Source organism: Pseudomonas sp. LBUM1669, assembly GCF_059695705.1.
This window is the reverse complement of record NZ_CP166785.1, coordinates 288,358-346,028: the sequence shown is the minus strand read 5'-3', so window position 1 is coordinate 346,028 and position 57,671 is coordinate 288,358. Positions and strand designations below refer to the sequence as shown.

The window sequence follows — 57,671 nt, the reverse complement described above, 5'->3', positions numbered from 1 at the left end:
ACAAGTGCGCAAGTGCGCGGTTTAGAAGCGGTAGTTGACGCCTAGGGTGAGCGAGCGCTCTGGCGCGGGTTGACGACCCCACGGGCTGGTGTCGATACCGCGGAAGTAGTATTCGCGGTTGAACAGGTTGCTGATGCCCGCGGACGCGGTCAGGACGCTTTTGTCTGCCAGCTCGAACTCACGCTCAATGGCGGTGTTCCAGACCCAGTAAGCTGGCAGTTTGCCCACACTGGCTGTGGCATCTTCATCGCTGGAGTTGGCGGCATCGGTGTAAGCGCTGCTGACATACAGGCCGTCAAGGTTGTAGGTCCAGTGCTCGGCAAAACGGTAACGACTGTCAACCGTGAACTGATTGCGCGAGGAGTACGGCACTTCGTTGCCCTTGAATGTGCCGTTGCGTTGCTTGGCATCGAGGTACGCATAGCTGGCGTGCAGGTCCAGATCAGGTAGAGCTTGCGGCGTCCAGAAAATCTCGCTCTCGAAACCTTGGTGACGTGTGCTGCCAAGGTTATTGAAGCGGTCAGTCGTGGCGTTGTAGTTGATTTGGTCGTCGAAATCGATGCGGTACAAGTTGAAGTCGACGCGCATGCCGTCCCATGGCGTATAGCGCACGCCGGTCTCGTAGTTCCACGCCAGTTCGGCGCCGACATCGCCTTCCTTGACGATCTGCGTGACTTGCGGTGGACGCAGGGACTTCTGGGCGTTGGCGTAGACAAACCAGGCGTCGGTCGCCTGGTAACCCACCGTCAGGCCCGGCAGCCATTCTTCGGATTTGTTCTCGCGCGAGAACCCGGTGATGCCGTCTGCGTAATCCATGCGGGCGTTTTCGTAGCGCACGCCGGGGGTGATGGTCAGGCGATGATCGAGCAGACTGATGGCGTTGCTGAGGTAGAACGCGCGGGCGTCGTCATCGAACTTCCAGTCCCGGAACGGCGTCGTCACGCCGGTAGCGACGCGCTGGCGGTTGACCTTGTAGTCGATGTCTTCGCTGACATAACGGGCGCCCAGCAACCAGGTCTGGCCAACCGTGTCGCCATCGATGGTGGCACTGATGCGCGGCTCCGTGCCCCAGACTTTAAAGTCGCGTGGGCCGTCCTGTTTGGTCACCGCCTTACCGTCCGGAGTGAACGGCAGGCCGACTACGAAGTTGCGGTAGCTGTCGTGGGCGAAGTTGGTCCAGCTGTATTCTACTGAGTCGAACGGCCCCATGGCGCCCAGGCGCTGGGTGTAGGTGCCCCACACGCGATTGGTGTCGCCCTCGAAGCGGTCCAGCGGACGCGTCGATTGCCGTGGATCATCCTTGTAATCCTGCACGCTGAGTGCTCCGGCCAGGTCCATATCGGCCTTGTAGTGCTGGATACCGAAGCTCAGATCGCGATCGTCGTCGATGTTCCACTGGCCGCGCAGACGGTAGTTCTGCACATCGGTCTCGGAGTGCTCGCGCCCGTATTCGCCACCCAGGGTATTGAGGTCCAGTTGCAGGCCGAAGTTGTCGGTCAGGTAGCCGCCGGTGCCCACATAGTTGTCCCACAACTGGCGCCCGCCAGCATTGAACGTCAACTTCTCCTGCAGAGTGGTTTCCCACTCGCGCGGAATCGGCTTGCTGATGAAGTTGATCACCCCGCCAACGTTGTTCGGACCGTATTGCACCGCTGCGCCCCCACGCACGACATCAATACGGTCTACAGTGGCCATGGTCACTGGAAACAGCGACAGACCCGTCTGGCCGTACGGCGCCAGTGCTAGTGGAATGCCATCCGACAACGCTTGAATCCGGCCGCTACGACTCTCGTACAGCCCGCGTACCGATATCTGTGGCAAGGCGCCGGTGCCTGTTTCGTCAAAGATCTTGATGCCCGGTACCCGTTGCAGCGCGTCGTCCACACCGCGGACGCTGGCTTTTTTCAGTTCGCTGGAGTCGACAACGCTGCGACTGCCGGCATAGGTACGCACCTCCTGATCGCTGGCCGTCCCGAGAACGTCACCCTGAATCATCATGGGTGCCAGTTCCATGTTACTGGCAGGTCTGGTGGACAAATCGACGGGTTGACCGGCGGCCACGGCACCGTGACAGATGCCCAAAGTGATAAGACTGAGTGAAAAATGTAGGGAGTTTGTTGTTGTTTTCATGTGGACTACGTTGGCTTATTTTTACTGTTGGAGAGAATGCAGGCGGGCTTTCAATGCGTTATGCAGCAAGCCTCGGTCTTCACCGGCCAGAAAACTTCGGATCCCGCGAGCGCGCCACAGCGTGTTCTGTTCGGCCGTGCGGGGATTTGCGCAGAAAGGTATTGCGGCGCTGAGGCAGGCATCGGCCATGTTTTGCAGCGTTTGCCAGACTTGAGGATTGAGCGGGTCGGGGCCCAGATCGAGATCGAGCGACAGATCCAGAGCGCCTTCCATGATCATGCCGACCCCCGGCAGTTGCAGAATCTCGCCGAGAGCGTCGACCCCGGCGCGGCTTTCGATCATGGGAATAATAGGGGTCTGACGATTGGCCAGATCGATGTATTCGGGTAATGGCAGGCGACCGAAACCGGTAATGCGTCCGCCGGTTATTCCGCGTTTCCCCAAGGGGGGAAAGAACGCCGCTTCGATGGCGCGCTGAACTTGCGCAGCACTTTCGGTGCGTGAAAGGACAATGGCTTCGATGCCGGCATCCAGTGCCCGACCGATCAGTTTTTCGTCCACTTGAGGTATGCGCAGCCAAGGCGAAATGCCAGCGGCCTCACACGCGCGGACACAATGCATGATGTCTTCTTCGGAGCGCAGTAAGTGCTCAAGATCGAGAATCACGAAGTCGTAGCCCGCAAACGCGAGCATTTCGCAGAGCATCGGTGAAGGTAGAGAATTGAGCAAGCCGTAGACGTTGTTCCCTGCTTGTAACCGGGAAAACACCGGAGAGGTTCGTATCACTGACGCATATCCTTCAGGGTGGATGCACGCTAATAATAATCATTCACGATCATAAGTAAACATTTTTAGTCGCCGATTCGTGATATTCGTGATGGTCCTCATAAAAATCCCGTTCTTGGTGTAATGCTGTTCACTGATTCACCCCGGATTCCCGCCACGATTCACCCGATGGCATATGAGGGGGCTGGGGCGATTTCTGAGTTTTGTAAACACCTCGTCGAATCTCGGGTATTAATTTCCACTTTTTAGAAACCTTGACTCTCCAAGGGCCTTATTTTCGCGGTCTAACAAGATTTGTTTACATAATTTGGTCGGCATAAATGCAGTAGAAGGACGCCCATTTTCGCGTCCGTATGATCGAGGAATTGACATGCAAATCGAAACCACAATGAACTTGGACGATCTTGCTGAACTTATGGGTGTCGGAGCTACCGAGCTTCAGGCCGTTGGCATGCGCGACTGCTCATCGAGCAATACCGGGGTCAGAACACTGAAGACGTTCCTGAGGCATTGGCTGGCCTTGGTGGATCAGGTTGTTTGATTGATTCCGGACGGATAGGAAAAGCCGCCCAGGTCCACCTAAATCCAGCCGTCAAACTCACAAGCGTTAACAGAGCTATTTGAGCCGTGGTGTGCTCAACGTCTGGACGACACCCGCATGCAGTTCATCATCTTCGGTGTGCAGGTAACGGCTGGTGGTTTCCATCTTGCTGTGACCAGCCAAGGACTTGATCATTACCAGGTCGCCGGTGGCTTTTGCCAGATGACTAAAGCAGGAATGACGGAGCCAGTGGGTTGTGGCTTCCGACAGCCGATCGGCCAGCTCAAATTGCTCGCGTTGCACGGCGATGCCCGCCGACCGGGTCATGATTTCGATGATGGCTTTGAGCACGGTGCTGTTGTGAGCCCGCTTGAGTTTCGAATTGGCGGCCAGGAGGAGGGGGGTCGGGTCTTTTGCTGGGATCTCCCGCGGCAAACCGAATGCCTCTCTATATAGAAGCAGGTCCTGGTACAGGTCATCCGAAATGGGCACGTCGCGCACTTTATTGCGCTTGCCGAGAACGTTCAGCCATAAGGTGCCACTGGCGGAGCGGCGGATGTTGCTCATGTTGGACGTGGTGCCTTCAAAAGTGCGCACACCGGTCAGGTAAAACAGACTGAGCATGAAATGATCCCGCGCTCGTTTACGCGGACTTTTGGTTAGGCTGATCGCTTCAAAGGCGAGGGCAATGCCTTCTTCGGGCAACAGGCGCTTGATCGTGTCGTCGTGCGGCGCTTCTGGTTTGCGCACCAGCGCGACGGGATTACCCTTGAGCCACCCACCCTTGACCATCCACGTATACATGCTGCCGATTTGCACCAAGGCATAGCGCTGCGAGCTCAGGCTCAAGGGACCGGCGAACGGGCGCCACTGCTCATGATGACGCGGATACTTGGTTTCACTGACCCACACCTCGCGTGGCTGGGGGTCGGCCAGGAAGGCGGCATAGTCATTCACGTCAAGGACATTGACCTGTGAGAGCTGCTTGCCGCGGGTGTGCAGACCCCAGAAGATGAAGCGCTCGACCTCCTTTCGCATGACTCTTCGGGTCTTTAGGCTGGTGGCGGTAGTCTCCAGCCAGATCGCTGCCGCTTCGATGTCGCTGTTGGCCTGGATCAGATCGGGACGTTCACCGGGCTCCGCCAGCGCATAGGCGTCCAGCAGGGCGATTTCAGTGTTGGCCTGGAAGTCCAAGCGGGTGGGCATGCCTGTTCGTGACTGACTCATCGTAGATCCCGAATTTTTCCGTTGGACACCAGCCAATCGTCAATCTGATCCGGCGCAATCCACCGTAGATCACCTGTCGCTGACTCGCATTGGTACTCTTCCTGCGCTCCGCCGGCGGGGTCGGCGCCGACTCGGGTGGCGGCCACGACCAAGATGGAATGCTCGCGTGCAAAGCCATCGATCTCCTGTACCGTCACCAGTTCTGAACCCCGTGACAGGTAGGCGCTGTGGCGAAAGCCGTCAACGCCTGGGGCAAGGGCTTCATCCTCGTCATCGTCGTCCACCCCTTGCTCCCACTTGAATGGTTCGACCGCATAGGGCACAGGTTTGCTGTCCCAATCTACAGCAGGTTCGGTTATCGGCTGGGCTTTGCGCTTCCGGGGCTTTGGCGGAACTATTGAAAGCCTAGCCGCCGTGACGCACGTCCGCTCGAAGGGGGTTAACGTCGGTAGTGAACGCACCAGGTCGTCCCATTTGACGTCGCGTTGTTCATCCGCGGCGATCCGGCTCAAATGCTCGGGGCGTATTGACCACCGGCAAGCTACATCGGCCATGCGCCAGCCGCGCTGATCAATGAGCGCTTTGAAGGCTTCACGAGATAGCTTCGGTGGGCGTAAGAAGGGGGAACCCTTTTCCACCTTGCGTGTTTTAGCTTGATCCACAGCGCAAGTCTTTATCTGTAAAAACCAGATTCTAAACGGTTTAGCCAGAACAGCAACACATTCCGCCATCGAGCCAGCTACTGCTAGACCACCCTACCGGTTCGGCCCGTATTAAAAAATTCGTGATAACTAATCATATTCACGAATTTAGGTAATTCATGATAGAATTCGTATTGATTTAGGTATGAAATGTTGTAAAATCCTATGGAGACCAATCCAGGGGATCCTTGGCGCCTGTGTTGGTGTGCATAAGCCTTTGATTTACATGGTTTATTTCCGGCGCTGGTTCGGAATTAATTGACTAAATAAGCCGGAAGTAAATTGTTGAATTCAGCACCACGCACTCCTTATCAACTGAAGCAACAGCCAGGGTTGGAGCAGCAACGCGTAATCTGCTCCTTCAATATTCAGCGTAAGCCCGAATCATTAAGCTCGGTACAGTGCCTGATAACCGGTCTCGACATGGTTCAAAACACCGAACCATCTATAGCGCATGCATTCCACTGATGGAGCCCTGGTAGCTATGACAAAGCAGGCACCCAATTCCCAACTGAAGAACACACGGTTGTTGGTGCATCAATACGCGGAACGGCTGCTCGGCCTTGGCGAGGAGGTCCGGCAGTCAACCATCCGGGAGATGATCGCCGCAGAGCACGGCATTACAGCATCCCCCAACCTGGTCACCGATGAGGTCAAGAAATTCTGGGTGCAGGCCGGGCCAGCATTGAGTGCACGGCTACGCCGTCCAAGCATTCCCGATGACGTGTGTGCGAGTTTCGACAAAATCTGGGATGTCGCCCTCACCGCCGCCGTTGCCGGCCATGAAATTGAACGGCAGCAGCTCCAGGCTCATGAAGACAGCGCAGTGGCAGCGATGGAAGCTGCCCAGGCGAATGAACAGGCTGCCATTGAACGGTTCGACGGTCAGACACGCGAAATTGAGGGGCTGCGGGCCGACAAACTTAGACTCACGGAGCTGCTTCAGGCCAACGAGGCTGAGCGCAAAGAATTGGCTGTAGAGCTCAAGGATCAAATCGAAAAATCAGCGGCGCTGCAGACCCAGCACCTACAGGAACAGCAGCGGCAGCAAGGACTCGTGGAGAAACTGCAACAGCAGTTGACCGATCTGCGAGCCAGCTCGCAACGTGAGCTGACCGCCCTGGCTGAAAGCCACCAGACCGAACTGGTCAAGACGCAAGACTTCCTGATGCGGGAAACTGATCGAGTTCGTGATGAGCACAAGGCAAAATCCGACAAGCTGACCAAAGAGCTCGAGCAGGAGCGGAATGAGAAAGATCAATTGCGGCAGTTACGTTCGAAAGCAAGTGATGATGCTGCTGAACTCCGCGGTCGGCTTGAGGCCACCGAACGCAGTCTGGAGAAACAGGAACAACGTAACGCCCAACTCAGCGAGCAGAATGAAAAGCTGCAAACAGCTCTACTCGAAAGCGTCAAAGCCCAGGTGATTGCGCTTGATCAGAAGGAAGAAAACACGCTGACGTCCCCTATCAACACATGAAGGCCCGGCATTTTTGCGACCTTTTTCAAATCGCTGAGCCCTACTCTCACCTAGACGGCGTTGGCCAACCTCTGATCATAATTCCCTGGTCGGCATCGCGCTGGCCAGGGAGTTATGATCACGTCGCGTTATACTCGTCCACTGCGGCTCAATCACTCCGTTCTACGGCTGGAAATCCGACCATCGTGTAACCGAGTTTTGGAGTCACAGTGGGCAGCTTCTCCGCCTTGATAAGGGCTTTAAGGTCCAAATCAGCGTCAAACGCAACAATGTCCGCTTCCAGCAAATATTCGAACCCATCCCTACTCCCACAAACCGGTATCACCTGATTGGTGATGGCCTCACGAATGCGGGCCATGTGATTCAATACCGACTTCTTCTTTTGGCATGGTTGTATGAACGCGGTGAAGTCCGGGGTGGCGTCTCCCAAGGCCTTAAGCGCCGCAGCCTCAGCTGCCGGGCTGAGTTTACGCTTGGAGGACTGCGCATCAGGATTGGGTATCGCTACTGCTACTGCTACTGCTACTGGTGCGGCCGATACTGGGTCGGTGCTGATTGCGGGTGGTGATTCTTCAGTCACGATTTGCTGTTCAATCTGGATCTCTGGTACCGACGTTGTTTGCGGTTCGGTCATGGGAACAGATTGATGGGTTGCCACCTCCTCGCCGAAGTCCGCGAACGCATCCCCGAAGTCGTCATCTGCGGTAGAGTCTCCGACAAACGCCATGAATTCTTCATCGTCGTTATCGGCTGCCCCTTGTTCCAGCAGCCCAGCCATTTCCAGCTGAAGTTCATCAGGCAGCAACCCCTCTTCTTCGGACTGCACTTCAGCCATCTCCGGTGCGGGCAGGCTGTTTTCAGGCGTGGCGGGCGGCGCCGTATGTACCAGACGTAATGCCGGTCTGCGGCTGTCCTGGTGCTGCACAGCTCCATCTTCGGCTTGTTCAATCGGCGTAGGCGGCTGATCCAGCGCATCATCAGGTTCTGCCTGAGGTACCTCTTCAGGAAGCGACACCATAGGGGCTGCCGGGCCAGAGCCCGTGTCATTCGGCGCCGGGGTATTGGGGCCAATCGTTGGCGGCGGGTTCTGAGTTTCGGCTTGTGGTGTCGAGGCCTGGGCTTTCGCCTGCTGGCCGGCAATGTTCGCCTTCGCGGCGATCTCGCTACCAAAGCCCAGCGCGATCAGCGCACGAAGACCGTCAACCTCTTGAATGCCAAGATTGTGGGTGAAGAGCGGGCGTTCGACGTCAAGTTTTGAGCTCAGATTCGATAGCCCATTCAGTCCTGCCAATTCAGGCGTCGTGGATACCGGTGGGAAAATAATGACTGGCTCCCACGTTGTCATGTGGGCCCCGGTCTGAGGGTCTCTAAAGGATGCCGAAAACATCGGCAGGAAGCGGCTCATGTCTGCGTGGTTGTGGGTGGTGTGCAGCACGCCCTTCTCTTGAAGCGTTGCCAGCAGATTGAGTGTTACCCGCTAGCGGCCATCGCCGTCGTCGAGGGACCATCCCATCTTGGCGAGGATGAGCATGCGAAGGTCTTTCTCCTTCACCACAACGAGCCCATCATGCTTTTGTGCGATTTTTAGAGTCGAATCCCGGGCTTTATCACCCGTACCGTTGACGCGTCCGAATTCGGTGATGATCTCTACAAAGCTGTGGTAGATCGAGCTCGATTCTTCCTCGGTGATTTCGTGCTCAGTCAAGCTGTCTGTGATGTTCGATTCGGCCATGCCGGTCTTCTTGTCGACCAGGATCAAAAATTCCATCAGGGCGGTCATCCGATCATCGAGACTCAGGCCATTTCGATCGACCGGGAACTGGCTTGGGTGATGGTAGTGACCGATGACCAGGTTGATGGTGGTTCTGTCGCGAGCAGGCAGAGCCCAGTATTCCGGTAACTGGACGAGCCCCCTGAAAGACAGGACACCGTTTCCCCCTTAACATAAGGGATAGGCAAACGACTGTGTATATGACTAATAGAAACGATAAGGGTGGGGAGCTTTTGGGTCAGGAGCGGCGGCGCCGCTGGAGCCCGGAGCAAAAACTGGCCATGGTTCGCGAGAGCCTGCAACCGGGGCAAAGCGTCTCGGTGGTGGCTCGGCAGAATGGCGTTAATGCCAACCAGCTGTTTCAGTGGCGCAAGCTCTATCAGAGCGGCAGTCTCTCGGCCGTCAGTGCTGGCGAGAGCGTGGTGCCTGCTTCCGAGCTGACCGATGCGCTCAAGCAGATCAGGGAGCTACAGCGCATGCTCGGCAAGAAAACCATGCAGGTCGAGATCCTCCAGGAAGCTGTGGAGATTGCTCGGTCGCGAAAATGGATTGCGCACTCACCCTTGTTGCCGGGGGACGACCAGTGAAGCTGATCAGTGAAAGTCTCGGTGTAGCGCGCTCGCAGTTAACGGTTCGACTCAACCCTGCGGCACGGCCCGAGCGGCGTCGCCCTGCGCTGGACGATGCCGCACGGGTCGAAGAAATTCAGGCTGAAGTGAGTGAGCTGCCCAGCTATGGCTACCGCCGTGTGTGGGGGTTGCTGCGTCGTCGGCGTGAAAAGTAGAGTCAGGCGCCGATCAACGTCAAGCGGGTTTATCGCGTCATGCGCGATCATCAGTTGCTGCTGGAGCGACGGGTTAAACAACCGGGTGTGGCACGCCGTCACGAAGGCCGAATTGCCGTGGCCACCAGCGATACGCGGTGGTGCTCGGACGGGTTTGAGTTTCGCTGTGATGATAACGCCAAGCTGAGCGTGACCTTTGCCCTGGACTGTTGCGATCGTGAAGCCATCGGTTGGGTGGCCAGCCCGACCGGGTACAGCGGCGACGATATCCGCGATCTGATGCTGGAAGCGGTGGAAACACGCTTCGGTGAAGAACCACCTGCCACCCCGGTGCAATGGCTGAGCGATAACGGCTCGGCCTACATCGCTGAGCAGACACGCCAGTTTGCCCGACAGATTGGCTTGCAGCCGGTGACGACACCGGTGCGCAGCCCGCAAAGCAATGGAGTGGCCGAGAGCTTCGTCAAAACGATGAAGCGCGACTACGTCGCCCACATGCCCAAACCTGACCGGGAAACAGCCTTGCGAAACCTGACAATTGCCTTTGAGCATTACAACGAGGAGCATCCGCACAGCGCGCTGAAATACCGTTCACCACGGGAGTTTAGGCGTTTGGCAGCGGCATCAATTTAACGGGGTGCAGGTGTCCGGTTTGATAGGGGCCAGTCCACGCACTGAGTAGCGCTTATCACCAACAGCCCCTTACAGAGTCACTGGAAGTAGTGCTCCGAACTATCGATGGTCCCCATGCAAAAGTCTGGCTGTTCGACGAACTCGCAGCCTTCGACAGCTCGCCAGCTAATTCCCTCAATCCGCAGCGGTGGATATACAACGGCGCTAACCGTGGACGCCGGACTCCGCTGCCGTCGCACTTGACACTGGACGTAAAGGGCACATTTATCATGCCGCTTACGGGAGAGTTGTTCGTTGATCCGTGCAAGATCGACAGGGCATGCGATTTGTTTCGGAAGGGATATACATGAGGTCAACAATCGCATCCGGGCGACTGATTTCCCTTCGCTTCTCTGCGAAAAATCCGCGGCAGAAGCAGATGTTAGGTCATAACAGTTGAAGGTTCTGCATGGGCTGGTCCAACGCATCAATTCGCCTCGATCTCTCCGAACCACGATTCATTGCCGATCTGCGTAATGAGGGAGAGTCCAGAAGACTCATATTCCAGGCGAGGCCTTCGGAAGGTCAGTTCTTGATCCCCACTCGCTTCGAAAACCCTGGTTCAGGTCCCTGGCCGCTCTACGATTTCGGCCTCAAGTATGTAGAGGAAGGGAAGGTCCACATATGGGATGGACCTTCGGAAATAGGGCATCTCGGATACATCGTCTATATACCCCCTTGGGAAGATCAGCCTCACCGTTTTGAGCTGCAAATTTGGGTATCCCGAGAAACTTTTCAATTATTACTGGATGTCTATCCAAGCCAGATGGATTACCAATTGGGCTTTACTTTTGCCCCAAAGGGCCAAGACATTGTGGATGATTTCTATGATGAGTTTTCCAAACATCGCCTTACGGCTTGGAATGCTGAAGCTGAAAACCAGATCCTTGCTGAGCAGGTGACAATCCAAGTCGGGAAGGAACCATTAACTCATAACGATCGCTCGGACGAAGTGCGTACGGCATCTGAAGTTGCACCTCCACCAAATTATGCCGAAACCGCCGAGCTCATTTCCAAGGTTGCCGAACTCAAGAAGATTGGGGGCTGGGTTGTCGCTTTGATGTGCACTATCCTGGCCGTCCTCCTCTTCTCCAGACAGTAATTAAACTACCAGTGCCGTGCTAGCCGAGCCTGCTGCGCGTGGGTGTTGCCCGTAGTGCATGGATGGATCACCGATCATCATCGGGATTGCGCAACGGCCGCAACTCGCCTCGGGCGACCTCTTCCGGTACCGCGAAGGAGTACCGTCCCAGCATATTGATGTGCTCGAAGATCAGCGGCGACAGCCGAGCCAGATCTTCGTCCAGCACCGGGTAGCCGTGCTGCTTTAGCCGTTCCACGGCCGCCGTCATGTAGAGGGTGTTCCACAGCACGATGATGTTCACCACCAGGCCCAGGGCACCGAGTTGATCCTCCTGACCTTCGCGGTAGCGCTGGCGAAGCTCGCCGCGTTTGCCATGGAACACGGCGCGGGCCAGGCTGTGCCGGCCTTCGCCGCGATTCAGTTGGGTCAAGGTAGCGCGGCGCTTGGACTCGTCATCGATGTAGGTCAGCGTGTGCAACGTTTTCTCGATCCGCCCGAACTCGGCCAGCGCCTGGGCCAGGCGGGTCGGACGATCCCCCGTTTGCAGCGTGCGCATGATGCCGGTCGCCGGTACTCGACCGAGCTTGAGTGAGCCCGCCAGACGCAGCAGGTCATCCCAGTGTTCGGCGATCAGGTCGAGCTTGACTGACTGGCGGGCAAGCCCGTTGAGCTTGCCATAGTCCGTATATGGATTCCTCCTCTTTGCAAGCCCCCTTCGCTTTGGCGCCCGTGCCGACTGCACACGTATATTCGGCCTCTGACTGCGGCATCGTTTCGATGCAGGGCCATGATGGGCTATTCGCGCGTCGGCTCCCAATCGCTTCTACGTGCTTTGCGCACCTGGACACTTGAGGGTTTTGCCGACGCCGGTTCGACCGGTTTGCCATTGCTCGGGTTGCTTCGCAATCGTGGTGTGGGGGGCTTCTCCCAGGGTGAATAGGTCAGGCCGCTGCCCGATCCGGTTGGTAATCAGTGCCGTTGCGCAGCATCGCCCAAGCCATGCGTGCAGTTTTGTTGGCCAGTGCGATAGCGGCCACATTGGGATGTGAGCGCTCGGCTAATCGGACAGCCCACTGGCTGAGTCGATCGTCTTTGGACTTGGCTGTGCGCAGTGCCGACCGCGCACCGTGGATCATCAGCGTTCGCAGATAAGCATCGCCACGTTTACTGATGCCAAGCAGTCGATCCTTGCCGCCAGAGCTGTGTTGCCTTGGCGTTAGCCCTAGCGAGGCGGCCAACTGTCGACCGTTGGCAAACTGACTGGCATCACCGATGGCAGCAACGAGCGCGGTGGCGATCATCGGGCCGACGCCACGCAGCTGTTGCAAACGGACGGCCGTTGGCTCGCTTGCCGCGATCACAGATATCTCGCCATCGAGCTCGCTCACGCGCTCATCCAGTGCGCGGAGGTCATCCCACAAGCCATTTAGCAGACGACGAAAGCGTGCCGTCAAACCGTCATCTGCATCTTCTAGCCAGCACGGTATTGCGCGACGCAGCATCAGTAATTCCTTCGGTGCAACAAGGCCGTACTCGGCGATCAACCCACGAATCTGATTGGCTTTGGCCGTCCGCTGTTCGATTAAGCCGGCCCGGATGCGATGCGTCGCCTGGATATCCTGTTGTTCGATGGTCTTGACGGCGACGAAGCGCATGCTGGGGCGGCTCATTGCCTCACAGATTGCCTCGGCATCGTTGGCGTCGTTCTTGTTGCTCTTGACGTACGGCTTGACGAATTGAGGCGCGATCAGCCGCACCCGAAATCCGCGTGCCTGTAGCTGCCGCGCCCAATGGTGCGCACCGCCACAACTTTCCATGCCGATCTCACAGCCGGGTTCGATCTTTTCCAGCACCGTTTGCAGCCAGCGATCGCGCGGTAAACGCTGCCGCCAGACGGGCTGTTCATGACGATCCACGCCGTGAATCTGAAACACGTTCTTGGCCAAGTCGACCCCAATGCGCATAAGCTTCATGTGTGGACTCCTTCTCACTATTGACTGTGGTTTGCACTTTCAGTCTGGCACTCAAGATGCCGAGGTGAGGAGGAGTCCATCCCATTGCTTCTGGACGTGTGCGCCAGAAACGGGTACCGCCGACATCGGCCAGACGCGGACAGAAGTGATAACCGAGCAGACGGAACAGCCCGAACACCACATCACTGTAGGCACCGGTATCAGTCATGATTTGTGTGGGCTGCAACTCGGGTCTGTTGTTCCAGCACGACCGCGAGCAATACCAGGCTGTCGCGCAGGGTGCCGGGCACCGTGATGGCGTTAAGACCGGAAAACTGGTCGGATATCAGGTTGTACCAGGTGACACCCCGGGCGGTACCGAAAAATTTCGGGTTGGGACCAGCATGCACGGTACGTACCGGCACGACAAAACGCATGCCACCGGCGGAGGCCACCTCACTACCGCCCCAGATCTGAGCCAGTTCCAGTTGGCTCTGCGCAGCCACCAAAATGGCATTGGCTGCTGACAGGGTGTCGTCACGGAGGTAGTTCTGGCCCACCCAGGACAGCCGGTCACGGCGCAGCGCTTGGTTGTCGTTGCGAATCAATGGCTCCAGGCCGGTGTTACAGGCTCCTCCCAAGAGCACTGCGCACAGACTCGTCACTAGATTATCGGCCCGTGCATTGCGTTCGGACACATGGGTGAAGGCCTCAGCGAAACCGGTACGAGCGGCGATTTCCAATAGGATTTCCGGCAAATCGACACGTGGCATTAAGTCGGCCACGGCTGCACGCAGTTGCAGCAGCGAGTTGGGTTCTTCCAGCTTCTCCAACGCTCCGAGGGACAGTTCGGTTTTGCCCTCTGTATTTTCGCTCAACTGGATCGCAGGATTGTCGGGCAGGCGAGCCGCGACTGCGTGCCAAGTCGCATCCAGCTCGGCAGACAAGGCGTCCAAGGTGGTTTTGGCGTCCATGGTCAAGCGCAGTGAGCGACAGATGATCGGTCGCGCCGACAGCCATTCAGCACCATCGAGCAAGCCGATACGCGGGTCGGCATAACGCCAACTGGGTGAAACAAAGACATCGCGGCGGCGTAGGGCGGTGCGCAGTGCATCGAGCGTGCAGAATACATAGGCGCCCATGTCGAGGGAGCCATCTTCGCGGGTGATGTGTTTCTGCCAAGCTTTGGCCACGATCTCCTGCGGCGCGTCATCCTCCGGTTTTCTACGAGGCAGGTTCAGTTGCAACCAGTCCAGACTGGCCGCCACTTCCTTGCCAGCGGGGCTGAAACCGAAGCGAATATGTTTCAATAAATCAGGAAGAAAACGGCGCACGCTGCGGTAGCGCTCCTCCAGAGCGAGGTAAAATACATCGTTGGCCGGACGGATCAACGCATTGACCTCTTCCAGGGCTTTCTCCAGCGTGACACGTGGCAGGTCGTTGAACAGCCGGGCACGGACGTTGTCATCGCTGATCGTGCTATCCAGCACGACCGTGCACGCAGCGGCGAGCATTGCCGCCGAGCGATCCAGGTCTTTTAGACTACGCAACCGAGCCTTCTTGTCAGCCTTCTCCGCTCTGTTGAAGAGATCACGCAGTAGCGCCTCCAGAACTTCCAGAGCATCGTCATGCGCACTGGCTTCCAAGGAAACCGCGAATGCCACCAGCGTCGCCAACCGGCGCGACGCCGGCAGTCGATTGATGGCCGTGACCTTGGCGGTGTTGGCAAAGCGGGCCAAGGCTGCAATGCGGCTGGGTGGGATATGTGCAGCTGGCGGCAAGGCGATTCCCAACCCGCGCACATCATCCAGCCGACGCAACGCCCGAACCAGTGCGGGGCCACTGACCATCACCGGGCCGGAGCGTAGTTGATCCAGCTGGGAACTGCGGTTGCCTTCGGTCACCAGAAGCAAGTCCTGGAGCTGTTGCCGTTGCGCCTCGTTCAAGCTGCGACCCAAGGTGTACCAGAGGCGCTCTTCAACCCGGCTGCGCAGTTGGGCAATGAAACGCTCTAACTGGGAAACTCCTGGCAATAGGACTTTCTGTGTGAGCAGCCATGAGGTAGCTCGTTCAAACAGCACGCTAGGACGATCAGTGCCCGTCCAGCAGAGGGCATACAGCCATCGGCTCAAACGAAAGCCGATACCAGGGTCAGTAAAATGACGATAGCCATAGCGCTCTTGAATATCGGCCGCATGTATCCAGCGACGATGATCACTATAACGTGAAAGACAGTCAGGGGCAGAGATCACCAATTGCCGACAAAGTACATGCAGGACTTCCACCGGAACAGCCGCGGGCTTGTCCGGCAGACCACCGACGAAACGGACGGTGGTCAGCAGAACGGCATAGCCCAGGCGGTTATGGTTACCCCGCAGCACCTGGATGGCTTCACGGTCTTCATCGCTCAGGTGGAAGTAACGCTCCAGCTCTTCACGGCTGGGCGGATCGACATAGCGACCAAAGCCGTCGCGTTGCTCCTGAGTCAGAAAACCAACCGGCATCGATCACAGTACCTCGGCGCAGAACACGGCGGGGGTAACAATCCGCGTGCGTTCGATATGCCCGCGCTGCAAGAGGCCAGCGCGGCGATCACCGGTTACCAGGTAGTCCGCATTACCCGCCAAGGCCATAGCCAGCAGAAAGGAGTCATCCGGATCATCGGCTTCAATCCCGATGGTCAAGCGCTCCAGCACCATCGCCCGTTGCAGGTTATTGATCATGGCCCCCACTTTGGCAGGCTGAAGGATGGCCTGAAGCTTGGGGTAACGACTGGCACGACGAATTTCATCGAGCTGTGCTCGTGAGGTCACAACCTCGAAACGGGCCGCACGCCAGGCCCGATAGATTGCATCAGGAGCACCATGTGGTGAGATCAGCGCACTGAACAGGATGTTGGTATCCAATACAACCCGCATCAGCGCTTACGTGCCCAGTCGAGTGCTTCTTCAACCGCTTCGGTCAGTTCTGCCTCACTCAGATGGGCATTGGAAGCCTTGGCCTGTTCGGCGCTCAGTTCCAGGATGTGTGCCCGCACCGCTTCTTCGATGAAGCGCGAGAGGTCGCCCTTACGGCCACCGCCTTGGCTGGCCAGAAACATACGAAGCGATTGGTCGGTGTCGGTGGAGACGGCGACGTTCCAGCGAGTGGTGTTCATGACTTTTTCCAATGATGAGTGTTTGTGTGTTTATACACCTGCTCCTTGCTGCGCCGCAATAGTTCGATAAAACCCTCGTTTTATCGAACTTTAACGAAACACCTACTCATCTCTGAGTTAGCTCTCATTATGGTTTTAAATACTGGTATCGTTAATCAAGGTTCTATTTTAAATTTCTCTGTTGAGTAAACGGTACTTTTGATGAAAATTGGCTATGCGCGGGTGAGCACTCGGGATCAGAACGCTGACCTCCAGATCGATGCTCTGAAAAAGGCAGGGTGCGAGCGGATCTATCAAGACGTTGCCAGTGGCTCAAAAAGCGCGCGTCCGGAATTGGATAAATTATTGGCTCATGTGCGGGCCGGTGATGCCGTGGTGATTTGGAAGCTGGATCGTCTGGGACGTTCGCTCAAGCACCTGGTGGAATTGGTCGGTGAATTGGCCGCTCGCAACGTTGGACTGCAAAGTTTGAATGACCCCATCGACACCACTCACGCACAAGGCCGCTTTGTGTTCAACCTGTTCGCTTCGCTGGCAGAGTTCGAGCGCGAATTGATCCGTGAGCGCACACAAGCAGGCTTGTCCGCTGCACGGTCACGTGGTCGAGTCGGTGGCCGTCCGAAGGGGCTGCCCGCTCAAGCGGAAGCGACGGCTATGGCCGCAGAAACGCTGTATCGAGAGGGTCGGCTAAGCGTGAGCGCCATTGGCAAGAGACTGCACATTTCCAAAAGCACGCTTTACCGCTACCTCCGGCATCGCGGCATAACGATCGGCGCATCTGCAAAAATCTCCCAGCATCTTGGCATAACAGCCCCACCGGTAGTGGACGATGCCGAACGGATCGCGTCGGTCATATTGCGTCTGGCCGTCGAGAACAACAGTAAGTTCGTGCGTGGCAAAAAGCGGGCAAAGGATTACATCGAGCGTTACTGCCTGGAACCCTATGGCATGAAGCCGCTGGAGTCGGGCAACTACGCGCTGAGCATCCCATATCGCAACGATGAGGCACTGGATAAGACGGTACATGATCTGCTGATCGAGATCAGCCAAGAGGCCGAGATGCGTAATTGCTTTATCGAGGCGGATGCCTGGGAAGAAGGCTCTGAACGGCGGTGGTAGGGCTTACGTTGGTTTTTGGTTCCATTGCTCCCCAAACCCCATGATCTGGTCGATTGCCGCCCGGCCAAGCAGCTATAAAAAGCATGGAAAAAAGAGTTTGATCGGTCGTCTGCGGCGCAAGATCGAATACGCCAAAGCCCAAGTACGCGCCAAGGTTGAACATCCGTTTCGGGTAATCAAGCGTCAGTTTGTCTATACGAAAGTGCGCTTTCGCGGCCTGATGAAAAATACCGCGCAACAGGCCACGCTATTTGCCCTGTCGAATCTGTGGATGATGCGAAAACGGCTGCTGGTTGTGGGAAAGGTGCGCCTGTAATCCGGGAAAAGCGCCTTGAAAAGGCGTCGTTCAAGGGTGAAACGATGAGTTAAGAACAGGAAAGGTCTGATTTCTGACCAAACCAGTGTTTTTTGAACCTCTACCAAAGAGGGCATCAAAAATCGCTGACTACTTCAGACCTTCCCTAAGGTCATCAGTCGTGGATCGATGGATGCGCCAGTGTTTGATCGTGTCTACCATCCTGCGCATCGCCTTCATCGACGCTCCCGGCATGCACTTACGAAAGAGTTCGCCTTTGGAGTTCTTCAGGGTTTGCACTGGACCTTGAAGTCATATCCGAGAAAGGTGAAGCTAGTCGCAACGTTGTGCCGCTCGAATGTATCGATGTAGACAATTTTCGACTTTTCTTCGTTGATGGTCAGGTCTACTTCACTCATCCGTCGCGTCAGGCTCTCCCTGATTCAAACAGCCTCGCTCATCCTTGTGCAGTGAAAACAATATCGTCGGCATACCGTTCAAACGGCACGCCGCGATGCGTCCTGTCCATCCAATGCCCGCCCAAAAAGGAAGGAAAGCATTAACATCGTGCATAAGAACGCCGGTTTTTTAGATGTTTTTGCTCGCACGAACAACATCAATCAAATCGGCGTTCTTGTTTCTGTGTTTCTGTGTTTCTCGGGATTCCGTGAAGAACCTTTTTTACAGGTGGACGTTCATTAATGAAATGACTTCCATTGATCACTTCCTGTTGCTCTAGAAGCGACAATGTAGGCGTCCGGGATCGGGGTGATAAACGTCATTTCCGCACTCACGGGTGGAATCATCGCAACAAATTCGGACTGATCAAGCGTGTCACCACTCATCAACAATCGGGTATCCAAACGTCCTTTGGGAGTGAATTCGAAGGGCGACCCGAGCCCCAGTGTCTGAGCATTAATGGCTTGTTCTCTCAAACCCGGAATTTCCATCCGGTACAGGTAAGCTCTGGAATTACCATATCCGCCTGAGTCTTCATCCATACCAGTGGCTACGTACCCGCCAACGGGGCTTCTAACGTGTTCCTGGGCCTGGGTATTAACTCCTTTGGCCACCACGGCCTGCCTGAACTCCTGTTTGATTTTCAGTCCTCTGTTATCCCTGGGGAAAAAACCGCCTGCTGCACGGATCTGTTCAGGGGAACGATCGTCCCCTCTCATGGCCACGACGCTGCCCGATGAAGTAAGCATCAACTGATGTGAACCTACAGCGAGTGAGCTGGCAGCATAGGAAGGAAGTACTGTTTGCTCCGCTGTGGGTAACACTATAGGAGACTGCCGTCTGTTAGACGCGACTGCCGAGATATGAAGAGGCAGGTTCGTTGCCGCGGGATTCGGCCGAGACGGGACAGTCAAAAAAGGCGTCGAAACTACAGGTTTTGTAGCTACTGACGGTTTTGTTGCCAGGGTAGGAGCTGGGCGCTCAGAAGACTCACCACGAGTACTTGGTGGGGAAGCCGAGGCAGATTCAAAAAGCCTCCTTCGTGCCGCTATGCTCATCGTGATCACGGGTTCATCGTCATCTCCCGGCGCTAATCCGTCAACATCAAATAATGTAATCGGATTATTCCTGACCATCCGATACAGATTGAGCCCATCCACCGTGCCGCCCGGATCCGGATTGATCCAGCGTCCCAACCACGGCGCGTAATAGCGGAAACCGTAGTAATACAACCCGGTCGCATCGCGCTCCTTGCCCGAATAACGCACAAACTTGTACTTGATCTCACTGGCGTTTTTCCCCGACCACACCGCCGTGCCGCCAAACGGGTAATACTCTTCCTGGGTCAGCACATCCGCGTGCTGATCAAGCTCCAGTAAACTCGAACCGATCTGGTTGTCCAGGCTGCCACGCAGTTGGTCATTGGGGATATCGGCGGGTTGACCCGTGACCCAGTGCAACACCCGCATCTGCTGGCGGCCGGCGCTGCCTAGGCTCAGCACGTGCAACTCTTCCTCAGTGGACCTGGTGGGGCCTTGCGTGCTCTGGGTGCGGCGCAGTTCCAGACCCGGTAGGTAAATAACCTGCGCCCGGCGAGTGGTTCCACTGGTCTGACTCACCGTGGTTTTGCGCACTCGGGCACCGCCGCCGTCGTATTGGTAATGCTCTTCGTCGTCATCGGGGCCGCTGCGCTGGATCTGGGTGACCCGCTGCAATTGATTGCGCCCATCCCACAGCATTGGCTGTCCCTCTACCAACTGTTTGAGGTTGCCCGCGGTATCGAACTGCCCCTCGACATCGGCCGACGTGAGGAACTCCTTCTGCCTCACCGTCCGGTTGGAGGTACTGGACACCTGCATGTCCAAGGTGTAGTTGCTGTTGCCAACATGTCGCACCTGGATCAGGTTGCCGCCCCGATCGTACTCGTACTGGCGGGTGTAGTTGCCATACTGGTTCGGGTCGGTGGTGCTTGCGACCGGCAAGTCCGGGCCTTGCCGGCTCGCCCCGGCATTCTCCCGGCCGCTGGCAGAGCACAATTGGTACAGCGCATCGTACTGGTAGGTGTTGTTCGGCTCGATCTGCTGATTGTTGTAGTAACTGGTATTAATCGCCGCATCGCTGATGGACAGAATATTGCCCACCGGATCGTAGGTGTAACTAAAGTCCTGCAACAGCGTGCTGCGCCCGTCCTGTGCCGGGCGGGTGGTGACCAGCCGACTCAACCGCAAGGTCTGGGGTTCATAAGTGGAGGTGCTGACCACGCCATTGCCCGACACTTCACGCAGCACCTGGCCACCGGCACTGTAGGTGATCGAGGCCAGTACCGTACGTTCCTCGCTCTGCCCGGTAAGGGTCAATCCGCTGCACAGCAATTGGCTGGCGACGTCCAGGTACCGATGCTGTTGATTACCCTGGGCATCGATTGTGCTGAGCACTTCATCCAGCGCGTTATAGGTGAGGGAACTTTGATAGCGCTCGGACTCAAGCCAGGCGGAGCTCTGGATTTCGTCAGCCGGCCAATTACTTTGCGCCGCCTCATCCAGCAGCAGTCGGCGGACCGTCTGTAGTGGTTGTCCGCGGTAGGTGTAATGCAGGACTTCGTTAAGGCCGGCAGTGTCGTAATGACGAATCAGTCGTCCGTAGGTATCAAATCGCTCAGCAAGCTCACCGTAGACATAGCGTTCACTGACCCGCTCATTGGCTGTAGCGCCGTCCTGCTCAAACACGACGCTCACCCGGTGCAGATTGTCATAGCTCATACGCTTGAGGAACCCGCGGCTGTTTTCCTGCCAGACAGGACCACCCTCCACATCATGCAGTGTGACGTGTCGACCAGCATCCTGGCTCTGGCTCTGCAATACCTTGCCGGACAACGAGTTTTGATAGCGAAAGTTCGCCAGTACGGCGGGATCGCTCTGCTGTGCGCTGTACAGCCGTGGATCCAGGCTGCTCATCAACTGGCCGATGACATTGTACTGCTGTTGGGTCACCCGCTCATCAGCCGCCTCGCCGACAGCGTTACGATTGTACTGCAAGGTGCGGATAAACAACCCACGGTTGTCGATCACCGACACTGTGGGGGTGCCACTGCACAGCTGTGCAGTGGTCAGGTTGGAGGTTGTACTCATGCTGGATTCCCCTGTAAGGACTGAGCGTTACTCATGATCTCTTGTAACGTGTCGTTTTCATCTTCAGCGACTGTGAACCAGGGATAGAAGTGCGTGCGCCGCGAGTAACCCAACGCGGTGATGACTTGATTCTCGCGGCCAACAGGATCGTAATAATGAGTATCGGCGTAGCCCCACTGCCGGACACTCGCATCGTCGACATAGACCGGCTGGTCAATAAAGTACGGCTGGTAGGTTCGAATCACCTGGCCTTTAGTGTCGTACTCGGTACGCCCGGATACAGCCCAACGCGGTGCCGTTCCGGTATCGCGCTCGACGGGGTTTCCAGCCTCAAGCTCCAGAGCTCCATCCGCATTGACAATGTATGCAAGCCCGGAAACGCATTTTTTCTTTGCTTGCAAGGATCGGCCAAACCCATCAAAAAATGACAGTGAAACTCTGATCTGCGCAATGGAAGTTGCACTTGGATATTGATCAGTCAGAAGACTTGCGGTCTGTACCGGATAACGCTTAAGACTGGCGATCGCGCCACGTACCGCTTCACTGACCCCCTCAATGCTCGTTTCCGAACGGGCCCAAGCATGAGCGCGTGAACGCAACCAGCCATCAAATGTCAAAAGGTGATTGCGCTGCAGTACCTGCACAAGGTCAACTTCTTGTCCGGACAATGAAGCTGCCCACTCAGCGGTGGAGAGGCGTCCCATCCAACTGTAAAAATCATACAAATAGATGCCTGCCACCGTCTGGATAGCCGCCGCAGGATCAGCGAGTGCCGCCTTAATATTGGCAAAGGCAGAACTATTGAAAGGGTAGTAGTAATTTGCCGAATCAAATCCTACATATGTAGGCTTCCCCTCCTCATTCATTCCCAGACCATTGTGGGAACTTGCTATCACTCGCCCCAAGGCGTCGAACGAAACACTCTGATTTCCTGAATTTGCATTGCTAATATTATAAGGTTTGAGATAAATGGGATTGTAGTCAATAGTAACCTTATAGCCAGCACCGTCTGTGACTGAGCGGACAAAACCGTAGTCATCATAGGTAAACACTTGAGGCGCGACGACCGGTGTACTTTGCATCGTTCTTGGTCGACCGAACGGCAGCCATTTGCCGTTTTCAACATAGGTTGTGTAACTGCTGGGAACCACCCACACCTCTGGATTTATCTCTGCTGGCTCGCCTAACACTTTGCTGCGTTTCAAATAGCCCGCGGCGGGTAATGCGACCTTCAGATCCAGCGTCGAAACACCTTCATATGCCTTGAGCGATTCGCTATCCAGTTCGGCGATTTCTTGATGATGCACCAATGCCAACGCTGGGGGTGGGGTCCCCGCAGGGAGTACGTCAGTACCGGCCGCATTGAAATAATACGTGACGGTTTGCCCGGCGAAGGTGCGCTGTTGTGTCTTGTCGATCAGGCTATCCGACGCGTTAAGCGTTTCGTAACTGAGACCACTGCCTGTTAGTGGATAGCAATCGTACGCAGGGGCGTACGTCAACACATTGTGCCGTTGCTGAAAATGAAGGCCCAGCGTCCAATCCTCAGGATCCGTCAGGTTATAGACGCTGCTACGGCTTTCTGTCAGGCGCAGGGGGGCTTGCTCTACATCGTAGGTACTGGCCCACATGGCGTCTGGGAGAGTGTTGGGGTAGGGATTAGCATCGGGCTTCGGCCGACGAGGGTAATTAACTCCGACGCTCCAGAGGGGGACACCGTATTCATTGCTCTGTAATGTCACTTGCTGCTGAAGGAGGGGGTCACTCGCAATACGCTCGTAACTGACGTTCAGCTGTTCCAGAGTTGTAGGTAACACCACACAATACGTATCAGGGGAGTTAGCATTCTGAAGTAAGCGAATCTGCATCCGAGTCGTCTGGACACTGTACGGTACACCCCTCAGAGGACTCGCATCCTCACCGTATGTTTCCGTTCTTTGCACGCTGCCTTTCAAGGCGCGATAAAGCTGTTTGCGGGTAGCACTGGCAATCGATGTCAGAAGCTCGTCATTCCCCGTCGAAGGATTTAGCCGGGTGAAACGCGGCGCCCCCAGATGGAATACCGAAGCGTCGTCATAAGGAAGCGCACCCGACAGTTTTTCCTCTTCCAACCCAGTGCTGTACCAGACCTTGGTCAACATCGGCGCTGCCACCGGCAGATCACTCGCGGACGCCTGTGCCAGCTGTTGAGTGTCCAGGTGCTGGACGAAACCAAAACCACGATACTCCCGCTCTCCGCCATCATAGACACCACCCCGATAGAGGTATTGTTGCGTCAGACAATTACCACTAATCTCATCCAGCGTGCTTTGTTTTGACACCACAGGCATGGCAAATGGCATCTGACACACACGATCAGGTGATGCCTCCTTCTCATCAAGCCACTCTTGTGCAGAGCTGCGATAAGTGAAGCTGATATGGGCGCCCATGTTGTTGTTGGACGACAGCAACAAATAGGGTTTAGCGTCAGCAAAGCTGTAGTGCCAGTGTCGAGGCTCCGGATGAGAGTCACTCAGGACTAGCGAAGTCGTCCCTGTACCGCTCAAGTCGGCAAAGCTGATTTGATCCAGTTGGTCAAATCGCATACCAGCGGGCATCGGCAAAGTTAACGGTATGCTGCTGAAGCCGTTGCCAGCCTGATTCAGAAAGATGAGAAACCGCTCAGACTCGGCATAGATCAAATCAGACGCGCCTGAACCATCCAGATCGGCCAGAAAAACCCTCGATGGGTTAAAGGACTCTTGATCGAACGGCAACTGGGCCAGCTCCAAAGGCTTGCCGAACGTCCCTCTTCCCAGATTTGGCCAGCAAGTGAGCTGGTTATGGCGGATCTGAACCAGATGCTGCTGGCCTGAACCCAACACATCGCTGAACGCTACAACTGATGAATGATCACCCGATTGAATCGGTAACTGCTCATCAAAGCCATAGGATACATCCTGTCCTGGCCCATAACCCTTATCCCGGTTGTTAGCGTATAGACGAACGCTTTTAGGACCGATCAACACCAAATCTGGCAAGCCTGTGCCGATCAGACCGGCCATCTGCGCAGACGGATGCAGAAACTCAGTAGGAAATACGGGAAAGGGGACGAAATGGCTCCAGTGCTGATCAGCATTCAACGTGAAATAACCAGCCAAACCTGGTTGCGCAATCAGCCAGTTAAGCCGACCTACGCCCATGAGGTCGACGAGTACTTTTCGCCCCTCCCCCTCAGGTAGTAATGACGGCAGTTGTGGCAATGACTGCCAGGGCCCGTAGTTGACAGCATCGGGGGCTTGCGCTCCACGAATCGGCGCCCGGTAGCGCCAATCATTGCCCTCTTGATAGAGAACCCCACAGAGCCCTTCACCCAATAGATCTACCAATTGATAATGCTGACCATCATTAAGACTTGGGAATGTAGGCAACTCAACATATTTGGACGGGGTAAAGACTGTCGAAAAAGTGCTATATAACAAATCCACCGGCGGTAGAGACTGCACCGTTCCGTCATACTCATATGCTAGGAGTTGCGCGCCCACTAGCTGAGACAACTGCGGCGAAGCTTGATACTCCAGCATTAGTCGGGAAACCAGCCTGTCCGGATAAGGACTTTTCAGTAGATTGCGAAACATTAAGACTTGTTGGCACAGTCGGTGCGTACGCACTTCAAAGCCGAACGAGTAGTCGGAGAATGAATCCTCTCGGCACAACCAACTGCCAGTAGCCTGCCACGGTGGTGCAACCAAGGGATCCAGAGTCCGCTCACCATAGTCGAACACCAACGTCCATAGCCATTGTGGCGCCTCCTTCTCTGTGAATTTGCGCCACGCGTACAACGGTTTGTATTCGGTAACGTTACCGTATTCAGCGTATTGCAAGTAGCGATTGGCGGTGTGCGACCGAAAGGCCTCCTGGCCCGCCAGGACACAATTGACCGTATCTTCCTGCTTATAGCGATAGTTAATGTGTTCCCCAGTTGGAGTCACTGACTCTTCCAGCAGCCAGGCACCAATATGGCTTGGCTGTGCAGCATCGGCAATCCGTGCCTCGGCGGATTTGCCTAAACAATGTAAATGACCATCTGCCGAGTGCAACAACCAAAAATCCCCCTCGGAATAACTAGGGCTCCAGCGTTCGATCCTGCTGAACGCACCTTCAATGCGCGGAAAGTAACGGGTGACTCTGTACACCTGACCCAAATCCAGCCCGCCATAACTGGAGCGCTGGGTGGTGATAATCGCCTGATCTGCAGCGGTTTCGGGGACGAGTGTTTCGCCATCCGGCGCCAGGTACGTATCGTCTTCCCGATACAGCGGCACACCGCCGCTCGTGCGTCGGCGGATCGTCATTTCAGAGAGTCCCCAACCCATTGCAAAAGCGCCATTGCCGGCACCGCTGCTGTAGTTCAAGGACAGTGTGGGGGCATGACCTCGTCCGGCGGAAATAGGCAACGCCAGCGTCCGGCTGGCCATACCCGTCATGCCGACGTTGCCCAAGGCTTCCCCCATGCCCTGGATTGCCCCGCCACCTTTGGGCAGGGACGGTTGTGCCACGTCAACTGAGCTGTTCTGATTGGTGTTCATACATGATCCTCAAATATTGGGCGTCTTTGCCATCGCGTACCAGGGGATACCTTGGTACGCGTCCACTGTCAGCGCCCTTTAAGGGTGTAGCGGAGTTGGAAAATGACATCGACCAAGCTCTTCACCACCGCGCGTTGACGCTGATCAGTGCCGGCATTAAAGAACGTCAGAACAAGCGTCCCGGTGTTGGTTAAATCGCCTTCAAATGGCAAATACTTCGGATCATTAAAGTCGACCATGAACATCCCCGAGTCATCGAGCCCTCGCGAAAGCGCCACAATCTTGGTTCCCAAGCTTAAGGTGGCCTCCACATCCTGATAAGGCCCGAGCAGCGCTGGCAACGTGATGCTGATATTCTTGAAACGCCCGACCTTACCGGTACTGCCATAGGCGCCGTTCAGCCCAAGGGAAGCAATATCCAATGTAATAACCAGCTTGTCAGTGTTGAGCATCTGGACAGTGACTCCGCCAGTAGTCGCCACCGGCATATCCTGCAGCGCCCCAGTCAGCAACGCAGAAAAACCACTACTGCTGTTAGCTTGCGTAATCTGAGTATTCAGCGAAACAGTCTTCTGAATCTCCAGGCCGCGCTGATCCATGCGCAAAAATGTGTTTTCCATTTTTTGCAGCTCCAACTGCAAACTTTCACCTGCCAGCAAACCTTGATATAGATCGTTCCACATCGGAGTCGTAAACAGCGTGGCGGTATTGCTTGCACCGATTTCTCGCCCCAAGGCAGCTTTAGTCGTCAGACACAATGCCAGCGCGCTGTCATACAGTTGGTAGTAAAGCGAAGAGAGTCGACCAGCCATCCAGTTAAACAACTCCAGCCCGGTAAAACGGTTGCTTTGCAGTGCGTACTGCGCACGCAAGTTGCTCAACTCTTGGGCATACAGCCCTCGCTGTTTCTGAGCCATCGCCAGTTGCTGGTTCTGCGACTGGATTTGTGCCGTCAGCTGTTTGACTTCGAAGTCCGCCGTTTCTTTTTGAATCTGCCAGTCGGAACGTCGACGGCGGTATTGCTCGCTGATGTCCAGTCGCTGAGCGGAGGTTTCAAGTATCGTCGCCGCCGCTTGCAGCCCAAAAGCAACCGCCCGTGCCGCGCCCCCCCAACGACTGCCACCACAGGCCAGACCGAACGTGTTGGGGGCCAGTTCCACTGCTGCCCCCACCACGTTACTGATCAGCGAACTGGTATTCAGCGCACCTGCCGCCACACGCAGATCCATAGCTGACTGTTCGCTGCTAGAAATCCAGTTGTTATACAGCCCGTTGTAGTGACCCAGACGCGACTTCGCGCTCTCCAAAGCTTGCGTGGTCGCCGCCACCCCAGAGGTCAACGAGGCAATATTGTCGACTTGAACCTCCTGTGTCAGGGCCGAAATTTGTTGCTGCTGGGTCTGCACCAACAAAGTCATGTACTCGCTATCACGCTGCTGCAGCGCCGATTGCAGCGCGTTACCAAACTGAATAACGCTGCTTACCGCCGTACGGGCCTTGTCCATCAATACTGGGAAGCGAAATTCACTGGTTAGCTGATTGCCAGGGATCGAAACACTCGCCGTGCCGTTACCCGCGCCGTGCTGCTGTTGCAACTCGGTAGGTGAAACAGGTGTGGCATACAACGGCAGCACCATGGGCTGACCATCCAAGGTCAGGTTGTTGCGTAGGTTAAAGAGCCGCACCTCCAATTTATCCCAGTACGTCAAAAGGTCAGCGTTATACGGCGGCAGAAAGCTGCCGTTATCTTCATTGAGATGAGCCTTGAATAACATTGCAAGAGCGTTCGAAGACTGCAAATCGATACTGTTGGCCGACTGGAGACTGCGAGCGGAAACCTCCATCCCTACGGTGGGATTGGACCAGCTATTGGTGTAGTTGATATCCGGTCGTGGGCCAAGTATTTGCGAGGCTTGGATATAGTACATTTTAGCCTGAGAGATATAGTCACGCTGCTGCATCCGGTAACAGCTGTCGCCATGCTCTATCAACGTATTCATGTAGCTGAGGAAAAACGCGACCTTATAATGCATAGGATCATTCATGGCGATGACGTCTGGGTCGACCGTTTTTGGAATAGACGAATTCCAGGTCTGATCTGTTTGCAGCGGCACCACGTTCCAATAACGAGTCTCACCATCTGCCGTCTCCAGTAGACCGTCGTTATTACGGTATCCAGACGGGGAAAATACATATTTATGCCACAGCTCTGAGCGTGCGTAGTTCTGCTCGGTCAAGTAGCGATCCGCAATCAGGAAACAGCTATGGAAGAAAATCTCCCAAAAATACAAGCCATACGGGCCATTAAAATCAATGGGAATTGTGTTGTTGAACTCCAGGGGTGTGGTTTGAGTTGTATACTTCAAAATACCGTCAACACCCTTCTTCTGCAGAAGCTCACAAAAAAACGGAGCTGATTTTGTTACAAGGTGCGCAATCGTTTGTGGGGCAGCAGATAGAGTCAACATGTACTTTGAAGTTTCGGAAAGTGGAGATAAATAGTCCACCCCCCAAACTACTCGCTCATTATCTAGGTAAAATGGAGCCCCAGAAACAGGGACTGCAATATTTTTAGCGTACGAAGAGAACACATATAGTGTTTCAAAGCTACTGCCATCGTTGAGGTCAGTGATCCGTATGAACTTAGCTTTATCTTGGAGCGTATACTTTCCGCCATTAGCTGGACCGCTATCGAACAGATACCCATCGTAATCATAGCATGATACAAACAGGGTGCCACTGTATGCGAAGCTGATAAAAAGATCTTCGAGCCCTGTAACCTTGGCCACCGCTCCGCCTTTCATGCTGAATTCATCACCAACTTTAACTCGCCCTTGCGGGTATGTAAGATCGGAGTAAATCACGTTATTTTTTGGAGCCGAACTCTCGGAAAAGTAATAGAATTTCTGCTCCTGCGCAGAAAGATCATTAACAAGAGCAAAGTCAAATGGGATCGCTGGGATTTTGGTCTTTTTATTAGAGACCCATGCGCCATCTTCTGCCAAATACCAAATATTACTGAAATACTCATAGGATGGAGTAACAATTCCTGAGCCAATCGCGCCAGACTCCGTCTTACTGATCCAACAAATATACAAGCGGTTATTGTACCAGCAGGGCTTAACAATGTTATTCACCGCCTCACTAGCGGGTGCACTAATCTTGAGCCATTGCGACCAAGCCCCAGCCGTAGCCTGATCATTATCATCACGCACCGCCATATTGTAGCTGCGCCAGTAATATGAGTAAGGGGCGTTACTAGTTCGCCCAATAAAATAGAGAGTATCCTTGCAATCATCCGAAGCAGTAAGCCCTGCTTGATAACCACTAATGGTTTCCAGGTTCGCTAGCGTCTCGAAACCCAGCAAGTATTGTTGAAAACCTGTTTCCACTCGACTATCAGAAATCCTGCCCTGATTAATGGTTTCTTCGAGAGCTTTAAACAACTCTGTCTTATTGTAGCGTAGGCCGGGATCGAGGTATGACGAGGGGTAGTACTGCAAGCGCTCTTTACCCGCCCAGGTCGAAAATACCTGATTATAATCCGGCCAATCATAAAGAAAGCCGCCTGGTTTAGACTCTTCAACCATGTTCGATCCGACGGTGTTGTTGACATCCGGATCAATTCCCCCTAGGCAGCGGTTGATGTACAGCTGCAGGCTGGAAATGGCTTCGGCCACCCGCGAAGTCACTATTTCGGGTCCAATCCGGGTATCAAGCAATAAATACTCGTAAAGTTCCTCAGCGCTTTTTACGTGCTGATCAAGGGATGTGCCATCTTCCAGAGTCGTTTGAGGAATGCAATAGTTTGTATAATAGTCAACCAGTGCGTCGCGTCGTGCGGTCTGGATAACATTGATTACGGTGTGGTTAGTCATGATATGAGTCCTAGATTCGATACAGTGATAACGGGTTCAATGTTTGATCACAGCCGTTAATTGTTCGGCGACACCAGCAATCAAATCCGATGCTTCCGCGCTGACATTCGGTTTGGACATTTCATATAGCTGTGCAATGCAGTTGCTTCCGACGCCCAAGTGCGTACTGGCTTGCATCCAGGTTTCCAGAAGACAAACGTCATCGAAGCATTTTGGAAAGCCTGATTTTTTTGGAAGATCTGAATAGATCTTTTGATTAATCAGAGAGCTATTCATCAGGACGGTTTGCTTCGAGTCCCAGCCATGGACTCTCGCCAGCGCGTCAAGGACAACTGCACTCGTTTGGCCCGATTGATTAGCCTTTTCGAAATAGCCGATAGCTTCGGAGGCCGGAACAACGACTCGCAGCAACCATTGCTTAAGTCGCGCGACGCGCAACAGCAACGGCATGGACGGCTTTGCCCCGCTGGTCTGTATATCCCCCACGAAGTCGCCGGGGATGAACCAAGCGTAGTCGTCGACAATCAAGCTCAGATCTTGCTCAGTCAGATCGGCCCATTGAGCAATCAGGGCGTACTGCGCCATGCCCTGGCTGTAACGCGCAATGTTGGCTGAGGCTTGCGAAGTCTTCGCGCCGGCTTCAGCACCGTGCACCCGCTTCACATCTGCCCAAAAATCACCGAGACCATAGGCCGTAGTGCCATCAGGCATACGGAAGAACGAGTCTTGCCATAGCAGCAACTTACTCATTATGTTCGGTTTACTGTCAAATGTAGGCGCAATGGCTTGATACAGCCTTTGTTGAAGCGCTGAAGAGAGCAGTTCATTGGCCTGTTGGCTAGACGCATCACTATCGTGGGCAAGAGACGTGAAGAGGTTGTGGGTGAAGTTGTACAACTCGGGGGTGAGGACGGAACTATGGGCGTCCGTCGTCATGCTCAGGAGGGTGGGAAGATCCAACTGGTTGTCGACCATCCAGGCAAGAACTGCTTCGGTCTGCCGAATAATCTTAAGTGTATCCAGCGTCCCATTCGCAGCTATTTGTGCAGCACTGTTTTGACCGGGGTTGATCAAATCCCAAAGCACGTTCGCCTCAGTGAAACTCAGGCCAAGCATGCGTGGAATCATGGCCAATCGGTAGAGCTGTGCATAACGCACCGAACTCATGAGTACCGTGTTGGACTTGTCCAGGTTAAACGCCAGATGGGCCATCCGCTGGAGTTCATCCGCAGAGACTTTCAATGCCCCACAAACGATGGTCGTATTAGCACTGTTTACCGACGGATCAAAGTTGAGCGTGGCGTCCAGAGCCAGGGTGGTGCCATCCAAGGGCAACGTGAAAAGTCGTTGATAAAGGCTCTGTTTGGACTTGCGGGCGAAGGTATTCATATCACCTATGAAACAGGTGAACTCTTCTGAGGAAATTCCATACAGGGTCGAGAGACGGGTGAACTCGGCAATGATGCTCAACACCGGAGTGTCAAGCCGCATTGGCCTAAGCGGGTGGACAGCCTCATTCGCATTTTTGACCAGCCAATCGAGCTCATGGAATTCAAGCTTGACTTGACGCTGGAGGCGAATAAGTCGCTGCGCCCGATCACAAAACATCACGTCGTTAGCGCTGGACAGCTGCAGTTCAAGCTTATTGGTATCAGAAATACAAACAAGCAAAGAGGCAGGCTCCAAACTCTCATTCGATATGTAGGTTTGCCCATATACGTTGACGTTAGCAGGTACGTTATCGCCGTAGCGCCAGAACACGGACTTCCTAAGGTTTATGCCTTTACCGATCGTCACTTTAGGTACGCAAGCAACGACAAAATCATCGAAATAGTATTCATTGCTTGGATCATCATAGGTTTCCGTCAACTGGATGGTTGTCGTCGTCGAGGTCGCCAAGAAGGTGAACTTGACCGTGGCTCCGCTGGCAGTGGCGGTGGTATTCAAAGATTCAAGCGCCGTCGCACCATCCAAGGCCTGGGCCGTTGCCGTACAGGCCGAATAGGTATTGTTATGACCGCCCACCCAAAATTGCACGACATAGGTTTCGCCCGCCACTGTCGCCACGTTTTGCCGGATGACGCCATTCATTGAACTCCCACTTTCGAAGGTCATGCGGCCATTGGGATTAAGGTTGACCGCTCCACTGGTGGTCCAACCTGTAGCCCCACCGGTAAAGCTACCGTTGGTAACGAGGTTTGCGGTATTCGAGGTCACAGTGGCTGTACGGGTCAGTCCTGTGCCACTGATAAGTCCCAGGGTGCCGTTGCTCAAGACCACATCCGCCACGGTGAAGGTACTTCCAGGATCCTCACTGAATGTGAACGTAACCGTCTTACTCACCGTGACCAGCTCCACTATTTTGCCCTGCTGGCTGTAGTGCTGCTGGTAAATACCTGTGCCGCTACCGTCCTGTCCAGCACTGACCCAACTGACGGTCCAGCCACCATCGGCTGTGGCCGTGATGTTCGGCAGCGTCTGCTCGCCAGTGGTGAAGATGTCATTGACCAGCTGTTCGACGCCCTGTTTGTTGCCGTGGGCATCGTAGCGCTGCTGGTAAATATCATTGCCCGAGGTGGCGCTGAACTGGTTGTTGCTTTGCCAGGTAACCACCCAGCCACCAACCATAAGTCCGGTGACCGCAGCCAATTGCTGGTCTCCAGCCGTCACATCATTGACCCGGTTTTCCGTCCCTTGGGCCACTCCTGCCGCATCGTAGCGCTGCTGGTAGATACCCAGACCGCTGCTATCCTGTCCGGCACTGGCCCAGCTCACTAACCAGCCACCATCAGCCAGGCCGGTAATGTCCGACTTCGTCTGCGGGTCGGTGGTGAAGGTGTTGCTGCGAGTTGCCACCCCACGCGTACTGCCATCGGCGTTATAGGCCTGCATATAGATGCCCGAGTCGGTATCACCTGGGCCCGGGCCTCCCCAAGCCACCACCCAGCCGCCATCAATGAGTCGCGCGATGGCCGGTTGCCCGATACTCATGTTGCTGACTGTAATGTTTCCTCCCACGGTAGCGCCATTGACGTCATAGCGCTGGACCATAGGATGGGAGGTCCCCGAGCGGGGATCCTCGAACACCACCACCCAGCCGCCACCGACTAGTTCAACTACGTCGCTTCGGCCTTGTGAGCCTAAGGTCGCTACATTCACTCGAACTTCCGCGCCCACCTTGGCACCATTGATATCGTGACGCTGCTGGTAGACACCCCAGCTATTGCCGTCCTGATTATTACTCGTCCAGGTCACCAGCCAGCCGCCATCAGCCAGGCCGGTCACCCGCGAATCTCCTTGGTCGTTAGCCGTGGTGGTATTGACCTGCGTTTCAACACCCACGGCAATCCCGATAGCGTTGAAGCGCTGTTGATAAACGCCCTGACCACTGCCGTCCTGCCCTTGGCTGTTCCAGGTCACCAGCCAGCCGCCATCGGCCAGGCTCGCCATGCCCTGTTCACCGCGAAAAGCTCCTGAGAGCACAGTTCCTTGATTTCCCGCGACAGTGGTATTGACCAACTTTTTCAGCTGAGGAGACAGGTTGCAAGTGGTACCGGTAATGGTCGGGGCGGTTCGGCCACCTGAGTAATCGGCCTGAGCGGTCATATCGATTAGCTGATTGAACGACAGTCCAGTACGCGCGATAAACTCATCGACCGATTTTAGTTGCTTGGTAATATCAGTCTCGGAGGACAGGTTGTAATGACGTTTTATCGCCGTTTCATTAGAGACAAGAGTCCCCAGCACGGTGTAAAGCTCAGGTGCCAGTTGTAGTTGCTCTCGCGTTTTCGGTGACCTCGTGAGGTCAGGAGACTCTGAGCCACCCAGCCCATCAGGAGTGATGGCGGTGAAGGTTGTCAGTTGATCGTCAGCCAGTGCTGCCCAGAGCTGCAGGAGTGACAATTTGTTTTGCGCAAGTACGCTACGTACTTGCACAAGGTTATCGTGATAAGGCAATGTCATTGGGTAATAGGTAGCTTCCAGCGTCTGCAGATCTGGTGAGCCGGAAGATGCTTGAATGCCTTTCAGCAAGATCTCATTCAAGATAGCGAGCGTTGAGATTTCTTTATTGAAGTTGTCTTCATTCAAAACGAGATCTTTGATATCTGGACGGCGCTTCTCTATGTGGAGCGGACTGATTTCGGCATGCAATTCTTTGGCTATTCTATATAGTTCAACCAAGTAACGGCCAGGCGAAAACAGCGACTGAATTGATGTCACCTCCGCATAGCCATCACTGGAACGCTCGTCAAAAAGATCATCAAAATCAACAGCCCTTCCCAAAGAACGCCCAATGGCTGCATGCAACTCTTGAGGGAAAGGCTTGATGCCGAGCTTTGGAATCCCTTGCGTAACCGGATCATTACGAGAAAGCAGTGCGCGATTAATACTGTTCAGGGTTTCGACACGCGTGCACGCCGCAGCGTGAATTGCTTTGGCTTGCTCATCGGGCACCTCGACTAATGCGAGGCAAAACTCTTCCAACGGCTCGTCGAAAATATCAAAAATCGTACTAAATCCATGCTCAGTCAGCTGTGTCAGTGCAGCTTTATTTTCCGTGAGCATTTGTAGCGAAGGCATTAGAATATCGGTCATGATTTTATTCTCAATAATTCCTGTTAATTAAGTGAGCGCATTACTTCACTCACCTAGGATGGGTGTGCCAAGACGCGAAAAACTAAAACACTCATTATCAAACGACAATACGATGAGACCATTTTATTCATTCGTAGAAAACCGCAAAACATCTGCTCGCCCGCCGTATAAATTTAAAGGTCTGCCTATCCGCAACAAAACATAATTCAGGCCAGCAAAGGCTACAGCGAACACTTCCAAGAGCCGAGAAACCCACCCAATTTAGCCTGACGAATACTTAATACAACACCCTATAAAAAAACAAAAGCAAGGGTCTGAAATAGTAACGCTTACAGCTAATATACCGTTACGCCCGATGTTGTTCCAAGCAATTGACATGACAACTATAATATATAAGTATCTCAAATACTTGAGAGGCTAAGGACGGTCTGAAGTACCCACCGATTTTGATGTCCTCACTACTCGAGGTTCAAAAAATCATGAGTCGGTCGGAAAACAGACCTTCCTGTCCTTAATGCACGGTTCTTTCCTCTGATCGCGCTGTTTCGGGGCGATTGACCCGCATTACAGACGCACCTCGCCCATATGGGCGAGTTACGCGTGTAACGCGGGGAGCTGGGCTGAAAAGCCCGACGAAGCAGTGTAGACGGGCGTTTCTGCGCTAAGCAACGCTGAAAGTCGTTTTCGTTTCGACTAACAGCACGCTCACCGCGAGTTGTTCGGAGTTTCCCTAAGGAAGGTCTGAAGTAGTCAGCGATTTTTGATGCCCTCTTTGGTAGAGGTTCAAAAAACACTGGTTTGGTCAGAAATCAGACCTTTCCTGTTCTTAACTCATCGTTTCACCCTTGAACGACGCCTTTTCAAGGCGCTTTTCCCGGATTACAGGCGCACCTCTCCCACAACCAGCAGCCGTTTTCGCATCATCCACAGATTCGACAGGGCAAATAGCGTGGCCTGTTGCGCGGTATTTTTCATCAGGCCGCGAAAGCGCACTTTCGTATAGACAAACTGACGCTTGATTACCCGAAACGGATGTTCAACCTTGGCGCGTACTTGGGCTTTGGGGTATTCGATCTTGCGCCGCAGACGACCGATCAAACTCTTTTTTCCATGCTTTTTATAGCTGCTTGGCCGGGCGGCAATCGACCAGATCATCTTGCGATCCTGATGCTCGGGACGTTTGTCCACGCCGGTGTAACCGGCGTCACCAGACACGTAAGTTTCCTCGCCGTGCAGCAACTGATCGACCTGCGTCACGTCCGCCACATTGGCCGCCGTGCCCACCAGGCTATGCACCAAGCCGGATTCAGCGTCGACGCCGATGTGCGCTTTCATACCAAAAAAGTACTGATTCCCTTTCTTGGTTTGGTGCATTTCGGGATCGCGTTTGCCGTCCTTGTTCTTGGTCGAACTCGGCGCGTGAAGGATCGTCGCATCGACCACCGTGCCATGACGCAACAGCAGGCCACGGTCGCCCAGATAGCCATTGATAACCTGCAAAATCCCGCCTGCCAACTCATGTTTTTCCAACAAGCGGCGGAAGTTGAGGATCGTGGTTTCATCGGGAGTCCGATCTAGGTGCAGCCCCGAAAACTGGCGCAGGATCGTGGTCTCGTACAATGCCTCTTCCATCGCCGGATCGCTGTAGCCGAACCAGTTCTGGATCAGATGGACCCGCAACATCGCCATCAGCGGATACGCCGGACGACCCCCTTCGCCCTTTGGATAATGCGGCTCGATCAAAGTAACCAAGCCCTTCCAGGGCACGACCTGATCCATCTCGATCAGGAAGCGCTCGCGGCGAGTCTGCTTACGTTTGCCGGCATATTCGGCGTCGGCGAAGGACATCTGTTTCATGGGGCTCAACCGTCGTGTTCGTGTCAGGCGAGTATTTCACCAGATCTGGAAGTCTTCTTCAGAGTTTCCTTAGGAATGGTCACTGCCCCGCTTCCCAGAGAGGTTGCGCCACCGGCCCCACGAAACCGTATATTACTCGACAGGATAGAGGACCTATTGAGCGCCTCACTCGCTCCCCAAAGTCCTCAGTTTTTCCGATCCGGATTAAATTCAGAACCTCCTACACACCCGCTCCCTGCACCCCCAAGACTCTTCTGCGCAGTCGTGCTTTGGAATGCCCCCCCAACGATGACGAAGTAAGAGAACGTGCCTAAACTCCATGGGGCTGCGCCAAGCCAGCACTCGTGCTAAATGAGTGTATAATTTTTACAAGGTACAACTAATTAAACAATAGTGAGCAGGGGTTTTTGGCACCTTCTGGCTCGTACTAATAGGGTTTGGCAGCGCGGTGTTATCCGTACAATTCTCCCCGGTTTTGGAATTGGCTCATAGTCTTGTTCTTGGCCTTCGAACTGACAGTGCGGACCATGGCATACGCAATTGGACACATCTCCGATGGCCAGCTTATCCCCGCAGTATCATTCGGAATCTAGGCCGCGGGACGCTTTCCAGCTAGGGGCTGTTGACGTTTCACCGGAACAGCAGAGGAAGAAGAGCAAACCCGCAGAATAGAGGTTCCAACACCGACAATCCTGCGAGCTTGCAATGCCCCGAGTGATGCTCAGTGACGAGCTTTGGTCGAAGCTGGAAAAAATTCTGCTTCAGCAAACTATTTACCACAAGCCTGATTTGCGATTGACCGTTGAGGGGATGCTCTACCGGATGCGCGTTGGTTGTCCGTGGCGAGATCTGCCCAGCGCTTTTGGATGCTGGAACTCAGTCTCCAAGCGCTTCAATGCGTGGTCGGTGGCTGGCAAGTGGCTCAAGGTTTTCAATACGTTGATCGAAGACCCAGATTTTGATTGGGCTTTCATCGACGGAACCTATGTGAAGGCCCATCAGCACAGCACGGGGGCCGCCAGTGACCAACCAGAAGCGATCGGCAAAAGCCGCGCTGGCCATACGAGCAAGATCCACCTGGCTGTCGATGCACATGGCTTGCCTGTGGCTTTCGAGATCACTGGAGGTGACGTCAATGACTGTACTGCCGCCCGTGAATTAATTGCGCAGCTACCATCAGCCGAGGTCATCGTTGCCGACAAAGGCTACGACAGTGAGCGTATTCGCGAACAGATCGAAGCCCAAGGTGCTCGACCAGTGATCCCGAGAAAGCGTAACTCAATCAAAGGCAATGACGATCTGGATAAAGGCCTTTATCGCTAGCCACCACGCACAAACGGAACAGTTGAGCCCCGATGAAACAGATGTCCTTCGCCGACGCCGAATATGCCGGCAAACGTAAGCAGACTCGCCGCGAGCGCTTCCTGATCGAGATGGATCAGGTCGTGCCCTGGAAGGGCTTGGTTACTTTGATCGAGCCGCATTATCCAAAGGGCGAAGGGGGTCGTCCAGCGTATCCGCTGATGGCGATGTTGCGGGTCCATCTGATCCAGAACTGGTTCGGCTACAGCGATCCGGCGATGGAAGAGGCATTGTACGAGACCACGATCCTGCGCCAGTTTTCGGGGCTGCACCTAGACCGATGAAACCACGATCCTCAACTTCCGCCGCTTGTTGGAAAAACATGAGTTGGCAGGCGGGATTTTGCAGGTTATCAATGGCTATCTGGGCGACCGTGGCCTGCTGTTGCGTCATGGCACGGTGGTCGATGCGACGATCCTTCACGCGCCGAGTTCGACCAAGAACAAGGACGGCAAACGCGATCCCGAAATGCACCAAACCAAGAAAGGGAATCAGTACTTTTTTGGTATGAAAGCGCACATCGGCGTCGACGCTGAATCCGGCTTGGTGCATAGCCTGGTGGGCACGGCGGCCAATGTGGCGGACGTGACGCAGGTCGATCAGTTGCTGCACGGCGAGGAAACTTACGTGTCTGGTGACGCCGGTTACACCGGCGTGGACAAACGTCCCGAGCATCAGGATCGCAAGATGATCTGGTCGATTGCCGCCCGGCCAAGCAGCTATAAAAAGCATGGAAAAAAGAGTTTGATCGGTCGTCTGCGGCGCAAGATCGAATACGCGAAAGCGCAGGTGCGGGCCAAGGTTGAACATCCGTTTCGGGTAATCAAGCGTCAGTTTGTCTATACGAAAGTGCGCTTTCGCGGCCTGATGAAAAATACCGCGCAACAGGCCACGCTATTTGCCCTGTCGAATCTGTGGATGATGCGAAAACGGCTGCTGGTTGTGGGAGAGGTGCGCCTGTAATCCGGGAAAAGCGCCTTGAAAAGGCGTCGTTCAAGGGTGAAACGATGAGTTAAGAACAGGAAAGGTCTGATTTCTGACCAAACCAGTGTTTTTTGAACCTCTACCAAAGAGGGCATCAAAAATCGCTGACTACTTCAGACCTTCCCTAATCGGTATTGCCGAAATGGGGAACCATAGATTCATCAGACTACTTTACCGGTTCAAGAGCGGTGCCCAGTGAGGCATTTATCGGGTGGTCTTACGCGGACCGAAGGCGTCATCGACCTTGGCCATATCCTGCTCGTTCAACGTCCCGGCGTAGTAGTGCAACTTGGTCCAGGCCATCAAGTAGTCATAGCGTGCCTGCGCCAAATCGCGGCGGGTGGTAAATAGTTGTTGTTCTGCATTCAACGCATCCAGGTTCACCCGCTCACCGCCCAGGATGCTTTGCTTGGTCGAAACCACCAGCGCTTCCGCCGATGTCAGGGCTTTCTGATAAGCGCGCAACTTGTTCACCCCCGACAGGCAGGCACTGAATTGCCGACGCAGCTCGATCAGGGTTTCCCGGGTCTTGCCATCGAGTTCGTACTCGGCCTGTTCCATGGTCCGGCTGGCCTGACGGGTCGACGCCGACACCCCGCCGCCGGCGTACAACGGCACGCTGACTTCAATGCCGATGGTGTTGGTGTCGTAACGTTGGTTGTAGGTGTTGCCGCTTTCCGATTCGTTCTGGCGCACCGAAGCGTAGGCACTGACTTTCGGCAGGTGTCCGGCGCGGTTGCGTTCGACTTCATACCGCGCGACTTCCACCGCCTGACGCTGGGAGGCCAGGTTCGGGTTGTTGGCCACGGCCATCTCGTGCCAGGTGTCGTAGTTGGCCGGCAGTAGGCTGAAGGTCTGGAAGTTCTGGTCCAGCGGTGCCAGGTCCGTGATGTCGACGGCCGGCACGCCAATCAGCGCACCCAGTTCACGCAAGGACGCGTCCTGCTCGTTGCGGGCCTCGATTTCCTCGGCGGTTGCCAGTTCGTAGCGAGACTCGGCCTCAAGAATATCGGTGCGCGTGCCCTCGCCCTGGCGGAACATCTGCTCGTTCTGCTGGAACTGCTGCTCGAAGGCTTTCTTCTTCGCCTGCGCGATGTCGATCTGATCCTGAGCGAACAACGCATGGGTGTAGTTTTCCAGCACCCGAACCAGCAATTCCTGGCTCTTGCCGCGGAAGGCTTCGTCGGCAAACAGCGATTGCGCCACGCCTTTGCGATACGCCGCGTAGGCTTCGTAATCGAGCAATGGCTGTTGCAGGGTCAGGTTCGAGCCGTAGCTGCCGTAGTTGCGGTCCTCAGTGAAGTCCGGCCGACCTTCATTGATTTGGGTAACCTTGGAGGTGTTCCGCCCCTTGTTGTAGGTGTAACCAATCCTGGGCAACAGCCCTGACCGGCCAATGATGCGGTTCTCCAAGCCGGCATCGCGTTCCTTCATGGCGCCAAGGAACACCGGATCATTGCGCAACGCTTGCTCGTAGATCTCGAACGGCCCCATGGAGGCCATCACACTGTTGCACGTCAGCAACGCCAGGGTGGCTGCGAGCATTGAAAGCTTATTCATACAGCCGAACATCCTTATTCCTCGGTCAACGCGGAGCCTGCCCGGTCGAGCAGCGGTTTGAACAAATAGTTGAGGAGTGAACGTTCACCGGTACGCACGAACATTTCCGCCGGCATGCCGGGTTTGATCACCAGACCGTTGAGTTTTTCCATGGCCTGGTCGCTGACGCTGCTGCGCAGCACGTAGTACGGCGCGCCGGTTTTCTCGTCGACCATCTGATCGGCGGAAATCAGGCTGACTTCGCCAGGCACGCGGGGTGTGCGGCTTTGGTTGAACGCCGTGAACAGAATGTCCACCGGCAAGTGGGTGCCGACCTTGTCGATCAGGTTGATCGGCAAGTGCCCTTCCACTTCAAGGCGGGTGCCTTGCGGCACAATCTCCAGCAAGGTTTCGCCCTGGCGAACCACCGCACCTTCGGTGTGAACCCCAAGGTTGACCGCGATGCCGTCGGCGGTGGCGATGATTTCGCTGTGTTGCAGATCGAACCCGGCGGAAGTCAGTTGCTCTTCCAGGGTCACGCTTTTGAGTTGCGCGTCGGCCAATTGCGTGCGGACTTCTTTCTGGTATTCCTCGATGTGCTGTTGCAGCTTCAGGCGCGACTCGAGGATGCCCTGTTCGACCCGGCCGCTTTCACCGCTGTTTTCCGCCAATTGTTGCTGCACCTGCGACAGCTGCCGCTGAAACTCCATCAAGCGGTTGCGCGGGATGTAGCCGTTGTCAGCCAGGGGCTGAAGATTGCTCAGTTGTTGTTGCAGCGAACTGGCCTGAGCCGTCAGGTCCGTGCGCGCGCGGCGCATGCCGGCCAATTGCGCGCTGGCACCTTCGATGCTTGCGCGCAAACCCGCCTGCTCACGGGAAAACGCTTCGCGGCGGCTGCTGAACAATTGCCGTTGGCCTTCGAGCACCAGGGCCAGGCGTGGGTCGGGATCGTTGCTCAGTTCAGCGGGAAAATTCACTTGCTTGAGGTTGTCCCGTTCGCTCTGCCAACGCGCCAGGCTGGCCCAGGCCATGCGGTATTGCGCTTGCAGCGATTGCACATCGGCCGCGACCTGGGTCTGGTCGAGCTGGAACAGCGGCTGGCCCTGCTTTACCACCTGGCCCTCGCGCACCAGAATCCGGCTGACCACGCCGTTGCTCATCGATTGCACGGCTTTGCGCTTGCCCGAGACCACGACCGTGCCTTGCACCGGAATACCTTGGTCGAGCGGCGCAAGGCTGGCCCAGGTGAAGAAACTACCGGCACCTACGACCGCCAGAATCCAGCCCATGCGGGCGAAGAATCGCGCATCACGCTCAGGGCGTTCGGCGATGTAATCGTGTTCCATCGTCGCTTCGTTTTCAGTGTTCATGCGATCGCTGGTCATACACCCGAATTCCTTGTCGTAGGCTGATACTGGCGACTCATGTTGACCCCGCCCGGTGCTTGCGCCGGTTTTTCACGTGGCTGGTCCTGGGCGCCGGAGAGTGCCTTGAGCACTTCCTGGCTGGGGCCAAAGGCCTGCAAACGACCGTCGTTGAGCACCAGCAATTTGTCGGCCTGGGCCAGCGCCGAGGACCGATGGGTCACCAGAATCACGCTGGTGCCCTGGGCCTTCATCTGCGCGATGGCGCCGGCCAGTGCCGCTTCGCCTACGGTGTCGAGGTTGGAATTGGGTTCATCGAGCACCACCAGGCTAGGCTTGCCGTACAGCGCGCGGGCCAATGCCACCCGTTGCTTCTGGCCGCCAGACAAACCGCTGCCGTCCTCGCCCAGCACCGTGTCGTAGCCCTGCGGCATGCGCAGGATCAGCTCATGGACGCCCGCCTGTTGCGCCGCTTCGACGACTTTTTGCGGATCCGCTTCGCGAAACCGGGCGATGTTTTCGGCGATGCTGCCGCTGAACAATTCGATGTCCTGGGGCAAGTAACCGATGTAAGGACCGAGGTCGTCGCGGTTCCAGCGATGGATGTCCGCGCCGTCGAGCCGCACGGTCCCGCCGAGGGTTGGCCAGACGCCGACCAGCACCCGAGCCAGGGTCGATTTGCCGGAGCCGGAGGCGCCGAGCACGCCCAATACTTCGCCGGCACCCAGGCTGAAGTTGACCATGTGCAGGGTCGCCGCACGTTGCCCCGGAGGGCCGGCGCTGACTTGTTCGAAGGTGATCTGCCCCTTCGGCGCTGGCAGCGCCATGGCCTCGTCACTCGGTGGAAAGGCTTGCAGCAGCGAATCAAGACGACGGTACGCGAGCTTGGCGCCGCTCCACTGTTTCCACACCGCGATCAGTTGGTCGATAGGGCTCAGGACGCGACCCATCAGGATCGAACCGGCGATCATCATCCCGGCGGTCATGTCGCCCTTGATCACCAGCAAGGCGCCCAGGCCCAGGACCAGGGATTGCAGACACAGGCGCAAGGTTTTGCTCAGGGAGCTGATGATGGCGCCGGTGTCGCTGGCCTGATTCTGCAGGCCGAGGAAACGCGAGTGCACCTGGAACCAGCGCTTGCGCAACACGCCGAGCATGCCCATGGCCTGAATGGTTTCGGCATTGTGCAGGTGGCTGGTGGCCAGTTGGCTGGACTTCTGGGAAAACCCGGCGGCTTCACCCAAGGGCTTTTTGGTCATCGCCTCGTTGAGGCACGCAAGACCAATCAGCACCACCGCGCCCACAGTTGCGAACACACCGAGCCAGACGTTGAACAGGTAGATCACGAAGAGGTAGACCGGAAACCACGGCGCGTCGAAGAAGGCAAACAGCGCGGGGCCGGTGACGAATTGGCGGATGTGCGTCAGGTCCCCCAGGGACTGCCCGGCATTGCCCTCGCCTTTGAACAGGTTGCGCTCGAAGGCGGCTTGATACACCCGCAGGTTGAAACGTCGCTCCAGTTGGCTGCCGATGCGGATCACGATGAAGCTGCGCACGATCTCAAGCAGACCGATGAAGGCAAAGAAGCCAACCATCATCAGCGACAACATGGCCAAGGTTGTTTCGTTCTGCGAAGACAACACTCGGTCATAGACTTGCAGCATGTAAATAGACGGGGCCAGCATCAGTACGTTGATCAATGCGGTAAAACAACCGACGCTGATCAAGATGCTTTTATAGTCGCCCAGTGCTTTGAATAGAGGTCCTGTGGAAGTATTCTTCAACACACTCATGATCTTCCTTGAGCTGATAGCACGCTCGACAGTTCGGTACAGTTCCAATAACTGTCAGCGACTGATCGGGTCATGTTTACTCGTTCATAGGATGGACTGAAAAACAAAACACCCTGCGAAAGCTTAATCCTCGCAGGGTGTGGGCTGTCTCTCTCTTAATAGAAGACCGTTCTTATCAGCGAAAGATACGGCGTCTATGATTTTCGGCTTAAGCGACGATATCTGCTGCCAGTGCCTGACCTACCGTGGCCACTGCAAAATCGACCGTTCCATTGCCTGTCAGGTCAATCAGCAAACTAGACTCATTTCTTTCAGAAAAATAAACCAATACAGCATCACCGGCACGGCCGGTGAAATCGCTGACAAAGTTCAACGTAGCGGTTCCAGAAGAGAATGCAGTAATGCCAGACAGATCAATCTTGTCCTCTCTGCTGACAAAATCCCCGATCCAGTCAGGATCACTGTGAGTCGAGTCACTGGCAGCACCGAACACAAAGATGTCGTTTCCCGTTCCTCCCCACAGCGTATCTCTAGCGCCACCACCGTACAGGATATCGTTGCCCGTACCGCCCACTAACGTGTTAGCCACTGCGTTGCCGATCAAGAGATCGTTACCCTCTCCTCCTTTAGCATTCTCGACGGTCACGCCCTGGACAATGGAGACGTTGCCTACCAGTCCACCGACATCGGAAAAAGAGCCTTCAATAAGATTTATTTTCTGATCATGGGTGAAACCAGAGAAGTCCAATGTATCTTCGCCACCACCATCCCAAACCGAAAACAAAAGTTTGGATGCCGACGAGGTGGCACTGTAGAAGTCACGTTCGGTGTTGGAGTTGAAACCATACACTGTGTTCTCACTACGGGTATTCATGTTGGCGCCGTAGAGCGTTTGGATCGCGATAATGTCATCCATCAAAGGTGCCGCGGCGTAGATACCACTGCCGTCCTTGGTGAAGTTTTGCTGAGTATTGCTCTCGCTCCAGTAACTCATGAGGGAATAACCGCGGGTGTCCTGAGCATAGGACACGTCGTTATACGTCGGCCTGCCACTGCTCGCATTGTAAACACCGGGATGGGCCAAACCTAAAGTGTGGCCGATTTCATGAGTCAGGGTATGGCGACCATAATCGCCATTTTCTGGGGTCAAATTGCGTTGGTACGCATCTGTAATCAAGTACCAAGACTGACCATCGGTACTTTTGCCCTCGGGTACAAACGCAGTCGCAGGAACACCATAGTTAGTGCCGAAACTCCCCAAACTCAGATGCCCGTCGCCGCCAGAGTCCGCCTCGGTAAATGTCACATTGGAAACGTCCGACCAGGACTGCAGTGCCAAAAAGGCCTGGGCTTTCTGCTGCTCACCAAACGCTATAAATGCCCCCATCTTGGCTTGAAAATTATCAGGTGCCGTAGTTAGAAAGCTATAACTGAGCTGGATTTTTCCATCGCCGTTCTGATCATGCCAAGACACGCGTTCGCGGAGTAGTTGATCTGCTGCTTGATCGGCGGTGAACGACGGCTTGCCATTGATTAACTCCACCCCCCCGCGATCATATTTATGGCTGAACAAATTGATTTGGGAATACGCCATACTTGGCTGAGCTGAAGAAATAACAGCGCTACTATTAACTCTCGACATTAGTTACACCCTGTTGTCTAGTTTGGTTTCAACGGACTTTCAGCCCCCTTCTTCCACGAGGAAGCCATTGAGCACCCGGTTTCAGGCGCAGAAACGCTGACACAACTGCTGGCTATTACCTATTTATTTTTTTGACAGTATGTGATGCTATTCAATAAGCTGCGCACAGACACCTTATGAAATATAATAAATCTTGACGATCTGACTCCACCAGGCGAATGGCTGTATTCAAAATGCAACAGAAATACGGAGGTAATATCTTTTAATTCAATCACTTACGAAGACCGCTGTAAGCAGGGTTCACAAGTCAAAAAGCACGTGGATATTGACTGCCAGACGTTCGAAAGACTGCCATTCACCCGTTCAGATATCATCCAAGATAGAAATATTCCGTAATGAATCCCAACGTTTGAGAAATGCACATCCCACCAGAAGTCGAACTGTGCTCCCAATTTTACTATCATCAGGTTTCATCCAGAATGATGGATAAATCATCAATAATACTTGGCGGTTGCAGGAGCTGAGTGCAACACGGTTATTGAATTGAAGCACGAAGCCTCGTGCCGCCTAGCTATGGCCTCTTGCATCACTTGCCCCATGACTTCGATTGGACATTTGAAATCGAAGCGCCTACGCGGTCGCATGTTCAGTTGCAGCGCTATGGCATCGAGTATTCCTGACTGTGAACTGACAATTCAGTCCCCTTGGGTAAGTATTGGCGGATCAGCCCGTTGATATTTTCGTTACTTCCACGCTGCCAAGGGCTATGCGGGTCACAGAAATAGATCGCCACACCAGTCTTCTGGGTAATCTCGACGTGCCGAGCCATCTCCCTGCCCTGGTCGTAAGTCATACTTTTACGCATCGCCAGTGGCATACGATCGCGCTGACGATGATCAACAAGCTGTACGGCATTGAGCGCGAACTCAAAGATGTCAGCGATGAACAGCGTTTTATTAATCGCCAGGAAAAGAGCCTGCCGATCCTATCCCAGTTGAAAAGCTGGTTGGATAAAACGCAGCCCCAAGTCACGCCCCAAAGTGTGCTGGGGAAGGCCGTTAATTATCTGGCCGGCAACTGGAGCCGGCTGGAGCGCTACGTGGAGGCTGGCTTTTTACCGATTGACAACAACCCGGCAGAGCGCGCAATAAAGCCGTTTGTGATCGCTCGCAAGGCGTGGCTGTTCAGCGATACGCCCAAAGGCGCCACCGCCAGTGCGCAGATCTACAGCTTGGTCGAGACTGCCAAGGTCAACGGACAAGAACCTTATACGTGGTTAGGTGGCGTGCCGCGTCGCGGCACCTACGACAACATGAAAACGGCTGTCGACAAGGTCAATAAAGGCAAGGGCCGCACGGTCAATGCCCGGTTTTCCGTGATGTGCGCGCACTACCTGTTCGATCCGGATTTCTGCAACGTAGCCTCTGGTTGGGAAAAGGGAATTGTCGAGAAGAACGTTCAAGACAGTCGACGGCGCATTTGGCTTGACGCTCAAAACTGCATGTTCCACACCTTCGAGGAACTGAATGCCTGGCTCGGCCAACGCTGTCGTGCGCTCTGGAGCGAGCTGCTGCATCCGCAGTACAACGGACTGACGGTGGCGGAAGTTTTGGAGCTGGAACGGGTCGAAATGATGCCGATGCCGACGGCCTTTGATGGCTACGTCGAGCGCACCGTACGGGTCTCCAGCACCTGCCTGATCAGCGTGGCGCGAAATCGCTATTCGGTGCCTTGTGAGCGCGTCGGCCAGTGGGTCAGCAGCCGTCTTTACCCATCCCGGATCGTGGTCATCGCCGATGACGCAATGATTGCCAGCCACGAGCGCCTCTTTGATCGAGATCAGGTCAGTTTTGACTGGCAGCATTACATCCCACTCATCGAACGCAAGCCGGGTGCACTGCGCAATGACGCACCGTTTGCCGATCTGCCCAATCCGTTGCGGCTTCTAAAACGGGGCCTGAGACGTCACAGCAACGGTGATCGAATCATGACGCAGGTGCTCGCTGCCGTGCCCATCGCCGGTCTCGACCCGGTGCTGGTAGCGGTAGAACTGGTGCTTGAGTCGGGAAGTCTGAGCGCCGATCACATCTTAAATGTTCTCGCCCGACTCACCGCTACTGCACCACCGCCTTCCGTAGAAACCAGCCTGCAACTCAAGGTGGCTCCCGTTGCCAACACGACCCGATATGACCAACTCCGTACAACAGATGAGGAGAGCCGCAATGCGTGACTTGATGGCAGAACTTAAAGAACTGCGTCTGCATGGCATGGCGCAGGCTTGGGAAGAACTGGTGGCCCAGGGAGAAGCTTCGACGGCATCCTCGAAATGGCTGCTTGAGCATCTGCTCCAACAGGAGCAGGCAGATCGCGCCGTACGCTCTGTGAATCATCAGATGAACATGGCAAAGCTTCCCATGCACCGTGATTTCGCTGGCTTTGACTTCAGCGCTTCCAGCGCTGATGTCCGTCTGGTCAAGGAATTATCCAGCCTTGAGTTTACGGAGACTGCGCAAAATGTCGTGTTCATCGGTGGGCCTGGAACCGGAAAAACACACCTGGCCAGTGCCTTGGCCGTGTCCGGAATCACCACTCATAACAAACGAGTACGGTTCTTCTCCACGGTCGATCTCGTCAACCTGCTGGAGAGTGAAAAGTACGATGGTAAGGCAGGCCGAATCGCCCAGGGACTGCTTCGGACAGACCTGGTGATACTCGATGAGCTTGGGTATTTGCCCTTCAGTCAGAGTGGTGGCGCGCTGTTATTTCACCTGCTTTCAAAACTGTACGAGCACACCAGCGTGGTCATCACCACCAACCTCAGCTTCTCGGAATGGTCGAGTGTATTTGGCGACGCCAAGATGACCACAGCGTTGCTGGATCGACTGACACACCACTGTCATATCGTCGAAACGGGCAACGAGTCCTACCGCCTGCAACACAGCACCTTGGCCGACCAGACAAAGATCAAATCGCGAGAACGAAAGCGCAAGGACGAAGATGGTATCGAGGACGATGAACCGTTCTGATCTGCACCGTAAACACCCTGCCGCATGCCTACATGCGGTGGGGCCCGATGCGTCTTCAACCAGGACACTACTGCTAAGCTTTATCCACAATTGCTGGGACAAAAATCAGCAATCCGCCCTGGGTCAATTTTCAATCGGCAGGGTGGGTCAGTTTTCAATCAGCGCCAACAGCCCAGAGCCATCATGCGCATCCATGGTAGAGGGAATTTATGGGCTTGTAGCTTGTTGTGCGCGCCGTAAAGACTTAGACCGGAAAGCTTCATCCCTTGGGCGCTATCGGCTATTCCCGCCGCCCAATTGCATACAGAACTATGGTTTTTGCTCAGATCTTTTGCTTGCAATGCAAGAGATATGGCAGACAAAACTATCGCGACCAGGGTCAATACAAAAATTCGCATGTAGCTCAGCACCTAGTCTTTTAAAAGATCAGTTTTGCAACGGGCGAGGCGTCGTGGGTACCGGGACAGGGAGCTGCCCACATGTTTGATCGTCATCGGTGTACCTGTACCGCCACGGATCGCTGGCATGACAACAGAAAAACCTCGATTTTGCTCGCCCGACCCGAAGTAACACGCCATGGAAAATGGCTGAAACAGCTCCAATTCGACCTGAACAGCTGAGCGCTACCGTAGGCGCTATGGGCATGGCTATAGGAGCCTCTCGGCCTTGCAGAAAACGAGAAGATCGCCTCGTCCTATCGACAAGGCTGATCTTCGTTGGCAGAAGTCGGTCAGGAACCCTCTTTACCGAGCCAGCGATACGTTACGCCGCCAATCACCGCCCCGAGCATCGGCGCCAGCCAGAACACCCACAGTTGCTGAATTGCCCAGCCGCCGACAATCAGTGCTGGACCGGTGCTGCGAGCAGGGTTGACCGAGGTGTTGGTGACTGGAATCGAGATTAGGTGGATCAGGGTCAGCGCCAGACCAATAGCGATAGGGGCCAAGCTGGCCGGGGCACGTTTGTCGGTGGACCCGAGAATAATCAGGATGAACATCGCGGTCATCACTAACTCACTGACAAACCCCGCCGCCAGGCGAGTGCTCGCCGTAGCCATTGGACGCAAGGCCACTGGCCAGTTCGAAGCCGGGTTTGCCACTGGCAATGTAGTACAACAGGGTTGCTGCAACCCCCCCCCTATCACCTGGGCGAGCATATAGGCCGGTAACTCCTTGATCGGGAACCGCCCACCGACCACCAGCCCAACCGAAACCGCCGGATTGAGATGGCAGCCGGATATGTGGCCGATGGCGATAGCCATCGTGAGCACCGTCAAGCCAAACGCCAGAGAGACCCCCAGCAGGCCGATCCCCACGTTTGGAGAACTCGCGGCCAGAACCGCACTGCCACAACCACCGAATACCAACCAAAACGTACCTAACAACTCAGTAGCCGAACGTTTGAACAAAGACATAGAATGTGTCCAATTGAAATGGGAGTGGGAGTGGGAGTGGGAGTGGGAGTGGGAGTGGGAGTGGGATACTGATGAGGCAAGATGGTTATAGATGTAGGATTTTTCCTAAATATCATGCTCCATTTTCCTGCCTCATATTATCGCTGAGGGTACCTGGACTAATGGATTTTCCCTGCTCAATCGGACACCAATACCCCGTTAAATTGATTCTGCTGCCAATCGCCTAAATTCTTGTGGTGAGCGTTATTTCAGTGCGCTGCGAGGATGATCCACATTGCTATAATGCTCAAAGAGAATATGAGGCCTTAGACTGTTTTCAGAACGGTCCTACAGATCTACAGCTGAGCGTTCAAGTATGTTCCTCCCGGCATTAATCCTCGAACCGTGTTTTTAGGTCTCCGCGCACTTAGGAGGCCTTTTTGTGTGCTTCGTCATGGTGCCTAGCACATATACGACGTTCCTCCTTTGCATGCGGGCGTATAGCCATCACCACCGGCGTAAGCCAGCAGCGGCTAAGGCGCAAGGTGCTTCGACCATCGCGAGTAACCCCGCAGGCCTGAGTTATCTGAGTGGTACTCAGATCACAGCCGGCGCGCAAATTTTATTTGGCAACCTGTCGTTCAAACGGGACGATGAGACCCCCGGGACCGGCAGCGGCAATGTGCTCGTTCCAATACCGGGAGGGAGTTTCTTCATTAGCAATCAACTCGATGATCAGTGCTCGCTCGGCTACGGCTCTTATGGTGATTTCGGACTCGCGGAAAACTACGACAACGACTGGTCCGGGCGATATTTCGTGCAGAACGCGAGCATCGTGGGTTTGTCACTGGTGCCCAGCGTGGCGTATCGATTCAACGAGCAATGGTCGGTAGGTGTTGGCGTGAAAGCCATGTACGGCATGCTGAAATCCGAGGCTGCGATCGATCAGAAACCTCTGGGCCTTACGGAACGTGCAGATGGTCAATTCAAGTACAAGGACAGCGACTGGGGTTACGGCGCCAACGTCGGCGTGATCTATGCGCCGCAACCAGGCACCCGAATCGGCCTGGCTTACACCAGTCAGGTCGATCTGGATTTTGAAGACGGCTTGTGAAAAGTAATGCGCCGCTGGTGAGTCGACTGGACGGCACCAACCTCGAGCTCGATCTGAAGGTACCGCAAACCGCCACTCTCAGCCTGTACCAGCAACTGGACTCGCAATGGGCGTTGCTGGCTTCTGTCAATTGGCAGGACTGGTCGAAATTCGGCGACATCGAAATCGACGTAGACACCAACGCCAACGGTGCCCGGTCGACTACCATTGATGCGCATTTCAAAGACACCTATCAGCTGGCCCTGGGCGCGCAATACCAGATGAATCCTGACTTGATCTGGGACTTCGGTATCGCCTACGATACCTTGGCCGTCTCCGACAGCCATCGCACGTTGACCGTGCCGATGGGCGCGGCCTGGCGCTTCGCCGCCGGCCTTACTTATTCGCTGAACAAAGAGACCGACCTCAACTTCAGTTGGGTGACGGTCTGGATGAGTGACATGTCCGTCGACCAGACCAAATCCCTGTCCGGCAATCGCACGTCAGGCGAGTTCGATAACGGCTGGATTCAAGCCCTGACGGGGAACATGACTTTGTGTTTCTGAATAGTAGCCCCGCGTAATAACTTCCATCCAAGGAGGGGTTTGGGGAGCAATGGAACCAAAAACCAACGTAAGGCCTGAGTGAGTAGATTGCATCGCAGCTGACCGCCCAATTGGATTGCCACTGAACAGCTCATTGCACCTGGCTTGTCCAAGGCACGCCGAAGAGACGACCGTCAGAGAACGGAAAGCAGCCGGTGGCCGGAGCGATGGCAAATGAGTAGCTATGCTTGATTTGCTGCCGGAGCTGATTGGGTAGATTGGGCGTTCCGTCCATGGTGTATAACTCCTTTCAGAGTTCCCCGTACTACCACATTGCCCGGCTTAGACAGGCGTGGACGAGGGAACGAGTGGAATTTATCCACCAAGCCCGTGAAGGCGTTATCACCCCTCTTGATGCCTATTTAGAGTTTGGACCTCATGAACAGAACGCTGAGAATTGCGCCTATCACCGAATGGATGTTAGGGCCAGGGATAACTTCTCGGCACTCACGTCTTCTGGACGTGCCCCCACCAGACCAGTTACTTGCCAAAGTTATTGAGGAGGCTTCCCGTTCAGCGAAGATCGGTCGTATTCGACTGTGCTGGCAAGAAGCAGACGAATGCCAAGGTTACTTTAGGCTTGTGGCCCGGATGCCCTTGGAACAGGAAGCCACGTTTGATCAATTCTTTAACGGTCGTTCGGGTTACCGAGCCCAGTACTACCTCTCGCCAGAAGAAGGCGTCCTTTACAACCGGGATGTCCTGCAGGGGTTAAAGGACGCACTGATAGGCCTCGACGTTCTGTATTGTATGCACCTGCAGTCGCGCTTGGGAAAACTCCTACAAGCTGCCGGGGTTATTCCTACACGTTGTTCTTTCCATAGTTGCCATCATTAAGAAGTGAAATTCACCAATGGTTAAGGAAGATGATCCCTCCACGTGTTCTAGTGCTAGACAACCACTCGTTTAATCGTAGCGTCAACGTGATGCTACTGCGGCGCTTGGGTGTGCGCGACATACTTCAAGCCAGCGACGGCGAGCAGGCGCTGAAGCAATTGCGACTGTCAGGGGGGGCGGATGTTGTATTGTGTGACCTAGCCGACAAAAGCTCCGAATGTCTGGAATTTTTGTTACAGGCGGAAAGAGCGGCACTAGTTCGTGCTGTCGCATTTTGCAATGTATTGCGTCCCGATCTTCATCGCGCATTAGGGCAGGCTAGCTTGTTGGCCGGCTTGGAGTTGCTCGGAGTGATGAGGCAACCCATGCAATTGCGTTCATTGCATAGGCTGCTCCACCGCTATAAGTCACGTGGTGTTGCTCCTGCTACGTCCGTAATGCGTGAATTGCCCAGTGAAACAGAGGTCCGTCGAGGATTAGCGCGGGGTGAGTTTCGAGCCTGGTTCCAACCCAAGCTACTTATGGAGCGGAACTCATTGGTTGGGCTTGAAACGCTTGTCCGCTGGGAACATCCTACAAAAGGCGTACTGCTGCCAAAAGAGTTTCTAGCGGCTGTTCTCGCTTACGACTTAATTGATGAAATGTTTATGCAGACTCTGGAGCAGGGCGCGTCCTTGCTAGGAGTATTGCGTCGAGAGGGGGTTAATCTCGAGCTCGCATTTAACTTGCATGCATCTCAAATTTCCGCCGAGTTGGTCGAGCGTATTCGTAGCGCTTTGAAGAGTCATGCGTTGCCCGGTTCGGCATTGAGCTTCGAGTTGTCGGAAAATGGTTTGCTCCACCTGCCTTCCGAGACCCACGACAACTTGCTACGACTGCGTTTACTTGGGTGCGGCCTGGCAATCGATGATTTTGGGGCGGGCTTCTCATCTATGCAATTAGCGTGCCTGTTGCCGTTCAATCAAATCAAACTGGACCAAAAGTTCGCTCAGTCGTTAGATCGTCCTTCAAGTAAGGCTATGGTAGCCAGCACGATTGCGCTTGCTCGTTCACTGAATTTGAATCTGGTGATCGAAGGGGTGAGTAATCAATGGGTACGCAATACCTTGATTAGTATGGGGGGCGGGGTTGGCCAAGGGTTTCACCTTGCGCGCCCGATGAGCTTGGATGGTTTGCTGAAGTGGCTGTCCGGGCGAAAGCTAGGTCATTTGCAAGGAAAATCTCAAGAAGCATCCTACAATTAAAAGCAGCATACGTTTTCGATCAATATATTACAGTTTGCACTGGGTTTGTAGAGTGTTGCACCTACGGAGCCGGACTTTGGGAGGAGTTATGTACAAGGTTTTGCTGGTGGACGACCACCCGTTTATTCGCTCGGCAGTCAAAATGCTTTTGAAACAAGAGCGCTATGACGTGGTTGCTGAGGCTGAAAACGGGGCTGATGCGGTACAGTTGGTGATAGAGCATGTGCCTGATCTGATTGTATTGGACATCGCGCTCCCAAAGCTTGACGGGTTGGAGGTGATCCGAAGGGTTGGCCTTTTGGGACTACCTAGCAAGATTTTAGTTCTGACGTCGCAACCAGCACTATTCTATTCCCGTCGTTGTATGAGTGCTGGTGCGGCTGGCTATGTATCCAAGAGTAACAGCCTCGACGAGTTGATCAAGGGGGTCAAAGTCGTTATGAGCGGTTATACCTATTTCCCCAACTTGACGACAAGTTCGGTGAGGCGTAGCGAAGCTGATGTCGCGGATACCGATTTGATTCAGACCCTGTCGGATCGTGAGTTGACAATTTTGCAGCAACTTGCCAACGGTTTTTCCAATAAGGAAATTGGTGACTCTATGCTTTTAAGTAATAAAACAATTAGTACATATAAAACTCGTTTGATCGAAAAGCTCAATGTGAAGTCAGTGGTGTATTTGGCCGATTTTGCTAAACGTAATAATTTAGTTTGAATGAAAATTTCCCAGCGGTTGTGCCTGGCAGCGTTAGTGCTTTTAGTGGGATTCTATATCTCGTTATCTGTTGAGGCAGAGCCGAATCACCTGCGCCTGCTTGGTCGCTCAGATGTCGATGGATATCATGTCGTTCTCGATGAGGCTGATTGGCGTTGGTTGCGGGATAAAAAGACGTTATTGCTCGGGGTTTCCGTTCCCGATTATCCTCCATTCGAAATGGTGGTTAACGATTCTGAATTAGAGGGAATAACTTCAGATTTCGCGGTTTTGATTGGTCAATTGCTGCATGTAAATATTGAAGTGCGGCGTTATGGCAGTCGTCAGGAACTCGTTGCTGCTGTGAAGAGCGGCGAGGTTGACTTTTTAGGAACTTCAAATGAGTACGAAGCGTCCGACCCTTTGATAACCATGTCTCATGTTTATGCGGATGACAAGCCGACCTTGATTTCCCTCAAAGGGAACAGCAGCACGCTTCCACCCGATCTAGCGGGCAAAAAGATCGCGATGCTTTACCACTATCAATCTCCAGAAGCGGTAAGGGCATTCTACCCAAAAGCAACTCTTCAGCTCTACCCCTCCATGTTGAGTGCTATTGGTGCAGTTTCTTTCGGGCAGGCGGACGTCTATCTGGGTGATGCGATCAGCGCTAATTATGTGATAAATAAAAACTTTCTTAACAGTGTGCAGTTGGCTGATTTTTCTCGCATGGAAGTTCGTAATTTTTCCTTTGCGCTTAATCGGAACAGTCAGCGATTACTTCGCATAATTAATTCGACTATGGATGTCATTGCTGAGAATGAAAGGATGACTATCATGCGCCGTTGGAGTTCGGGTGGTGCCAGTATACCGGGACAGCATCGACTACACTTCAGTGTAAATGAGCAGCAGTGGCTAGATCGTCACCCTCGCTTGCGTGTTGTGATTGATGAAAATCTTCCTCCACTGTCATTTTACAATAGCAAAGATGAATTTGTCGGGATTGCTGCCGACGTGCTTGCTAAAGTGGCCTTTCGTGCAGGGTTGAATTTTGAGGTGCAGCGAGTTAAAACGGTTTCTGAGTTAATCGAGAGGATAAAAACGGACAAAGCTGATCTGGTAATTACATTGCCGCCAAGCGCTGAGCGGGAAGGAGCATTAAGATTTACGCGTCCTTACTTAAATACTCCGTTTGTTATGGTTTCTCGCCTAGCGAAAGATAGTCCCCGTTCCTTAGATGAAATGACTGGGAAACGTTTAGTTATAGTTCATGGTAGTGCCATATCGGACTTTATAAAAGCGCAATACCCAGGAGTCCAGTTATTTGATGCGGGTAGCTCAAGTCAGGCCTTGAGTATGGTCGCAGACGGTGAGGTGGATGCGGCGGTTGACTGGTTACTCTCGGCTCGCTACGCAGTTTTCCGTAATTATAATGATCGCTTGCAGGTCGTCAGTACAGTAGGCACGTTCGACGCGAGGATGGCGTTTGCTACCGACCGTGGGTCACTGGAGCTCTATTCGATACTTGACAAAACACTTCTCAGTATTCCGCCAGAGGAAATGGACGAAGTGACTAATCGCTGGCGTAACGAATTGATAAGTGAAGACAGTTATTGGGTGCGCAAGCGCACTTTGATCATTCAAGTTTTCTCAGTAGCGATGGTTGTACTGATATTTGCACTGTGCTGGATTGGCTACATGCGCTTCATTATCTACCGCCGTGACCAGGCAGAGCGGGCGCTGAGTCACCAGTTAGAATTTATGCGGGTCTTGATCGATGGTACGCCACACCCTATTTATGTTCGTGATTGGGAAGGACGGCTGCTGATGTGTAATGCAGCATATCTCAACGCATTCGGAGTCAAGCGTGAAAATGTGATCGGTAAAACTGTGCTCGAGGGACCATTACATGAGCCAAACGAAGCGAAGGCCTATCACGATGACTATCTGCAGGTTATGGCGCTTGGGTCGCCTCTGGTGCAGGACCGCCGTTTGACTATGGCAAAAGATAGCGTCCTGACGATCTACCACTGGATGCTGCCGTATCGCGGTACTGATGGAAAAGTTGCCGGCATGATTGCCGGCTGGATTGATATCAGCGAGCGTCAGAGGTTGATGGCTGAATTGCTGGAAGCGAAGGAGTTGGCGGACGATGCCAATCGTGCAAAAACCACATTTTTAGCAACCATGAGTCATGAGATCCGTACGCCAATGAATGCAGTAATTGGCATGCTCGAGTTGGCTATAAAAAAAGCTGATAAAGGGGTGATGGACAGGTTTGCGATTGAGGTTGCCTCGGGGGCCGCGCATGGATTACTGGATTTGATTGGCGACATATTAGATATCGCCCGTATCGAATCCGGACGGTTGTCATTAGCGCCTGAGCGGGCGAGTCTGCGCGATTTGGTTGAGTCTGTCCTGAGGGTTTTCGAAGGATTGGCTCGACAAAAGCATTTATCGCTGGCCCTCGATCTTGACTTCAAAGCTAGCCGGGATGTGCTGGTTGACCCTGTACGCTTCAAGCAAATTTTGTCCAATTTGCTGAGCAATGCGATCAAGTTCACCACGGCTGGCGAGGTGCGATTGAGTGTGCTAGCGGAGTTCGCTCGCGATAATCAGCGTCTGAAGGTGAACCTGGAAATTGAGGATACAGGTATCGGTATCTCAATCGAAGATCAGCAGCGTTTGTTCAGTCCTTTCACGCAGGCCAGTAATAATCTCCAGTCTGCCCGAAGTGGATCGGGTTTGGGGCTGATGATCAGTCGGACCCTTTGCGAAATGATGGGGGGGCAATTGCTACTGCACAGTGTGGTGGGTAAGGGGACCCGGATTAATGTGTCTCTTGACTTGCCGGTGCTCGAGCCGATTGCCGAATTATCCGTGCAGAAAGACGAGCCCATTACGCACAATTACACTCTTAATATTTTAGTTGTGGACGATTATCCGGCCAACAGGCTGTTGTTGTCGCAACAATTGAGCTATCTCGGGCACAGGGTCATTGATGCGGAGGATGGGGCTCATGGCTTGCGTGCTTGGCGAGGTCAGCATTTCGATGTGGTAATAACTGATTGCAACATGCCAATTATGAACGGCTATGAGTTGGCCGGGGTCATTCGTCGAGAAGAGCTCGCCAAAGCTATTCAACCATCGTTGATCCTCGGCTTTACCGCGAATGCTCAGCCAGATGAGAGAGGTCGCTGCATTGGTGCGGGAATGGACGACTGCTTATTCAAGCCGATCAGCCTTCAGGATCTCAGTGCTCGCCTGGCGACAGTAATACCTGTTGCACAGGCTGTCATGCATAGCGATCAGTCGGAGCTGAGTGAAGATATTGATTTGACGAGTCTTGAACAGTTGACTCGTGGCGACAGCGACTCAATAAAAGCTCTATTGGGTGATCTGCTCATCAGTATTGACGAGGATATGGCGAGGTTGATTCAGTTGTTTTCTAATCATGACTTGACGGGGCTCTCTGATCTCGCGCATCGGGTGAAGGGCGGGGCACGAATTATCAAGGCTCACGCGCTCATCCAGTATTGCGAAAATTTGGAAGTAATATGTAGTGGTTACGATGCTTCGGGATTGACTGAGGCGGTAGATGTGCTTCAAAACGCTATGGAACGGCTGTCAATCAAGCTCAATATCTATATCGGTTGACCGAGTGTCATGTCGTATTTAGGTAATCATTCGGCGAGCGAGATCGCAGGAGTCGACACCTGACCGCGTTTTCCTCATCTTCTGAACACTCATCAATTTGACTGGTCCCAATAAGCTAGAGGGTTTTTTGCTTTTCAGATGGTTTTCACGGGTATTCAGTCGTCGAGTCTTCTCGTCGGGCAGGCTTGCTATCTGTGGCGTTGGGGCTTAAATAACAACAGTGCAGGAGTATAGACCAAATGAGGCATGAGCT

Annotated in this window: 27 protein-coding genes and 10 pseudogenes; 14 read left to right on the top strand and 23 right to left on the bottom strand. The window is 54.4% G+C overall.

Features of this window, described 5'->3' with window-relative positions:
- Nucleotides 1-21: 21 nt before the first annotated feature.
- Nucleotides 22-2,130: a TonB-dependent receptor family protein gene (locus ACA051_RS31335; RefSeq protein WP_497375831.1), complete on the bottom strand. Its 2,109-nt coding sequence runs from the start codon at nucleotides 2,128-2,130 to the stop codon at nucleotides 22-24.
- 21 nt (nucleotides 2,131-2,151) lie between these two features.
- Nucleotides 2,152-2,835 (bottom strand): HpcH/HpaI aldolase family protein, encoded by a 684-nt coding sequence (locus tag ACA051_RS31330; RefSeq protein WP_090399571.1) that lies wholly within the window; start codon nucleotides 2,833-2,835, stop codon nucleotides 2,152-2,154.
- A 451-nt stretch (nucleotides 2,836-3,286) separates the two neighbouring features.
- Here ACA051_RS31330 and ACA051_RS31325 point away from each other — a divergent pair, with 451 nt between their 5' ends.
- Entirely contained in the window at nucleotides 3,287-3,457 is a 171-nt protein-coding gene (locus ACA051_RS31325; protein ID WP_497375829.1) for a hypothetical protein, read from the top strand.
- 75 nt (nucleotides 3,458-3,532) lie between these two features.
- On the opposite strand, the gene ACA051_RS31320 is transcribed toward ACA051_RS31325, so the two are convergent.
- Both ACA051_RS31320 and ACA051_RS31315 read right to left on the bottom strand, forming a co-directional pair.
- Complete coding sequence (locus tag ACA051_RS31320; protein ID WP_497375827.1) at nucleotides 3,533-4,663, bottom strand: tyrosine-type recombinase/integrase; 1,131 nt, start codon at nucleotides 4,661-4,663, stop codon at nucleotides 3,533-3,535.
- Nucleotides 4,664-4,680: 17 nt separating this feature from the next.
- On the bottom strand, nucleotides 4,681-5,346 hold the full coding sequence (locus ACA051_RS31315) for a hypothetical protein (RefSeq protein ID WP_497375825.1): 666 nt from the start codon (nucleotides 5,344-5,346) through the stop codon (nucleotides 4,681-4,683).
- A 523-nt stretch (nucleotides 5,347-5,869) separates the two neighbouring features.
- Here ACA051_RS31315 and ACA051_RS31310 point away from each other — a divergent pair.
- Nucleotides 5,870-6,865: a DNA-binding protein gene (locus tag ACA051_RS31310; protein ID WP_497375823.1), complete on the top strand. Its 996-nt coding sequence runs from the start codon at nucleotides 5,870-5,872 to the stop codon at nucleotides 6,863-6,865.
- A 148-nt stretch (nucleotides 6,866-7,013) separates the two neighbouring features.
- Here the strand turns inward: ACA051_RS31310 and ACA051_RS31305 are convergent, their stop codons facing one another.
- Complete coding sequence (locus ACA051_RS31305; protein WP_497375821.1) at nucleotides 7,014-8,300, bottom strand: hypothetical protein; 1,287 nt, start codon at nucleotides 8,298-8,300, stop codon at nucleotides 7,014-7,016.
- A 42-nt stretch (nucleotides 8,301-8,342) separates the two neighbouring features.
- A complete protein-coding gene (locus tag ACA051_RS31300; RefSeq protein ID WP_497375819.1) occupies nucleotides 8,343-8,645 on the bottom strand; it encodes a hypothetical protein in 303 nt (100 codons plus the stop codon).
- 191 nt (nucleotides 8,646-8,836) lie between these two features.
- Here ACA051_RS31300 and ACA051_RS31295 point away from each other — a divergent pair.
- Together ACA051_RS31295 and ACA051_RS31290 are read left to right on the top strand one after the other, a co-directional pair.
- Nucleotides 8,837-10,053: pseudogene (locus ACA051_RS31295) on the top strand (IS3 family transposase).
- A gap of 448 nt (nucleotides 10,054-10,501) precedes the next feature.
- Nucleotides 10,502-11,194 carry a hypothetical protein gene (locus ACA051_RS31290; RefSeq protein WP_402814681.1) on the top strand — a complete coding sequence of 231 codons (693 nt, stop codon included), beginning with the start codon at nucleotides 10,502-10,504 and terminating at the stop codon, nucleotides 11,192-11,194.
- 67 nt (nucleotides 11,195-11,261) lie between these two features.
- Here ACA051_RS31290 and ACA051_RS31285 read toward each other — a convergent pair.
- The 5 genes and pseudogenes from ACA051_RS31285 to ACA051_RS31265 all read right to left on the bottom strand — a co-directional run.
- Nucleotides 11,262-11,876: pseudogene (locus ACA051_RS31285) on the bottom strand (Tn3 family transposase); the annotation flags it as partial.
- A gap of 241 nt (nucleotides 11,877-12,117) precedes the next feature.
- Entirely contained in the window at nucleotides 12,118-13,149 is a 1,032-nt protein-coding gene (locus ACA051_RS31280; protein WP_497375817.1) for an IS110 family RNA-guided transposase, read from the bottom strand.
- Nucleotides 13,150-13,234: 85 nt separating this feature from the next.
- Nucleotides 13,235-15,632, bottom strand: a pseudogene (locus ACA051_RS31275) (Tn3 family transposase); the annotation flags it as partial.
- Between the two features lie 3 nt (nucleotides 15,633-15,635).
- Nucleotides 15,636-16,046 (bottom strand): putative toxin-antitoxin system toxin component, PIN family, encoded by a 411-nt coding sequence (locus ACA051_RS31270; protein ID WP_497375815.1) that lies wholly within the window; start codon nucleotides 16,044-16,046, stop codon nucleotides 15,636-15,638.
- Nucleotides 16,046-16,285, bottom strand: coding sequence for a ribbon-helix-helix domain-containing protein (locus ACA051_RS31265; protein ID WP_008371006.1), 240 nt, complete (start codon nucleotides 16,283-16,285; stop codon nucleotides 16,046-16,048). The genes ACA051_RS31270 and ACA051_RS31265 overlap by 1 nt, the downstream gene beginning before the upstream one ends.
- Nucleotides 16,286-16,486: 201 nt before the next feature.
- On the opposite strand from ACA051_RS31265, the gene ACA051_RS31260 reads away from it, so the two are divergent.
- Nucleotides 16,487-17,404 (top strand): recombinase family protein, encoded by a 918-nt coding sequence (locus ACA051_RS31260; protein WP_497375752.1) that lies wholly within the window; start codon nucleotides 16,487-16,489, stop codon nucleotides 17,402-17,404.
- Nucleotides 17,405-17,444: 40 nt separating this feature from the next.
- Nucleotides 17,445-17,720 (top strand): annotated as a pseudogene (locus ACA051_RS31255) (transposase); the annotation flags it as partial.
- Nucleotides 17,721-17,867: 147 nt separating this feature from the next.
- Here the strand turns inward: ACA051_RS31255 and ACA051_RS31250 are convergent.
- The 6 genes and pseudogenes from ACA051_RS31250 to ACA051_RS31225 form a co-directional block, all read right to left on the bottom strand.
- A pseudogene (locus ACA051_RS31250) lies at nucleotides 17,868-18,231 on the bottom strand (reverse transcriptase domain-containing protein); the annotation flags it as partial.
- A gap of 166 nt (nucleotides 18,232-18,397) precedes the next feature.
- Nucleotides 18,398-21,286, bottom strand: a complete 2,889-nt coding sequence (locus ACA051_RS31245) for an RHS repeat-associated core domain-containing protein (RefSeq protein ID WP_497375812.1) — start codon at nucleotides 21,284-21,286, stop codon at nucleotides 18,398-18,400.
- Complete coding sequence (locus ACA051_RS31240) at nucleotides 21,283-25,854, bottom strand: SpvB/TcaC N-terminal domain-containing protein (RefSeq protein ID WP_497375810.1); 4,572 nt, start codon at nucleotides 25,852-25,854, stop codon at nucleotides 21,283-21,285. Before ACA051_RS31240 ends, ACA051_RS31245 begins: the two co-directional genes overlap by 4 nt.
- Nucleotides 25,855-25,922: 68 nt before the next feature.
- Entirely contained in the window at nucleotides 25,923-29,732 is a 3,810-nt protein-coding gene (locus ACA051_RS31235; protein WP_497375808.1) for a Tc toxin subunit A-related protein, read from the bottom strand.
- 36 nt (nucleotides 29,733-29,768) lie between these two features.
- Nucleotides 29,769-34,328: a Tc toxin subunit A gene (locus ACA051_RS31230; RefSeq protein WP_497375806.1), complete on the bottom strand. Its 4,560-nt coding sequence runs from the start codon at nucleotides 34,326-34,328 to the stop codon at nucleotides 29,769-29,771.
- Between the two features lie 879 nt (nucleotides 34,329-35,207).
- Nucleotides 35,208-36,185 (bottom strand): IS5 family transposase, encoded by a 978-nt coding sequence (locus ACA051_RS31225; RefSeq protein ID WP_497375804.1) that lies wholly within the window; start codon nucleotides 36,183-36,185, stop codon nucleotides 35,208-35,210.
- A 705-nt stretch (nucleotides 36,186-36,890) separates the two neighbouring features.
- Between ACA051_RS31225 and ACA051_RS31220 the strand changes: the two are divergent.
- Both ACA051_RS31220 and ACA051_RS31215 read left to right on the top strand, forming a co-directional pair.
- A pseudogene (locus ACA051_RS31220) lies at nucleotides 36,891-37,505 on the top strand (IS5 family transposase); the annotation flags it as partial.
- 35 nt (nucleotides 37,506-37,540) lie between these two features.
- Nucleotides 37,541-38,510, top strand: a pseudogene (locus ACA051_RS31215) (IS5 family transposase).
- Nucleotides 38,511-38,735: 225 nt separating this feature from the next.
- On the opposite strand, the gene ACA051_RS31210 reads toward ACA051_RS31215, so the two are convergent.
- The 5 genes and pseudogenes from ACA051_RS31210 to ACA051_RS31190 all read right to left on the bottom strand — a co-directional run.
- Nucleotides 38,736-40,103: a TolC family outer membrane protein gene (locus ACA051_RS31210; protein WP_497375802.1), complete on the bottom strand. Its 1,368-nt coding sequence runs from the start codon at nucleotides 40,101-40,103 to the stop codon at nucleotides 38,736-38,738.
- A 2-nt stretch (nucleotides 40,104-40,105) separates the two neighbouring features.
- On the bottom strand, nucleotides 40,106-41,455 hold the full coding sequence (locus tag ACA051_RS31205) for an HlyD family type I secretion periplasmic adaptor subunit (protein WP_497310507.1): 1,350 nt from the start codon (nucleotides 41,453-41,455) through the stop codon (nucleotides 40,106-40,108).
- Nucleotides 41,452-43,227 (bottom strand): type I secretion system permease/ATPase, encoded by a 1,776-nt coding sequence (locus ACA051_RS31200; RefSeq protein ID WP_497375800.1) that lies wholly within the window; start codon nucleotides 43,225-43,227, stop codon nucleotides 41,452-41,454. The genes ACA051_RS31205 and ACA051_RS31200 overlap by 4 nt, the downstream gene beginning before the upstream one ends.
- Before the next feature lie 208 nt (nucleotides 43,228-43,435).
- On the bottom strand, nucleotides 43,436-44,869 hold the full coding sequence (locus tag ACA051_RS31195; protein ID WP_497375798.1) for a serralysin family metalloprotease: 1,434 nt from the start codon (nucleotides 44,867-44,869) through the stop codon (nucleotides 43,436-43,438).
- 494 nt (nucleotides 44,870-45,363) lie between these two features.
- Nucleotides 45,364-45,746: pseudogene (locus tag ACA051_RS31190) on the bottom strand (IS30 family transposase); the annotation flags it as partial.
- A gap of 3 nt (nucleotides 45,747-45,749) precedes the next feature.
- Between ACA051_RS31190 and ACA051_RS31185 the strand changes: the two are divergent.
- A pseudogene (locus ACA051_RS31185) lies at nucleotides 45,750-47,099 on the top strand (IS66 family transposase); the annotation flags it as partial.
- Nucleotides 47,092-47,895 (top strand): IS21-like element helper ATPase IstB, encoded by an 804-nt coding sequence (gene istB / locus ACA051_RS31180; RefSeq protein WP_497375796.1) that lies wholly within the window; start codon nucleotides 47,092-47,094, stop codon nucleotides 47,893-47,895. The pseudogene ACA051_RS31185 and the gene istB, both read left to right, overlap by 8 nt.
- Before the next feature lie 730 nt (nucleotides 47,896-48,625).
- On the opposite strand, the gene aqpZ is transcribed toward istB, so the two are convergent.
- Nucleotides 48,626-49,309, bottom strand: a complete 684-nt coding sequence (gene aqpZ / locus ACA051_RS31175) for an aquaporin Z (RefSeq protein ID WP_497375794.1) — start codon at nucleotides 49,307-49,309, stop codon at nucleotides 48,626-48,628.
- 505 nt (nucleotides 49,310-49,814) lie between these two features.
- Here aqpZ and ACA051_RS31170 point away from each other — a divergent pair.
- The 4 genes and pseudogenes from ACA051_RS31170 to ACA051_RS31155 form a co-directional block, all read left to right on the top strand.
- Nucleotides 49,815-50,947 (top strand): annotated as a pseudogene (locus ACA051_RS31170) (OmpP1/FadL family transporter); the annotation flags it as partial.
- Between the two features lie 905 nt (nucleotides 50,948-51,852).
- Nucleotides 51,853-53,067: an EAL domain-containing response regulator gene (locus tag ACA051_RS31165; protein ID WP_497375792.1), complete on the top strand. Its 1,215-nt coding sequence runs from the start codon at nucleotides 51,853-51,855 to the stop codon at nucleotides 53,065-53,067.
- Between the two features lie 88 nt (nucleotides 53,068-53,155).
- Nucleotides 53,156-53,782 (top strand): response regulator, encoded by a 627-nt coding sequence (locus ACA051_RS31160; protein WP_497375790.1) that lies wholly within the window; start codon nucleotides 53,156-53,158, stop codon nucleotides 53,780-53,782.
- Nucleotides 53,783-57,418 carry a transporter substrate-binding domain-containing protein gene (locus tag ACA051_RS31155; protein WP_497375788.1) on the top strand — a complete coding sequence of 1,212 codons (3,636 nt, stop codon included), beginning with the start codon at nucleotides 53,783-53,785 and terminating at the stop codon, nucleotides 57,416-57,418. It begins immediately after the preceding gene.
- The last annotated feature ends 253 nt before the right edge of the window (nucleotides 57,419-57,671 follow it).

Coding starts and splice junctions, on each gene's coding strand:
- ACA051_RS31210 (WP_497375802.1), bottom strand. CDS start 40,103: ATGTTCGGCTGTATGAATAAGCTTTCAATGCTCGCAGCCACCCTGGCG.
- ACA051_RS31320 (WP_497375827.1), bottom strand. CDS start 4,663: ATGCCCACCCGCTTGGACTTCCAGGCCAACACTGAAATCGCCCTGCTG.
- ACA051_RS31235 (WP_497375808.1), bottom strand. CDS start 29,732: ATGACTAACCACACCGTAATCAATGTTATCCAGACCGCACGACGCGAC.
- ACA051_RS31260 (WP_497375752.1), top strand. CDS start 16,487: ATGAAAATTGGCTATGCGCGGGTGAGCACTCGGGATCAGAACGCTGAC.
- aqpZ (WP_497375794.1), bottom strand. CDS start 49,309: ATGTCTTTGTTCAAACGTTCGGCTACTGAGTTGTTAGGTACGTTTTGG.
- ACA051_RS31335 (WP_497375831.1), bottom strand. CDS start 2,130: ATGAAAACAACAACAAACTCCCTACATTTTTCACTCAGTCTTATCACT.
- ACA051_RS31230 (WP_497375806.1), bottom strand. CDS start 34,328: ATGACCGATATTCTAATGCCTTCGCTACAAATGCTCACGGAAAATAAA.
- ACA051_RS31300 (WP_497375819.1), bottom strand. CDS start 8,645: ATGACCGCCCTGATGGAATTTTTGATCCTGGTCGACAAGAAGACCGGC.
- ACA051_RS31225 (WP_497375804.1), bottom strand. CDS start 36,185: ATGAAACAGATGTCCTTCGCCGACGCCGAATATGCCGGCAAACGTAAG.
- ACA051_RS31165 (WP_497375792.1), top strand. CDS start 51,853: ATGATCCCTCCACGTGTTCTAGTGCTAGACAACCACTCGTTTAATCGT.
- ACA051_RS31280 (WP_497375817.1), bottom strand. CDS start 13,149: ATGAAGCTTATGCGCATTGGGGTCGACTTGGCCAAGAACGTGTTTCAG.
- ACA051_RS31325 (WP_497375829.1), top strand. CDS start 3,287: ATGCAAATCGAAACCACAATGAACTTGGACGATCTTGCTGAACTTATG.
- ACA051_RS31240 (WP_497375810.1), bottom strand. CDS start 25,854: ATGAACACCAATCAGAACAGCTCAGTTGACGTGGCACAACCGTCCCTG.
- ACA051_RS31205 (WP_497310507.1), bottom strand. CDS start 41,455: ATGACCAGCGATCGCATGAACACTGAAAACGAAGCGACGATGGAACAC.
- ACA051_RS31200 (WP_497375800.1), bottom strand. CDS start 43,227: ATGAGTGTGTTGAAGAATACTTCCACAGGACCTCTATTCAAAGCACTG.
- ACA051_RS31270 (WP_497375815.1), bottom strand. CDS start 16,046: ATGCGGGTTGTATTGGATACCAACATCCTGTTCAGTGCGCTGATCTCA.
- ACA051_RS31160 (WP_497375790.1), top strand. CDS start 53,156: ATGTACAAGGTTTTGCTGGTGGACGACCACCCGTTTATTCGCTCGGCA.
- ACA051_RS31310 (WP_497375823.1), top strand. CDS start 5,870: ATGACAAAGCAGGCACCCAATTCCCAACTGAAGAACACACGGTTGTTG.
- ACA051_RS31265 (WP_008371006.1), bottom strand. CDS start 16,285: ATGAACACCACTCGCTGGAACGTCGCCGTCTCCACCGACACCGACCAA.
- ACA051_RS31155 (WP_497375788.1), top strand. CDS start 53,783: ATGAAAATTTCCCAGCGGTTGTGCCTGGCAGCGTTAGTGCTTTTAGTG.
- ACA051_RS31330 (WP_090399571.1), bottom strand. CDS start 2,835: ATGCTCTGCGAAATGCTCGCGTTTGCGGGCTACGACTTCGTGATTCTC.
- istB (WP_497375796.1), top strand. CDS start 47,092: ATGCGTGACTTGATGGCAGAACTTAAAGAACTGCGTCTGCATGGCATG.
- ACA051_RS31245 (WP_497375812.1), bottom strand. CDS start 21,286: ATGAGTACAACCTCCAACCTGACCACTGCACAGCTGTGCAGTGGCACC.
- ACA051_RS31195 (WP_497375798.1), bottom strand. CDS start 44,869: ATGTCGAGAGTTAATAGTAGCGCTGTTATTTCTTCAGCTCAGCCAAGT.
- ACA051_RS31290 (WP_402814681.1), top strand. CDS start 10,502: ATGGGCTGGTCCAACGCATCAATTCGCCTCGATCTCTCCGAACCACGA.